This window comes from Solidesulfovibrio aerotolerans (assembly GCF_009856865.1).
Lineage (GTDB): Bacteria > Desulfobacterota > Desulfovibrionia > Desulfovibrionales > Desulfovibrionaceae > Solidesulfovibrio > Solidesulfovibrio aerotolerans.
The window spans coordinates 1-43473 of sequence record NZ_WVUD01000033.1 but is presented as its reverse complement, the minus strand read 5'-3'; the positions used below and the strand labels follow the sequence as shown (position 1 = coordinate 43473).

39 protein-coding genes, 1 tRNA gene and 3 pseudogenes are annotated in these 43473 nt (G+C 59.9%); 20 read left to right on the top strand and 23 right to left on the bottom strand.

The genetic code is table 11. The features are described from left to right. Window positions 1-507 precede the first annotated feature (507 nt). The 3 genes from GTA51_RS15340 to GTA51_RS15330 all read left to right on the top strand — a co-directional run bounded on the left by GTA51_RS15340 (window position 508) and on the right by GTA51_RS15330 (window position 3099). On the top strand, window positions 508-843 hold the full coding sequence (locus GTA51_RS15340) for a hypothetical protein (RefSeq protein ID WP_160962581.1): 336 nt from the start codon (window positions 508-510) through the stop codon (window positions 841-843). A gap of 133 nt (window positions 844-976) precedes the next feature. Then, complete coding sequence (locus tag GTA51_RS15335) at window positions 977-1363, top strand: response regulator transcription factor (RefSeq protein ID WP_160962579.1); 387 nt, start codon at window positions 977-979, stop codon at window positions 1361-1363. 116 nt (window positions 1364-1479) lie between these two features. Continuing rightward, window positions 1480-3099 carry an HD domain-containing phosphohydrolase gene (locus tag GTA51_RS15330; RefSeq protein ID WP_343039523.1) on the top strand — a complete coding sequence of 540 codons (1620 nt, stop codon included), beginning with the start codon at window positions 1480-1482 and terminating at the stop codon, window positions 3097-3099. A gap of 239 nt (window positions 3100-3338) precedes the next feature. Here GTA51_RS15330 and fabZ read toward each other — a convergent pair whose 3' ends face one another. The 6 genes from fabZ to lysS all read right to left on the bottom strand — a co-directional run bounded on the left by fabZ (window position 3339) and on the right by lysS (window position 10629). Then, the gene (gene fabZ, locus GTA51_RS15325; protein WP_160962575.1) at window positions 3339-3806 is read right to left on the bottom strand and encodes a 3-hydroxyacyl-ACP dehydratase FabZ; all 468 of its coding nucleotides are present in this window, start codon (window positions 3804-3806) and stop codon (window positions 3339-3341) included. A 71-nt stretch (window positions 3807-3877) separates the two neighbouring features. After that, window positions 3878-4384 carry an OmpH/Skp family outer membrane protein gene (locus GTA51_RS15320; protein WP_160962573.1) on the bottom strand — a complete coding sequence of 169 codons (507 nt, stop codon included), beginning with the start codon at window positions 4382-4384 and terminating at the stop codon, window positions 3878-3880. A gap of 118 nt (window positions 4385-4502) precedes the next feature. Then, window positions 4503-7151, bottom strand: a complete 2649-nt coding sequence (bamA, locus tag GTA51_RS15315; protein ID WP_160962571.1) for an outer membrane protein assembly factor BamA — start codon at window positions 7149-7151, stop codon at window positions 4503-4505. Next, window positions 7123-7821: an ABC transporter ATP-binding protein gene (locus GTA51_RS15310; RefSeq protein ID WP_160962569.1), complete on the bottom strand. Its 699-nt coding sequence runs from the start codon at window positions 7819-7821 to the stop codon at window positions 7123-7125. Before GTA51_RS15310 ends, bamA begins: the two co-directional genes overlap by 29 nt. Beyond that, complete coding sequence (locus GTA51_RS15305; RefSeq protein WP_160962567.1) at window positions 7814-9043, bottom strand: lipoprotein-releasing ABC transporter permease subunit; 1230 nt, start codon at window positions 9041-9043, stop codon at window positions 7814-7816. Before GTA51_RS15305 ends, GTA51_RS15310 begins: the two co-directional genes overlap by 8 nt. Beyond that, window positions 9040-10629 carry a lysine--tRNA ligase gene (lysS, locus tag GTA51_RS15300; protein WP_160962565.1) on the bottom strand — a complete coding sequence of 530 codons (1590 nt, stop codon included), beginning with the start codon at window positions 10627-10629 and terminating at the stop codon, window positions 9040-9042. Before lysS ends, GTA51_RS15305 begins: the two co-directional genes overlap by 4 nt. Window positions 10630-10857: 228 nt before the next feature. On the opposite strand from lysS, the gene GTA51_RS15295 reads away from it, so the two are divergent. The 3 genes from GTA51_RS15295 to GTA51_RS21290 all read left to right on the top strand — a co-directional run bounded on the left by GTA51_RS15295 (window position 10858) and on the right by GTA51_RS21290 (window position 11833). Beyond that, window positions 10858-10933, top strand: a tRNA-Asn gene (locus GTA51_RS15295). Between the two features lie 258 nt (window positions 10934-11191). Beyond that, the gene (locus GTA51_RS15290) at window positions 11192-11455 is read left to right on the top strand and encodes a hypothetical protein (RefSeq protein ID WP_160962563.1); all 264 of its coding nucleotides are present in this window, start codon (window positions 11192-11194) and stop codon (window positions 11453-11455) included. Between the two features lie 255 nt (window positions 11456-11710). After that, entirely contained in the window at window positions 11711-11833 is a 123-nt protein-coding gene (locus GTA51_RS21290; protein ID WP_281353981.1) for a hypothetical protein, read from the top strand. On the opposite strand, the gene GTA51_RS15285 is transcribed toward GTA51_RS21290, so the two are convergent. From GTA51_RS15285 to GTA51_RS15265, 5 genes are all read right to left on the bottom strand, one after another. Further along, window positions 11830-12636 (bottom strand): DUF134 domain-containing protein, encoded by an 807-nt coding sequence (locus tag GTA51_RS15285; protein ID WP_160962561.1) that lies wholly within the window; start codon window positions 12634-12636, stop codon window positions 11830-11832. The genes GTA51_RS21290 and GTA51_RS15285 overlap by 4 nt on opposite strands. Window positions 12637-12950: 314 nt before the next feature. After that, the gene (locus tag GTA51_RS15280) at window positions 12951-14159 is read right to left on the bottom strand and encodes a PhoH family protein (protein WP_160962559.1); all 1209 of its coding nucleotides are present in this window, start codon (window positions 14157-14159) and stop codon (window positions 12951-12953) included. Window positions 14160-14547: 388 nt separating this feature from the next. Then, complete coding sequence (gene pstA, locus GTA51_RS15275) at window positions 14548-15429, bottom strand: phosphate ABC transporter permease PstA (RefSeq protein ID WP_160962557.1); 882 nt, start codon at window positions 15427-15429, stop codon at window positions 14548-14550. A gap of 21 nt (window positions 15430-15450) precedes the next feature. Beyond that, window positions 15451-16344 carry a phosphate ABC transporter permease subunit PstC gene (pstC, locus tag GTA51_RS15270; RefSeq protein ID WP_160962555.1) on the bottom strand — a complete coding sequence of 298 codons (894 nt, stop codon included), beginning with the start codon at window positions 16342-16344 and terminating at the stop codon, window positions 15451-15453. Window positions 16345-16423: 79 nt separating this feature from the next. After that, window positions 16424-17227, bottom strand: a complete 804-nt coding sequence (locus GTA51_RS15265; protein ID WP_160962553.1) for a PstS family phosphate ABC transporter substrate-binding protein — start codon at window positions 17225-17227, stop codon at window positions 16424-16426. A 303-nt stretch (window positions 17228-17530) separates the two neighbouring features. Here GTA51_RS15265 and rpe point away from each other — a divergent pair, with 303 nt between their 5' ends. The 5 genes from rpe (at window position 17531) to GTA51_RS15240 (ending at window position 22648) form a co-directional block, all read left to right on the top strand. Further along, the gene (gene rpe / locus GTA51_RS15260; RefSeq protein ID WP_160962551.1) at window positions 17531-18202 is read left to right on the top strand and encodes a ribulose-phosphate 3-epimerase; all 672 of its coding nucleotides are present in this window, start codon (window positions 17531-17533) and stop codon (window positions 18200-18202) included. Further along, a complete protein-coding gene (locus GTA51_RS15255; protein ID WP_246198169.1) occupies window positions 18177-20204 on the top strand; it encodes a PAS domain-containing hybrid sensor histidine kinase/response regulator in 2028 nt (675 codons plus the stop codon). The genes rpe and GTA51_RS15255 overlap by 26 nt, the downstream gene beginning before the upstream one ends. Beyond that, window positions 20201-20533 carry an Hpt domain-containing protein gene (locus GTA51_RS15250; RefSeq protein WP_160962547.1) on the top strand — a complete coding sequence of 111 codons (333 nt, stop codon included), beginning with the start codon at window positions 20201-20203 and terminating at the stop codon, window positions 20531-20533. Before GTA51_RS15255 ends, GTA51_RS15250 begins: the two co-directional genes overlap by 4 nt. Before the next feature lie 138 nt (window positions 20534-20671). Further along, the gene (locus GTA51_RS15245) at window positions 20672-21631 is read left to right on the top strand and encodes a GDP-L-fucose synthase family protein (protein ID WP_160962545.1); all 960 of its coding nucleotides are present in this window, start codon (window positions 20672-20674) and stop codon (window positions 21629-21631) included. A gap of 75 nt (window positions 21632-21706) precedes the next feature. Next, the gene (locus tag GTA51_RS15240; RefSeq protein WP_160962543.1) at window positions 21707-22648 is read left to right on the top strand and encodes a lytic murein transglycosylase; all 942 of its coding nucleotides are present in this window, start codon (window positions 21707-21709) and stop codon (window positions 22646-22648) included. 121 nt (window positions 22649-22769) lie between these two features. On the opposite strand, the gene GTA51_RS15235 is transcribed toward GTA51_RS15240, so the two are convergent. The 4 genes from GTA51_RS15235 to GTA51_RS15220 all read right to left on the bottom strand — a co-directional run bounded on the left by GTA51_RS15235 (window position 22770) and on the right by GTA51_RS15220 (window position 26186). Further along, window positions 22770-23099: a hypothetical protein gene (locus GTA51_RS15235; protein WP_160962541.1), complete on the bottom strand. Its 330-nt coding sequence runs from the start codon at window positions 23097-23099 to the stop codon at window positions 22770-22772. 121 nt (window positions 23100-23220) lie between these two features. Next, a complete protein-coding gene (locus GTA51_RS15230) occupies window positions 23221-24636 on the bottom strand; it encodes a sigma 54-interacting transcriptional regulator (RefSeq protein ID WP_160962539.1) in 1416 nt (471 codons plus the stop codon). 152 nt (window positions 24637-24788) lie between these two features. Beyond that, window positions 24789-25376, bottom strand: coding sequence for an EF-hand domain-containing protein (locus GTA51_RS15225; protein WP_160962538.1), 588 nt, complete (start codon window positions 25374-25376; stop codon window positions 24789-24791). Window positions 25377-25520: 144 nt separating this feature from the next. After that, window positions 25521-26186 carry a GDSL-type esterase/lipase family protein gene (locus GTA51_RS15220; protein WP_246198168.1) on the bottom strand — a complete coding sequence of 222 codons (666 nt, stop codon included), beginning with the start codon at window positions 26184-26186 and terminating at the stop codon, window positions 25521-25523. A gap of 246 nt (window positions 26187-26432) precedes the next feature. On the opposite strand from GTA51_RS15220, the gene GTA51_RS15215 reads away from it, so the two are divergent. Then, a complete protein-coding gene (locus GTA51_RS15215) occupies window positions 26433-27278 on the top strand; it encodes a PilZ domain-containing protein (RefSeq protein ID WP_246198167.1) in 846 nt (281 codons plus the stop codon). 158 nt (window positions 27279-27436) lie between these two features. Next, window positions 27437-28267: a PilZ domain-containing protein gene (locus tag GTA51_RS15210; protein WP_160962536.1), complete on the top strand. Its 831-nt coding sequence runs from the start codon at window positions 27437-27439 to the stop codon at window positions 28265-28267. 104 nt (window positions 28268-28371) lie between these two features. Here the strand turns inward: GTA51_RS15210 and GTA51_RS15205 are convergent, their stop codons facing one another. Beyond that, window positions 28372-28575 carry a hypothetical protein gene (locus tag GTA51_RS15205; RefSeq protein ID WP_246198166.1) on the bottom strand — a complete coding sequence of 68 codons (204 nt, stop codon included), beginning with the start codon at window positions 28573-28575 and terminating at the stop codon, window positions 28372-28374. Window positions 28576-28712: 137 nt separating this feature from the next. Then, complete coding sequence (locus GTA51_RS15200; protein ID WP_160962534.1) at window positions 28713-28997, bottom strand: c-type cytochrome; 285 nt, start codon at window positions 28995-28997, stop codon at window positions 28713-28715. 175 nt (window positions 28998-29172) lie between these two features. Between GTA51_RS15200 and GTA51_RS15195 the strand changes: the two genes are divergently transcribed. Together GTA51_RS15195 and GTA51_RS15190 are read left to right on the top strand one after the other, a co-directional pair. Then, complete coding sequence (locus GTA51_RS15195; protein ID WP_246198165.1) at window positions 29173-29988, top strand: DsbA family protein; 816 nt, start codon at window positions 29173-29175, stop codon at window positions 29986-29988. A 34-nt stretch (window positions 29989-30022) separates the two neighbouring features. Next, complete coding sequence (locus GTA51_RS15190; RefSeq protein WP_160962532.1) at window positions 30023-30586, top strand: hypothetical protein; 564 nt, start codon at window positions 30023-30025, stop codon at window positions 30584-30586. Window positions 30587-30628: 42 nt separating this feature from the next. Here the strand turns inward: GTA51_RS15190 and GTA51_RS15185 are convergent, their stop codons facing one another. Beyond that, entirely contained in the window at window positions 30629-31408 is a 780-nt protein-coding gene (locus GTA51_RS15185; protein WP_160962530.1) for an SGNH/GDSL hydrolase family protein, read from the bottom strand. Between the two features lie 209 nt (window positions 31409-31617). After that, window positions 31618-33567, bottom strand: a complete 1950-nt coding sequence (locus tag GTA51_RS15180) for an ATP-binding protein (RefSeq protein WP_160962528.1) — start codon at window positions 33565-33567, stop codon at window positions 31618-31620. Between the two features lie 152 nt (window positions 33568-33719). Here GTA51_RS15180 and GTA51_RS15175 point away from each other — a divergent pair. Continuing rightward, a pseudogene (locus GTA51_RS15175) lies at window positions 33720-34793 on the top strand (YifB family Mg chelatase-like AAA ATPase); the annotation flags it as partial. Here GTA51_RS15175 and GTA51_RS15170 read toward each other — a convergent pair. Next, window positions 34750-36387: a recombinase family protein gene (locus GTA51_RS15170; protein ID WP_160962524.1), complete on the bottom strand. Its 1638-nt coding sequence runs from the start codon at window positions 36385-36387 to the stop codon at window positions 34750-34752. The pseudogene GTA51_RS15175 and the gene GTA51_RS15170 overlap by 44 nt on opposite strands. A 563-nt stretch (window positions 36388-36950) precedes the next feature. Then, on the bottom strand, window positions 36951-38522 hold the full coding sequence (locus GTA51_RS15165; protein WP_160962522.1) for an MFS transporter: 1572 nt from the start codon (window positions 38520-38522) through the stop codon (window positions 36951-36953). A 465-nt stretch (window positions 38523-38987) separates the two neighbouring features. Between GTA51_RS15165 and GTA51_RS15160 the strand changes: the two are divergent. Beyond that, window positions 38988-39755: pseudogene (locus GTA51_RS15160) on the top strand (IS5 family transposase); the annotation flags it as partial. A 325-nt stretch (window positions 39756-40080) separates the two neighbouring features. On the opposite strand, the gene GTA51_RS15155 reads toward GTA51_RS15160, so the two are convergent. Both GTA51_RS15155 and GTA51_RS15150 read right to left on the bottom strand, forming a co-directional pair. Further along, complete coding sequence (locus GTA51_RS15155; RefSeq protein ID WP_160962518.1) at window positions 40081-40287, bottom strand: hypothetical protein; 207 nt, start codon at window positions 40285-40287, stop codon at window positions 40081-40083. A 195-nt stretch (window positions 40288-40482) separates the two neighbouring features. Next, window positions 40483-41142: a thermonuclease family protein gene (locus GTA51_RS15150; protein ID WP_160962516.1), complete on the bottom strand. Its 660-nt coding sequence runs from the start codon at window positions 41140-41142 to the stop codon at window positions 40483-40485. A gap of 461 nt (window positions 41143-41603) precedes the next feature. On the opposite strand from GTA51_RS15150, the gene GTA51_RS15145 reads away from it, so the two are divergent. The 3 genes and pseudogenes from GTA51_RS15145 to GTA51_RS15135 all read left to right on the top strand — a co-directional run bounded on the left by GTA51_RS15145 (window position 41604) and on the right by GTA51_RS15135 (window position 43364). Continuing rightward, window positions 41604-42635 carry a Tim44 domain-containing protein gene (locus GTA51_RS15145; RefSeq protein ID WP_160962514.1) on the top strand — a complete coding sequence of 344 codons (1032 nt, stop codon included), beginning with the start codon at window positions 41604-41606 and terminating at the stop codon, window positions 42633-42635. A gap of 74 nt (window positions 42636-42709) precedes the next feature. Next, a pseudogene (locus GTA51_RS15140) lies at window positions 42710-42910 on the top strand (protease HtpX); the annotation flags it as partial. Between the two features lie 283 nt (window positions 42911-43193). Further along, entirely contained in the window at window positions 43194-43364 is a 171-nt protein-coding gene (locus tag GTA51_RS15135; protein ID WP_160962512.1) for a hypothetical protein, read from the top strand. Window positions 43365-43473: the final 109 nt, after the last annotated feature.

The following is a 43473-nucleotide window of genomic DNA, read 5'->3' as shown; positions in this document are numbered from 1 at the left end:
CCCGGCTGGTGCAACGAAATCTGTTTCAGCAATGTGAAATTCTCGACCTCATTGACCCGCGACGGCAACGCTTAAAACCAAACAATTCTAGCAGGCTATCTCTTCTAAATTAGCCGGACAGAAATGGTTCGAGAGGATGATTCCAGAGCGATTTAAGACGCACAAGCACACGAGCAAGACTATATTTTTTTAAACGCGTCAGTAGAGAGCTCGGAATCACAAAGAATTTTATTTGCGATATCGAGCACCGCCTTGACATGGTGACCATTGAGGCCGGCAAGGTCAAAATATATTTCCCAGAATGCAACGCCAGCGCATTGTTTAAGTCTCTCTCTTCAAATCCTGATCCATGGCAACTGCATGCGCAGCCAATCCTGGTGCGCGCATAGCAAAGTGCACGCGGCTGGTGCGTACCTGTTTAAGTATGCGCGTCAGGGTGTGCGCGTCGCCTGCGCGCGTCCGGGTGTGCGCGTTGACACTGCCAGCCTGGAATCGTATGGTATTTTTATGGATATGCACGCAGAGAATTGCGTCAGGCTGACAGACGCCGCACGCCTCGCTTTGGACAATCTGCTTGGCGCGCAGCCCCGACCGGAGCTGCGGGTGTTCCTGTCCTTTCTGCACACATCCGGCCCGCGGCTGGATATTGCCCCGGACGCCGCGTCTGCCGAGGACGCGGTCTTTGATCTTGGCGGCTGGCGGCTCGTCATCAGTGCCCTGTTGCTGTCCCAGGCCGCCCCGATCACGGTCGACTGCGGACCGGACGGCTTTGTCATCCATTCGAGCCTTGATTTTTCCGAGGCTGGCGGCAACTGCGGCGGAGCCTGCAACGGCCACCATTAACCCGTCGGGCTGATGTGCGGCAATTTCCCTCTCAGAGAGGGGGATTTCTCCAGCCAACGGGTGTGCGTCCTTGCCTTTACCCGGCCCATTTATTATTCTTTACATTGGTTGGTGCCATCGAAAGGAGACGTTCATGCCCGGCAAAATTCTCATCGTTGACGATGAGGTGCATATTCGCATGCTCTTGGAGCAAACACTCGAAGAACTTGAAGAAGATTTCGGCATCGACATCCTCTCGGCCCAAAACGGCGAGGAAGGTTTGGCGCTGATCAAGTCGCAGCAGCCGGACGTCGTTTTCCTGGATATCATGATGCCCAAACTCAACGGCTACGAAGTCTGCCAGCGCGTCAAGGACGACCCTGCCATTACAGACATCGGCATCGTGCTGCTGACCGCCAAAGGCCAGGAAGTCGACCGCCGCCAAGGCCTTGAACTTGGGGCCAGCCGCTATATGACCAAACCCTTCGACCCGGACGAAGTGCTCAAGGTGGCCAAGGAACTTTTAAAGCTCGACCCCTGATCGGGGCCTCGGGACTCCTTGCCATGGTTCCTTTGCAGCGACTGCTCAAAAAAAGGGCATTAGCCCCACTGCTTGCTCAGGCCCAATCCTTGCTCGGACCAGGTTGGCGCGTCGCGGTGCTTGATGCTGTCGCAGCGGCACCAGAACCGCAGTGCCGCCTGGAACCGCTTCGCCTTGACGGCTGTCTCCTTGGCTACCTGGCTGTCTCCCCACCGCCCGACCACATCCCCCAGGACAGTGCCGATGATCGCCTGCCAGAACTTATCCGGTTTGTAGCCGGCTGCCTGGAAGCGCTCATTGACGGTGAGGCCTTGCGCCGCGCCCTGGCTGGGGAAACCCTGGCCAAATACCGTGAAATTTCTCTGCTTCACCGGGCCACACTCGGCTTAAACGGTTCTTTGCGACCGCGCGATGTGGCCCAGGCGCTGCTGGATGAATGCCGGCGCGGGGAACTGCCGGCCGAAGTGGGCATGGTCTTTTTGCGCGCCCCGGGTGAAACGGATTTCATCCCAGCCTGCGCCTTTGGCGACAACGCCCGGAGTTGCCTCGACCCGGTTGCCAACTCCGCCCTGTTCCGCGCCATCGACTGCAGCCAGAAAGGTGAGATCGTCAATGACCTTGACGCCGACAGCCGCTGGAACCAGGAAGCGCCCCTGTCCTCCATGCTGCTCTCGCCCCTGGTTGCCGCCAACCGGTGTGTGGGCATGCTGGTCCTTGGCGGTGCTGCCCCCATGCTCTTTGAGGCCAACCATCTCCAATATATAGGCACCCTGGCCACGGTGGCCGGCATTGCCACAGGCAACGCCCTGCATTTTGAATCCATCCAGACGCTGATCAATTCCCTCATGCAGGCCCTGGCCACAGCCATCGATGCCCGCGATCCGTTCACCGCCGGCCATTCCCAACGGGTGGCCCGTCTGGGTGTGGCCCTGGCCCGCACCGTGCACCTGGACCGCACGTTTTTCCCGGATGTGACGTTTTCGCCCCATGACCTGGAAGAACTGCTCTACGCAGGCCTGTTGCACGACGTCGGCAAGATCGGCATCCGCGAGGAAGTCCTGACCAAGGCCACACGGCTTTCGGCCGGCGTCATGAAAGTCATCGGCCAGCGGATCAGTCTGCTTGAAATGACGGCCGGCCAGAATTACGCCATGGATTTTTCCGAACTGTGCCGGATCAATGCAGCAGACACTGTTTCTGAAGAAGATGCCGCGCTGGTCACCCGCCTCGGGGCCAGGGAGATCCGTATCGGCGACGCCAGCCTGCCGGTGCTTACCGCTGCGGAAATCGCCTGCCTGCTCATCGCCCGGGGCAATCTCACCCCGGATGAACGTCTGGAGATCGAGCGCCACCCCGAGGAAAGCCACCGAATCCTCAAGCACATTCCCTTTCCCGAAAACATGCGGCGCCTGCTGCCCATCATCTCCCAGCACCACGAACGCTTGGACGGTTCCGGGTATCCGGGCAAACTCCTGGCCCCGGACATCCTGCTGCAAAGCCGCATCATTGCCATCGTCGATATCTACGATGCCATCACCATGGCCCGCCACTACAAACCAGCCCTGCCCCGTGAAAAGGCCCTTGGCGTGTTGTGGCAGGAGGCCCGGGCCGGTCGCATCGACCAGCGATTGGTGCGCCTTCTTGACGACAATATCGACGTGGTGGAAGCCGACAGCGCCCGCCTGGAACGACGCCTGGACCTCAGCGATTTCCTCGCTGGCCCGGCCCCCGCCTAAACCACACGGTCCCCACTGCCACCGCTGTCCGGTTCCTCGTCGCCAGGAAGCCGGCACCCGGCGCAGGCCGATATCTGTGGAACCATATCCCCGCGCCACGGGGCCGTCGTCACTGGAAAACCGCCCCAGGGCGCTGGCGTGGCTTTGTCGGACCATCTCCCCGGGCCACAGGAGCCCGCATTGCCGGGAAAACAGCACGCGGCCCTTGGCTGCCTCCCCCGTCGAATGACCGACAGGCTCTACAGCGCCCCGGCCTCAACTACGGCGGCGCTCAGTTCGGCCTCGGCCACCACCTGATCGGCAACCAACGCCTGCGCCCGCATTTTGCACAGGGTCAGCCGGCGCTTGATGTCAAAACAGCGCAAAACAAGCTGGTCGCCGGGAACCACCGGACGGCGGAATTTGGCCTTTTCCACCCCGGTAAACATAAAGATCCGGCTGCCCAAGGGTCCTTCCAGGGATTTGGATACCAGGATGCCGCCGGCCTGGGCCAGAGCTTCCAGGATAAGCATGCCGGGCATGATGGGGGCGTCTGGGAAATGCCCCTGGAAAAAAGGCTCGTTGATGGTCACATTCTTAATGGCCGTAATGGATTCCCCAGGGACAAAAGCAAGCACCCGATCCACAAGCAAAAAGGGATAGCGGTGGGGCAACAGCTTTTTGATCTCGGCAATGGTGATGACGCCGGCGGTTTGTTCTGCGGTCATAGTCTGTTCCTCCATGTAAAAAAAGGCCGGGACGTTGTGCGTCCCGGCCCTGAAAGTTGCCTGGCTTGGCCTTATTTGCTCTTGTCGAACTCGGCCTGGATGGCCGCCGTCACATCGAGCTTGGGATCAAAATACGGGACACTGCGGGCTTCCAGGATCACGGTGTAGCCGTTTCTAACGGCATAATCGCTGACGACCTTCTGCAAACGGGTCAGCAGGGGCTGGAGCACGCCCTGCTGGGCCTGCTGCTCTTCCTGCTGGAGCTTGTTGCGGTCTTCCAGGTACTTGCGCGCCTTGCCTTCGAAGTCAGCGGCCTTGGTCTTCATGGCATCCTGGGACAGCGCCACGCTTTTCTTTTGCAGCTCTTCCTGCATTCTTTTCAGTTCGTCGCCCGTGGCAGCCAAGGCTTTTTCACGAGATTCAAACTTGGACTTGAGGCTGCCGAGAGCCGACTTGCCGGCACTGGAGTTGGACATGGCTTCATCAAGATTGATGATGCCGATTTTGCCCTGGGCCTGAGCCGCCAGGGGCACAGCCAAAACGGCCAACACGATCAGAACCCGAAACATAACGCGCATTATAAAGCTCCTTCCAGATTTCCTGTTTGCAGGGGGCGCCTGCCCCCCGGTGCTTTGCTCTCGCAAACGGACCGCCGCGACTCTGGGGGGCCGCCGGCCGACCCCGCAAATCGACAGTCTAGAACGTGGACCCCATGGAGAAACCGACCTGCGACGGATTCATGTTGTGGTCTGCAGCGTCGAGACCGTAGCCGTATTCCACCCGGATGAGTCCCAGCGGGGAATACCAGCGTACGCCGGCACCGACGCCTCTGTACATGTCGAAGTCGACATCGGTGACAGACATCCAGGAATTACCGGCGTCAAAGAAGGCCACGCCGTACAGGCCGTTGGACTTGCTCAGAGGGAAGATGGTTTCAAAGTTGGTGAAGAATTCGGCCTTGCCGCCGATACGCTCATGGGTCCAGGGATCGCGGGGCGAAATCTTGTCGAGTTCGTAGCCGCGCACGTTGTTGATGCCGCCAAGGTAGAAGCGCTCGTAGACCGGAATGTCGCCGCCCATGTTGGGGAGCAGGGTTCCGACCTGACCGCGCCAGTGGAAAACACTGTCAAAGGGCAGCGGGTAGAAGACGTTGGAAGTAAACATCGGCTTGACGTAGGCGTCGTCGCCGCCAACGATGCCACCGGCATATTCAAAGGACAACGTGTTCTTGGTGCCCTTGGTGGGCTTGGTGGCGCTGTCCACCGTGTCCCGATCAATCTGGGCGTAGACGGCGCTGGTCCAGTGCCAACCGGCGGATTCGGTGATCACGCTGGAGGCCATGTAGTTGGTGTGGTAGATGTGGTAGTGATCCAGGCGGTAATCCCAGGACAGGATCGTATATTCGCCAAGCGGATAGGCGAACCGCAGCTTGGCACCGGTGGTTGATTTCTTGAAGTCGTCGTAGGCCTTATAGACCTGATAGATGTCGGTTCCCATGGCCAGCTTGGAATCGTAGACATGGGGGTTGGTAAACGAGAGGATGCCACGGCTGGACGTGCCGCTAAACATTCCCTGGAACTTGGCGTTATAGCCCTTGCCGAAGAGGTTCTTCTCTTCGACGGAACCGCCGAAGAACACGCTGTCCGAGGTGGAGTAACCTGCACCGAGGCTGATGGCACCGGTGTTCTTGTCTTTGACCTTGACCTTGATGTCCACTTCGGCCGGATTGTCGGTAGGCACAGTCTCGATATCGAGCTTTTCAAAGTATTCGAGCTTGTCCAGGCGCTCGTTGGAGCGGCGCAGCTTGGAGCCCGAGAACAGATCGCCGTCGGCCAGTTTGACTTCGCGGCGGATGACGTTGTCGCGGGTCTTGTCGTTGCCTTCGATGGTGACGCGCCGCACGTAGACCTTGCGGCCCTTAACGATTTGATAGGCGATGTCGATGGACTTGGTGTCGGTGTGCTTTTGCATGTCCACATCGGCTTCGGCAAAAGCGTAACCGTCATCGGCATACAACTCGGCCAGGGCGTTTAAGTCGTCGCGAACCACTGACCGATTGAAGTATTCGCCGGACGAGGCCAACTCGTCGAGCTTGATGCGCTCCATGAGCTTGGGCTGATCGTAGAGGAGGTCGCCGCTAAAGGTGACCGTACCGACCTTGTAGCGATCGCCCTCTTCCACCCGGAAGATCACGGTGATGCCGTCGTCGCCGTAGATGACCTCGGGCTGGCCGACTTTGGCGTCCACAAAGCCCCGGTTGGCGTAGTAGGCTTCCAGGGCGGCGGCGTCGCGCTCCAGCATTTCTTCCTTGAGCACGCCCGAACCAGTGACCCAGGACCAGAAATGGCGGGTGGAGGTGGCCAGTTCGGAGGTCAGGTCGCCGGCGCTGATCTGCTTGGCCCCTTCGACCTTGACTTCCTTGATATAGAGCTTTTTGGGCTCCTTGATGACGATGTTGAGGCGGGCGATGCGGGGATCGGTCTGCTCCAACTCGTAGGTGACTTCGGTCTTGTAGTAGCCTTTTTTGCTGTAAAGCTCGCGGATCTTGCCCAGGTCGTCGGCCAGCACTTTCAAGTTGAGCACGCCGCCGGACTTGGTGGACATGGCTTCCAGAACATCGTCTTTTTTCACGTCGCCGTTGCCGGTGACGCCGATGGCCTGGATGCGGGGTTTTTCCTTGACCACAAAGGTCAGGCGTTTGCCGCCGGGAGCGGCTTCAAGGCGAACCTGAACATCGTCGAAGTAGCCCATATCGAAGAGTTTTTTGACGTCGTCATTGACGGTCTTGGGGTCGTAGGGCTGGTTGACCTGGCTTTGGATCTTAAGGATGACCACTTCCTTGTCGAGGATCGAGTTCCCCTCGACATCCACCGCAACGATGCGGTCGGACCCGCCCACGGCCGAAACCAGGGGCCGGATCTTGTCCGCCAGTTCGGCAGCAGCGGCGTCCAGGGCCATGACGTTTTTGGCCGAGGCAAACACGGGTTGGGCCTCGCCGCCGGCGACTTTGGCCACCCGGGCGTCGAGACTTAATCCCTCACCGACTTTGGAGATGCTGCCAAATACGACGTATTCGGCCCGCACCCCGGCGGCCAGTTTGCGGGCTGCGGCCAGATCCGCTGCGGTCTTGCCGCTTTCAGCCTGGGCGGCGACGCCGCCGGCTTTGAGCTTGTCGGCCAGCATTTGAGGCAGGCTTCCCTGGACGGAACGCAACGCATCGGCTGCATTAATCTCAAAGGGCACAACCAGTACTTTGCCGGACTGGGCCAAGGCCTGTCCGGCGGCCAATACCAGGCACGCGACCAGCAACAGCCCTTTAAGACCGAAGTGTTTCATTCCGCGCATAGAGTTCTCCACCCTGCAGCTCCAGTCTCCGGCCCATCAGAGCGGCCAGGTTATGGTTGTGGGTTACCACAACCAACGTCATGCCAAGCTCGGCGTTGAGGCGGGCGAGCATTTCGCCGACCCTGCCGCCAGTGGCTTCGTCGAGGTTACCGGTGGGTTCGTCGGCCAACAGAACAGACGGCCGCAAAAGCACAGCACGGGCGATGGCCGCCCTCTGTCTCTCTCCCCCGGAAAGGGTTGTTACCCTGTGTTCGGCCCTTTCATCAAGTCCTACGAGCGACAAAGATTCCCTGGCCTGGGCAAAAGCTTGTTTTCTTTCGACCCCGGCGATCAGGGCCGGCATGGCCACATTCTCCAGCGTGCTGAATTCGGGCAGCAGATGGTGAAACTGAAAAACGAATCCAATCTCACGGTTACGTATCGTTGCCGCCTCTTTCACGGTCAATTTTGCCAGATCGCGACCGGCAAAATGGATCGTTCCCGAGGTCGGCTGATCCAATGCGCCCAAAAGATGCAGCAGGGAAGATTTTCCCGAACCCGAGGCTCCAAGGATTGCCAGGGAGTCGCCCGGGGCGATGGTGAAGTCCAGCCCGCTTAAAACCGTCACTTCCTCGGCCGGGCCCTGATAGACCTTGCGGACCTGCCGCAGTTCATACAGCGCCTCACTCATGGCGCAGGGCCTCCACGGGCTTGAGCCCCGCTGCCTGGCGGGCCGGGTACAGCGTGGCCAGAAAGCACAGGGTCAGGGAGGTCAGGCCGATGATGACCAGATCGGGCCAGTCGAGCTTCACCGGCAGATGGTCCATGGGATACACGTCGCCGGGAATCTTAATGAACTGATACTTTTCCAGGGCCAAGGCCAGCCCCAGCCCCAACACGAAGCCCAGGGCCGTGCCCACCAGACCAATAATGGCCCCCTGGAGCATGAAAATGGTGCGAATCGCCGCCGGGGTTGCCCCCATGGACATGAGGATGGCGATGTCGCGGGTCTTTTCCATGACCAGCATGACGAGGGTGGTGATGATGGAAAACGAGCCCACCACCACGATCATGACCAGGATGATGAACATGGCCGTCTTTTCCAGGTGCAGGGCCTTAAACAGATTGCCGTTCATGTCGATCCAGGTGCGCACGAAAAAGGGCGGGCCGCCAAGGGCCGTACGCACGGCCGGGGCCAGCTTGTCCACGGCGTCAACGTCATCGGCCTTGAGTTCAATGCCGGTGACAATATCGCGCTTAAAGCCCAAAAGTTCCTGGGCAGCCGGAATGGACACGTAGGCCAGGGTGGAATCGTACTCGTACATGCCCGAGCGAAACATGCCGCACACCACAAAGGTCTTCACTTTGGGTGAAAATCCGGCAGCACTTTCCTTGCCGGCCGGCGACATGAGATTGACCGTGTCGCCAACGGACAGCCCCAGGCGGTCGGCCAGTTCCCGGCCGACGATGATGCCGGCAAACAGCCCCGGAGCGGTCAGATCATCCAGGCTGCCACTGATCATTTCCCGGGGAAGCGCCAGCACCCTCCCGGCCGAAGCGGGGTCCACGCCGCGCAGGATCACGCCCTTGACGCCGCGCGGACTCGACAACATGACTTCCGTATAGACAAAGGGCGTGGCTCCGGCCACCCCGGGCACGGCTTCGGCCTTGGCCATAAGCTCCCGGTAATCGTGCACGGCCCCGCCGGCCACGGCCGCCACCATGTGGGCGTTGATGCCAAGGATCTTGTCGCGCAGTTCGGTGGAAAACCCGTGCATGACGCCGACCACGACGATCAGCGAGGCCACCCCAAGCCCCACCCCGAGGATGGAGATAAGCGAGATAACCGAGATAAACGCCTGCTTCTGGCGAGCCGTTAAGTAGCGCCGGGCAATAAAAAGTTCGAAACTCATGAACCCGGCTGGCCTTCGGGCCGCAGCAACGGAAACAGAATCACTTCGCGGATCGAGGCCTGGTCGGTGAGCAGCATGACCAGCCGGTCAATGCCGATGCCTTCGCCGGCCGCCGGGGGCATGCCGTACTCCAGCGCCCGGACGTAGTCGTCGTCCATGCGGTGGGCCTCGTCATCGCCGGCTTCCTTCTCGCGCACCTGGTCCTCGAACCGCTGCCGCTGGTCCACGGGGTCGTTTAATTCGGAAAAGGCGTTGGCCATTTCCCGACCGGCGATAAACAGCTCGAAGCGGTCGGTGATCTCGGGGTTGTCGGCGTTACGCCGCGAGAGCGGCGAGATTTCCGTGGGATAGTGATAGATGAAATGGGGCTGGATGAGTTTTGGCTCGACGAAGATGTCAAAGAGCTTGGCCTGCACCTTGCCAAGCTTTTCGCCCTTGAGCACCTTTTCGCCGTTTTTTTCCACCAGCGCCTTGGCGGCGTCGAAATCGTTGATGATGGCCGGGTCGATGCCGCCGATCTTTTCGATGGACTCGTGAAAGGTCAGCCGCGCCCAACCCGGGGCGAGGTTTATGGCGTTGCCCTGGTATTCCACCGTGTCCGAGCCGGAAACGGCCTTGGCCAGCCGCGAAAAAAGGCGCTCGGTCAGGTCCATGAGGTCGGTATAGCGGGCATAGGCCCAGTAAAACTCACACATGGTGAATTCGGGATTGTGCCGGGTGGACACGCCTTCGTTGCGAAATTGGCGTCCGACCTCGTAGACCTTCTCAAAGCCACCCACGAGCAGCCGCTTGAGATAGAGCTCCGGGGCGATGCGCATGAAAAGGGGCATGTCCAGGGCATTGTGGTGCGTGACGAACGGCCGGGCCGTGGCCCCGCCGGGGATGGCCTGCATCATGGGGGTTTCCACCTCCATGAAGCCGGACTCGTCGAGGAAGGCGCGCAATTCCCGGATAATGGTGGTGCGGATCTTAAAGATCTCCACCGCCCGCGGCGTGACGATCAGATCGACATAGCGCTGGCGGTAGCGGGTCTCGACGTCTTTTAAGCCGTGGTATTTTTCCGGCAGCGGCCGCATGGACTTGGTGACCAGCCGCACGGAGTCGGCGTGCAGCGTCAGCTCGCCGGTCTTGGTGCGAAAGAGCTTGCCGCCCACGCCCACGATGTCGCCGATGTCGAATTTCTTGAAAACGGCATAGACATCCTGCCCGAGCGTCTCGCGCTCGGCAAAGACCTGGATGCGTCCGGAAGCGTCCTGGATGGTGAAAAAGGCCACCTTGCCAAAGGAGCGCAGGGAAACGATGCGCCCGGCCAGCCGAAAGGTCCGGCCCAGGGCCGCCAGGGCTTCGTCGTCCAGGGCTTCGTAGCCGGCGGACACAGGCCCGATGTCATCGCCTTTTTCAAAGTCGTTGGGGTAAAGGGGAACGCCGTCGTCAAGGAGTTGGACTGCCTTGGCAATGCGGTTCTTAAAGACTTCGTTGAGCTCGTCGCGGGCGTCCAGGCTTTCGAGCAGAGGACGGAAATCCTCCACCCGCTTGGACTTGACCGGGAGCTTGTATTCTTTCTTACGTGGCGCGTCGCTGCCCACGGCGGTTCTCCGTTGCTGCAAATCGGTTGTGCCGCCCCATTCAGGCGAGCAAGCGCATTTGCCTACGAGAAATACCGCCCGGCGTCAACAATGTCGAGACGGCGCTTTCCCTGCCGACCGCAGGCAGCCTCCCCGGCAAATCGCCTGGGCCGCTTTTTTTTTGGCGAGCGGCAAAAACTCCTTGACGCAACAGCCGCGTGGGGATAATCAGCTTCCTCGCTTCGCTGATCCCCGGTAGCTCAATTGGCAGAGCGGGTGACTGTTAATCACTAGGTTGGCGGTTCGAGTCCGTCCCGGGGAGCCAGAATATTCAGGGCGTCAGGTCATAGACCTGACGCCCTTTTTTGGTGTCCGCTTTTCCTTTCCCCCTGCGTCGCGCACTTCGCATCCCGCCATTTTAGCGATATACCGACAAATACACCGCCCAGGCCCTTCCCTGTACAATCAGCCTCGTTAAATTAGACTATTATTCTTGCCTGTTAAGTGTCGTGGCCACTTTGGCACAACGCATGCTCATCACATCGCAGCACTCGCAACGTCCAACCCTTGAAGGAGAACGACCATGAACGCGCTGCGCACCCTGACCGCCGCTGTGACCATCGTCCTTTCCTTGACGGCTCCGTCGCATGCTTTCGATCTGTTCGGGATTGTTGAGGACGGGGATCAGCCGAGTCAAACACGGGCGGCAATCTCCAGCAGCAAGACCAATCCGTTGGCCATCAGCAATGAGCCGGTCTACCAGGGCACTGCCGGCAGTTTGCTGCGCATCAGCAACGAGCCGGTCTACTTGGGATTTTCCAGCAAGCTCCCGACGACCAACAAGTAGCAACTTTTTTAAGGACCGGATGTTGTTCAAAGCGGAGCGGGCAATCTGTTTGCGCCCCCGGGCAGCGCTGCGGTGGCGCAGGACGCCCTTGCCGGCGGGCTGCCAGCGCACGACGCAGAGCAACGCCCCGCGGCAGAAAGGAAGAAGGCCCGGGAATCGCCCACGGCCGGCCTATTCGAACGACGCGACAGGGTCGCAGACAGCAGACCCAGGCTAGGGCGGCCAGTTGCAACTGGCCGCCCCTTGGAGTTTCCGATGAAGCGCTCCACCAAGGCGGGCGGGGCGCTGGCCGTGCTGCAACCGGCCGCCCTTGGCGTTATACGTCAGACTCGGGCCGGCCGGGCTTGGCCCCTGCCCGGGCCGGCAACCGGGTGTTAGCCCTGCTGCGGCGACACCCCCAGGCCGCACTGCGGGCACACCGGGCCAGCCCCGCCGGCAACCGCAACCACCGTCTTGCCGCAACGCGGACAGGTGACGGTATCGCTGAGGGCCGCCGGCATGGCCGACGCCTGCTGCGGTCCGCCGACGTGTTCCAGGTCGGCGCGGCCGCCCTGGCCCGGGCCAGTGGCCTGATCTGGAGCAGTGGTCTGTCCCAGTCCGTTGCCCAGGCCTCGTCCACGGCCCCCGCCGCGTCCCTGGCCCCGCCCGGTGCCCTGCCCCAGACACTGGCCTTGGCCCATTCCCGTTCCGTTTTGCTGGCCCTGGCCCATTCCCTGGCCCCTTCCTGTCCCGTTTTGCTGGCCCTGGCCCGTTCCCTGGCCCTGGCCGCTACGGCCGCAAGTGCCTCGTCCTGGCATGGTATGCTCCTTGAGCGCCTGGTTTGCCGCAACTGTCTGCGTCGGCGCGTTACTGGTTTCATTTTCCGATTGTGCTGCCGCTGGTTCATCGCCGGCCAATTGGTATGCGCCGCCGGCTATGCGCAGGGCCAGGCCGCCTACCAGCGCCCGGGCCACCGTGGCCCGGGCCTCGGCCAACACCCGGCCGAAGGTATGGCGCGACACGCCCATGCCAACAGCGGCCGCATCGCTGGTCAGCCCTTCCAGATCGGCCAGCCGCAGGGCTTCCAACCCCTCCACGGCCAGGACCACTTCCCCAAGGTCGCACCGGACTATGCCTTGCGGCTTGAAGTACACAGCGGCCGGGGCGGCCGTCACGCGGCGGCACAGACGTCGTCTGGGCATATCGGCTCCTTTTTAGTGCTCATATGAGCAAAATAGGCAGCCCTGGGCCGGTGTCAAGGCGACACGACTATATTATGCGCATTTGAGCGAAATAGTACCTGTTGCGACGCAATGCCAAAGGCCGGCTGCGAGGCGCGCTAACGACGGGACTACGGCTCCCCTGGCCGGGCGGGGAGTGGCTTTGCGCCGGCAAGGGCGTGTCACGAACTGGGCGCGCCATCGAAAAAAGGGCGGCCCGCCCTGCGAACCGCCCCTGCCGTCTCCTGCTCTACCGGCTGCTCACCTGCCTGCCGGCCGCGCCGCAGGCACCACGGCTACAGCTTGGAGCGCAGCACCATGTCGGTGATGGGGCCGCGCGAGCGCTCGCCCTTAAGCACAATGTGGGCGTAGTTGCTAAAGCCCTTAAACTTGCGCACGATCCAGTTGAGGCCATTGTTGGCTTCGTTGAGATACGGGTTGTCCACCTGCGACGTGTCGCCAAGGACCACGCATTTAACGCCCTCGCCCATGCGCGTGAGCAAGGCGCGCACTTCCGAGCGGGCCAGATTCTGGGCCTCGTCAATGACCACAAAGGCGTTTTCGATGTTCATGCCGCGAACAAAAGCCAGGGGCAGAATCTCGAACTTTTTGGGATTGACCCGCAGCATCTCGTCGTTGGGATTTAAAAACACCTTGTTGGCCGCCCGGCAGCGGTGCAGTTTGACCAACAACTCAAACACATATTTGACGTAGGGTTCCATCTTTTCCGAAACGTCGCCCGGCAGATAGCCCATCTTGGCCCCGATCTCGATGGTGGGTTTGAGCACAAAAATCTTTTCAAACTGCTTTTTCTCCTGCACCGCAAACAAGGCTGCGGCCAGGGCCAGGAAGGTCTTGCCGTAGCCGGCCTCGCTCTGGATGGAAACCAGATCGATATGCGGGGCCATGATCAGCTCCAGGGCCAGATTCTGATAGACCGTGCGCGGCCGCACGTTCCACACGTCGCAGGTATGGGCGATAACCCGCTCGCCGTCGGGCGCGTGCAGCACCGGCTTGCCCTCGCGCCAGGTGAAACAGTTGGGGACGATGTCCTCCCCCTCCTCCACAAAGCCGGTGTAGCGCTGGGACTCGGATTCAAAGGGTTTGGAATCGCGCAGTTCCTCGCTTTTGAGGCCCCGCAGCTCGGCTTGCAGCTTTAGGATGCGGTCGTTGGTGACCAGGATCGGGTCTTCGATGGACGATGCCTGGATTTCGTCCAGGATGTGGTTGTCAACGATGTCGGTGAAAGCCGAATGGCTCTTGTCGTTTTGGATAAAGTGGATGGCGTCGCGGTGTTCGCTTAAAACACCAATGACGTTGGCCACGATATGGCGCAGCTTGGGTGTTTTTTTAAGCCCCTCAAGCTCCATGAGCACATGGTAGGGGATGTGGATGGCGTTTTCCACGCCGTTTCGCAGTTTGAGCACGCACTGCGGATTCTCGATCAGGACGTTGGTGTCCAGGACGTAGTTTTTGCGTCCCGAAACGTTGCCGTCGTCGGTCATGCCGCTCCTCCCTGGTTTGCCGCCAGGCCCGCTGCCGCTGCCCCGCCCCCCGGCGAGACATCGGGCCGGTCCCGGTCAGCCGTGTGCTGCTGCGTCCGGCCGGGTGGCCGGATGCATCATGCAGAAAGCGGCGAGGCGCTCATCACGCCACGCCGCTCCTTTCGCCTGCCTGACCGCCAAAGTGTTCTTTGGCGTCGTGAACAGCCGGCCTGTCCAAACGGGACAGGCCATGCAAAAAGCGGCGGGACGCTCATCGCGCCACGCCGCTTTTTCCGCTCTTCCAACCGCCGAAGCCATCCCCGGACGGTTGCGCAAACTCTTGTGTAAAATGGCTTCGCCCCCTGCATCCTGCGTTGCGATTGCCTAATTCGCCGGAGGTTGTCCCGACCTAACGACGCTGCTTTTGCAGCTTGGCCCGGTAGATGATCGCGCCCAGGTTCATGCCGAGGACCAGGACAATCAGCACCAGGGCCGTGCCGTATTGGAGCGGCCGGGTCTTGTCGATGTCGGTGCCGGCCGTGGCCAGGACGTAGATGTGATACGGCAGGGCCATGACCGAATCGGTCAGGGAGGTCGGCAGGTTCGGGGTGAAAAAGACCGAGGCCGTAAACATGATGGCCGCCGTTTCGCCGGCCACCCGCGACAGGCCGAGGATGGCCCCGGTGAGCATGCCGGGCAGCGCCGCCGGCAGCACCACCAGCCGGATGGTCTGCCATTTGGTGGCTCCCAGGCCCAGCGAGGCTTCGCGGTAGGTCTGGGGCACGGATTTAAGCGCCTCCTCGGCCGTGCCGATGATGACGGGCAGGACCAGGATGGACAGCGTCAGGATACCGGAAAGCAGGCTGACGCCCAGGCCGAAAAAGGTGACGAAAAAGGCCAGGCCAAACAGGCCGAAGACCACCGACGGAACGCCGGCCAGGTTGTTGATGCCCAGGCGAATCAGCCGCAAGGTGCGGCCCGGCCGGGCGTACTCGTTTAAATACACGGCCGAGGCCACGCCCAGGGGAAAGGCCACGCACATGGTGCCAAGGCTTAAGCACAGGGTGCCGACGATACACGGCAGGATGCCGCCGGCGGTCATGGAATCGCGCGGCATTTCCGTTAAAAACGACCAGGAGATGGCCGGCAGGCCCTTTATGAGCAAAAAGCCGCAGATAAGGACCAGCGCGGCCATATTGATGCCCGAGGCCAGACCGAACACACCCCACATGAGCTTTTGGGTGCGATGACGCCGGGTCAACCCGACTTCGAAGAGGGCGCTGTGATTCATGACAAGGCTCCTTGCCGGAGGCTACAGCGTGGCCGCGCCGACCTGCTTGTGCTTTTCGGCAACATGGCTGGCGACGAGGTTAAAGACCAGGGTAAAGAGAAAAAGTACGATGCCGATGGCAAAAAGCGCCCGGTAGTGGTCGCCCCGAAAGGAGGCCTCGGCCATTTCCGCTGCGATGCTCGACGGCATGGGCCGCACCGGCGAAAAAATGGAGTTGGGAATCATGGCCGCGCCGCCGGCCACCATAAGCACGACCATGGTCTCGCCGATGGCCCGGGACATGCCGAGCATGACGGCGGTGGAGATGCCCGAGAGCGAGGCCGGCAGCACCACTTTGGCGATAGTCTCGAAATGGGTGGCCCCCAGGGCCAGGGAAGCTTCCTTGAGCTCGCGGGGCACGGAATAGATGGCGTCTTCCGACACCGAACAGATGGTGGGCACGGACATAAACGCCAACATGATGGCGGCGTTGAACAGATTGAGCCCGGTGGCCAGATCAAATGTTTCCTGAAGAAACGGGGCCATCACCACCATGCCGAAAAAGCCGATGACCACCGAAGGCAGCGCAGCCAGGAGCTCCACCACGGGCTTGAAAATGTCGCGGGTTCTCCGGCTGGCGATCTCGGCCAGATAGATGGCGGTCATAACGCCCAGCGGAATGGCAATGGCCGAGGACAGGGCGGTCACGGCCAGGGAGGCCACAATCAGCGGCAGTATCCCGAATTCCGGCGGCTCAGAGGTGGGATACCAGAAGGAGCCGAAGAGGAAATCGGAAACCGAGACGAGGCCGAATATCGGCAGGCCCTCGATAAAAAGGTAGACCATGATCAGCGCCAGAATCACGATGGAACTGAGCGCCGTGAGGAAAAAGAAGTTGCGGACCAAGGTGTCCTGGGACTTGCGCGAAAGGGCCATGGCGTCTCCCCGGGGATTCGCCCCGGTCCGTTTGTCGCGAACCGGGGCGCAAGCGATGCTTGGATGTGCGGCGGGTTGCCTAGTTCAGCGGCACGAAGCCGGCTTCCTTGACCAGTTTCTGGCCTTCGGCACCGAGCAGGAAATCGACCAGGCCCTTGACCGCGCCGGCCGGAGCGCCGTTGGTGTAGAGGTAGAGGTCGCGGGAGATGGGGAACTTCTTGGACTTGGCGTTTTCAGCCGTGGCTTCGATGCCGTCAACCTTGAGCGCCTTGGTGGAGGCGTCGAGGTAGCCGATGCCCACGTAACCCATGGCGTTCTTGTTCTTGCTGACCGCCTGGACCACGGCGCCGCTGGAAGCCTGCATAAGCGCGCCCGGGAAGACGCGTTCCTTTTTCATGACCAGACCTTCCCAGGTCTCGTAGGTGCCCGACGAGGTGTCGCGGGAGATGACCACCACCGGACCGTCGCCGCCGAGATCCTTCCAGGTGGTGATCTTGCCCATGTAGAGGTCTTTGAGCTGGGCCAGGGTGATTTCGCTCAGCTTGTTGGCCGGGTTGACCACAGGCACGATGGCGTCGATGGCGCACACGATCTGGTTGGCGGCCACGTTCTTGGTCTTGGCCAGATCAATTTCTTTCTGCTCCATGGCGCGCGAGGCCATGGCGATGTCGGTGGCACCATCGATCAGCGCCTTGATGCCGTTGCCCGAACCACCGCCGGACACGGAAATCTTCACATCCGGGTGGGCCTTCATGTAGGCCTCGACGACCTTTTGCATGATGGGCAGCACGGTGGTGGAACCATCAACTTTGATGGTGGTGTCGGCCAGGGCGGTCGAAGCCATAAGTAAAAACGCAGCAACGATACCAATAAGCTTTTTCATCCGAATCCTCCGTAAATAAGGTGGTCGCGCCGCGTATGGCGCGAAATGCCCGACGTCACGGCCAGGAAGGTAGAAAGGCTCGGTTACGGTTTGGTGACGCGGCCAGGGAAAACGCGTGACGCCGCCGCGCGCCCGACGCACGGGCCATTTTCCCTATATCCCGGCCGGAGGTTTGTTACAATGCGTCATACGACAATCCCGACCACCGCCCGCTGCCTTGACCCCGTCCGCCGGCCGGTCTATCCAGGAAGCTGAGGCGGCGGTTTACGACCGTGCGCGTCAAAATTCGTCGTCGGAGCCGCCATGACCCCACCGTTTATCCTGTCGCCATCGCTTCTTTCCGCCGACTTCGGCCGGCTGGCCGACGAAGTGGCCGCCCTTGAGGCCGCAGGCCTGCAGTGGGTCCATCTCGATGTCATGGACGGCCTGTTCGTGCCCAACATCACCTTCGGGCCGCCGATTATCGCGGCCCTGCGCCGGCGCAGCAAACTCTATTTCGATACCCATCTCATGATCGAACGGCCCGAGCGCTATGTCGCCGCCTTTTGCGAGGCCGGAGCCAACCTCGTCTGCGTCCACGCCGAAGCCACCGTCCACCTGGAGCGCACCGTGGCCGAAATCGCCCGCCTGGGCGCGGCCCCGGCCGTGGCGCTCAATCCGGCCACGCCCCTTTGCGCCGTCAAATACCTCCTGCCCCAACTGGATATGGTGCTTGTCATGACCGTCAACCCGGGGTTTGGCGGCCAGTCGTTTATTCCCTTTTGCCTGGACAAGGTCCGGGATCTGGCCGCACTGCGCCGCAGCCAGGGACTGTCCTTTCGCATCCAGGTCGATGGCGGCGTCACCCCGGACAACACGGCCGCCCTGTTGGAAGCCGGGGCCGATGTGCTGGTTTCCGGCTCCGCCTTTTTCGGACATCCTCCCTATAAAGATCGCCTGGATGTTTTTCATGCGGCCGCAAACCGCCCGACCTAAGCGCCCCGGCCGGTTGGCGCCGCGCCGCCGGCAACCGCTGCCGGTTGCCGGACTGGCTGCGTGCGTCGCGGCCTCGGCCGACTGCGAATGCCGGCTGACCCGCCTGACCTCCATTATCGCCGCCCTGGACCAGGCCATCGCCTTTGTCACGCCGTCCGGGGTCATTGCGGAAATAAACGACCGCTACCTGGCCTGGCTTGGCCGGTCGCGCCAGGACGTGCTTGGCGAAAACCTGGCCGTCCTTGACCTGGAGACCGAAGACTATCAGGCCCAGGCCTTCCTGGACCTCTTTCGCCGGGGCGTCGCCCATGCCCCGGTCTCCTTTGCCAGCCACATTGCCGGCCGCGAGGTCACGGTCAAACTCCAGCCCGTCATCGAAGCCGCCGTCTTCACCGGACTGATCGTCTCCTTGATCGACGTCACCACCCTGGTCGAAGCGCGCCTTGGCGTCGAGCGGGAAAAAAGCTTTCTCGAACAGGTCATCACCATCGCCGGTGCCGCCATCTGCATCGTCAACCGCGACGACGTGGTGGTCACCATCAACGACGAATTCACTGCCATCACCGGCTATAGCCGCGATCAGGCCCTGGGCCGGCAACGCGCCGAACTCCTGCGCGAATCGCCGCCTTCCCCCTGCCCGGCCCAGACCACCGACGCCACCGTGCAAAAGCGCCAGTCGAGCATCCTCACCCGCACCGGCCACCGGCTCACCATTTTAAAAAACGCCGCCCCCCTGCGCGATGCCAACGGCCGCGCCAGCGGCGGCATCGAATCCTTCGTGGACGTCTCCGATCTCATCCGGGCCCAGCACGAGGCCGAAGAATCCAGCCGCATGAAATCGGTCTTTCTGGCCAACATGAGCCACGAAATCCGCACCCCCTTAAATGCCATCATGGGCCTGTCCCAACTGCTCCTGACCGCAGGGCTGCCCCCGGAACACCGCGAATACGTCGAAACCATGCGCTCGGCCGGCGAGGGGCTGCTCGTCATCTTAAACGACATCCTCGATTTTTCCCGCATCGAGATCGGCCGTCTGGAAATCCGGCCCGCGCCGCTGGACATCGACCGCCTCCTTGAGGAAGTGCGCCGGGTCATGGCCCAGTCGGCCAGCGACCGGGGCCTCACCCTGACCATCGAACGCGATCCGACCCTGCCGCGCGTGCTGGTCTGCGACCCGGTGCGCCTCAAACAAATCCTGCTCAACCTGCTGTCCAACGCCATCAAATTCACCCTTTCCGGCCGGGTGGCGCTGTCCGTGACCCGCGCGGCCCCGCTCCCCGGGCTGCACGGCGGCGAAGACCCCCCGATATGGACCCGGTTCCAGGTCAAAGACACCGGTCCCGGCATCCCCGAATCCATGCACGAACGCATCTTCGAGCCCTTTGTCCAGACCGAAGACGCCCTGGTCCAAAACCCCGGCGGCACCGGCCTTGGCCTGTCCATCTCCAACCGGCTGACCCGGCTGCTTGGCGGCACAGGCCTGGACGTGTCCAGCCAGCCGGGCCAGGGCAGCACCTTCTTTTTCACCCTGCCCCTGACCGAGCCTGCTGCGGTTTCCACCCGCGTAGCCGCCCTGCCCCTGCCGCCGTTGGCCGATTTCGGGTGGCTTAAAATTCTGGTGGCCGAGGACAACGCGCTCAACCGTTTCCTGCTGCAAAAAATTCTCGAAAAGCTGGGTGTCGGCCGCATGGATTTTGTCGGCGATGGCAACGAGGCCGTCAGAAATGTCCTGGCCGCCGTGGCCGACGGCGCTCCCTACCACATCATTTTCATGGATCTGCGCATGCCCGGCCTCGATGGCCTCAGCGCCGCCCGCACCCTGCGCCAGGCCGGCATCGACACCCCCATCGTGGCCCTGACCGCCCAGGCCGCCGAGGATGACGCCCTGCGCTGCCGCCAGGCCGGCATGTCTGCCTATTTCTCCAAACCCTACCGTATAAACGACCTGGAGGCCGTGCTGACCGAGTTCGCCTCCGGCAAAACGCCCCGGAAAACATCATGACGCACGACGCCAGACAGCGTGCCCTGTTTTTTCTCTTGGGCGACCACCGGCTCACCCCGGCCGAAGCCGCAGAAGCCCTGACCGTGGCGAGCACCGTTCTTGACAAAGGCCTCGCCCGACTCTTGGAGGCCGCCGACACGGCCAATGCCCCCCTGTGCGCCGAAACCGCCCACAGCCTCAAAGGCAACCTGCTCAACCTGGGCCTGCCTGAACTGGCCCAAACCGCCCAATACGCCACCGACACGGCCCGTCAAGGCCGCCTCGACGACGTTCGGGCCGCCGGCCAGACCCTGGCCCTGGCCCTCAGTCCCCTGCTGCCCCGGCACTAGGCAGCGCCCGGCGACCATGCTAGTGTCGCGTTCGGCAATTGCTGCTCTGGCTTTCCCATTATCAACACACTGAATTTATTATATATAGTCACAAAAAACATACTTGTTTTTTGTGAACGCCACACGAGGACCACCCTCATGAACACCCCCGTAGCCGCCGCCATCGCCGGTCCCATTTACGTTGCCGGGCACCGGGGCCTTGTCGGTGCCGCCATTGTCGCGGCCCTGGCCAGCCAGGGCCGCGACGTGGTCACCCGCACCCATGCCCAGCTCGACCTCACCAATCAGGCGGCCGTGCGCGATTTCTTCCAGACAACCCGCCCAGCGGCCGTGATCCTGGCCGCCGCCAAAGTCGGCGGCATCCACGCCAACAGCACCTATCCGGCGGATTTTATCCGGGACAATCTGCTGATTCAGACCAACGTCATCGACGCCGCCCACAAGGCCGGCGTGGCCAAACTCGTCTTCCTGGGCTCCTCCTGCATCTATCCCAAATTCGCCCCCCAACCCATGCAGGAAAAAGACCTCCTCACCGGTCCCCTGGAAGAAACCAACCAGTGGTATGCCATCGCCAAAATCGCCGGCATCAAAATGTGCCAGGCCTACCGCCGCCAATACGGTTTTTCGGCCATAAGCCTTATGCCCACCAATCTCTACGGCCCCGGCGACAACTTCACCCCGTTAAACTCCCACGTCATCCCCGGGCTCATGCGCCGCTTCCACGAGGCGCGCCTTAACGGCGACGCGGCCGTCACGGTCTGGGGCACCGGCCAAGCCCTTCGCGAATTCCTCCACGTGGCGGACATGGCCCGGGCGAGCCTGACCTGCCTTGACCGCTACGACGACGAGGAAATCATCAATATCGGCTCCGGCGAGGAAATCACCATCGCCGATCTGGCCGCTTTAATGGCCAAAATCACCGGTTTTACCGGGGAAATCATCTTCGACCCGACCAAGCCCGACGGCACGCCCCGAAAGGCCCTCGACGTCAGCCGCCTCAAAGCCCTGGGCTGGAGCCCCGCGTTCTCCCTGGAAGACGGCCTGGACCAGACCTACCGGTGGTTTTTGGAGCATAGCGACTCCGCCCGTCTGGCCTAGCGTCTGGCCTGGCGTCTGGCCCGGCGTCTGGCCCGGCGGTTGCCTAACAACCCGAATCGGGGCTAGGTTTGCACCATGAACAGCATCACCAAACGTCTCCTCTGGACAGCGGTCATTGTTGCGGCGTCCTGTGTTTGCCCCGTCCCGACCCTGGCGGCCGGGCCGGGGACGGCCCAGGCAACGGATGCCGGCTGGCAGCCGCTGATTACCCGGCTGGCCGGGGAAGGACTGGACCGGGGTTGGCTGGAGCGGATTTTTTCCGGTCCGGGTCTGGCCTATGACCCGGCGATTATGGCGCGCAAGGTGGACGCCATGGTGCGCAAACAGTTCGAGCCCAAGCCGCCACCGACCAAAAAAACGCTGGAAAGCAGCAATTACAAGCAGTTCCTCACACCCGCGTCGATTGAAAGCGGCGTGCGCTACATCCGGGAGAACCGGGCGGCCTTTGATCGGGCCCAGCGGGAGTTCGGCCCGCCGCCGGAGCTTGTGGCCGCGTTTGTGATGGTGGAGACGAAGCTGGGGACGTATCTGGGCGACCGGGATGCGCTTGGCGTCCTGGCCAGTCTGGCCCGGTCCTCGGGACTGGGGCTTATTGAGCCGTACATGAAGACGCTGCGCGGTGACGCCGACCGGGCCGCCTATGCCGACGGGGCCGCCCGCGACCGTTCCGAGTGGGCCTATCGGGAACTGGCGGCGCTGTTGCGCTATGCCGCCACCAACAAGCAATCCCCCAGCAGCCTGCCCTGCTCCATATACGGTGCCATCGGCATCTGCCAGTTCATGCCCTCAAACGCCCTGCGCTTCGGGGTGGACGGCGACAACGACGGCGTGCTGGATCTTTTCACGCCCGCCGACGCCATCGTCAGCGTGGCCAGCTATCTGCGCGGCCATGGCTGGAAGCCGGGCATGACCCCGGCCGAGCGGGACAAGGTGATCTACGCCTACAACCACAGCGATCTCTACGTGCTGGCCGTGGCCACGGTGGCGGACCGCATCCGGGCGCGGCTGGGCGGTTAGCGCGGCGGCGTTCCAGGGCATGCCGGCCTGGAGACAGGCGCAAAGGCCTTTTGGCCAAGCGCCTGTTGCCTCACTGCTGCGGCCCTGTTGACGACTCGCCCCGGGTTGACCGGAACGGGGCTTACGGATTGGGGATTTTGAAAAACAGCGGATTGGGTCCGGTCCTGGCCGACAGGAAGCTGCCCTCGAAGTAGCCCTCGTTAAAGCCGTCGCGAAAGCCGGCGGAGTAGGCCCCGGTGGAAGCCAGGCGGGAGCGGGAAGAGCCGGAACCCAGGCGGCCCTTGGCCCGGGTGAGCATATCCCGTCGCTGGGCTTCGAGGGAGGCAATGCGTTCCCAGACGACGTCGCGACGGTTGGTCGGGCCTGCGTCAGCCTCCTTGGGCTTGGGGCTGCCCAGGAAGATATAGGTCACGATGCCTATAATGATGATGAGCACCAGGATGTATTTCACGCCGCGCCGCCGTTGGGGTCAAGGCGGCGGGCAGGAGCGCCGGCCAGACCTTTTTCCCCTTTTACGACTCATCGGCGACGGACAGGGCGGTCTTTAGCCCGGCCGGGGCAGGCGGGTGCAATCAGGAACGGGTGGCGGCGATGCCGTGTTTTTTTAACAGGGCGTAGAGCCGTGAGCGCGACAGGCCCGAAACGCCGAGCATACGTCCGATATCGCCGCCGTGGCGGGCGACGATGGCCCGCAGGTACTGGGCTTCGCGGGTGTCGTTATATTCCCGAAAGCCCGGCAGCGTCGCCGCAGACAGCAGCCCGTTGCCAGCAACGGGCTCGGCCTCCCCGGGCTCGCCCAAACGGCCCACGACCCGATTGCGGGCGGCCATGACCCGGATATGCAGGGGCAGATGCACCGGGAGCAGGGCTTCGTCGATGGCGGCCAGGGCCAAAGCCCCTTCCATGGTGTTTTTGAGTTCCCGCACATTGCCGGGCCAGGGATAGGCCAGAAGCGCCCGGGACAACTCTTCGGAAAGGGGGCGCGGCGGCACCCCCTGGCGTCTGGCGGCTGCGTCGGCAAAATAGGCGGCAAAATCGAGGATGTCGTCGGGATGCCCGGCCAGGGGGGGCAGTTCGATGCCCACGCCCTGGAGGCGAAAGAGCAGATCTTCCCGAAACAGGCCGTCGCGAGCCATGGCTTCCAGATCCTGGTTGGTGGCGGCCACCAGCCGGAAATGGCACGGCGTCTCTTCCAGCCCGCCCACAGGACGCACCCGGCGCTCCTGGAGCACCCGCAAAAAGGCCTTTTGCACCGACAGCGGCATCTCGGCCACTTCATCCAAAAAAAGCGTTCCGTCGTGGGCGCGCAGGAGCAAACCTTCGCGTTTGCGGTCCGCGCCGGTATAGACGCCTTTTTCCGAGCCAAACAGCACGCTTTCCACAATGGAGGCCGGCAGGGCGGCGCAGTCCACCACCACAAAGGCCCCCTCCCGGCGGGGGCTGCTGTCGTGGATGGCCCGGGCGAACAGCTCCTTGCCCGTGCCGGTGGCCCCGGTGAGCAGCACGTTGACATCGCTGGCGGCGGCCTTGGCCGCTTGTTCGACGCATTGGGCGCGGCGGGGATTGCCGCCGAGGATGCCGGGGAAGCGAAAGGCGGCCGCAGCCTGTTCGTTGGCCCGCCCCCGGCGACGGTGCTCCATGGCGCTTTGCAACGGCGCGGTCATGGTTTTGACCGTGGGCGGTTTCTCGATGTAGTCCCAGGCCCCTTGCCGCATGGCCCGTTCGGCACCGTCCGGGTCGCCCCAGCCGGTGATGACGATGACTTCCGGGCCGCACGGGGAGCGGCGGATGTCGCTTATGGCGTCCAGGCCGTTGCCGTCGGGCATGCGCACGTCAAGAAAGACCACGTCCACGTCGGCGCTGGCAGCCTGCCCCAGACCCTCGGCCAGGGTTGCCGCCTGGGTCGGGGCATGTCCCAGGCGCACAACCACCCGGGCCAGGGCGTCGCGGATTTGCGGATCGTCGTCGATGATGAGCACAGTGCCCACGTGAATTCCTCCGGAGCGCGCGGTTGGCGCTTGCAGCGCCTCACTGGGATGACCACCGCGCCCCGGCCTGTCAAGGGCCGGCCGGGCGGCAGGGACGAAGACGCCGGCCGTCTTCGCCCCTGCGTTGCCGCTGCCGGACAGGCTGCGGTCGGCTATTTGACGAGGACGCCGGGCTTACGCGGCCAGCCTTGCAAGCCGAACTTATTGTCCGGGATCACATTGTTGACATCCAGGGCCCGGGCTTTTTCCAGATTGGCTCTGGCGCAGGCGTCGTCGCCCAGGCGCATGCAGGCCACGCCCAGATTGTAATAGGCAAAGCTCAGGTAGTCCACGCACAACGGCGTGGCAATGGCCTGGCGCAGGATGGCGGCTCCTTCGGCGTTTTTGCCGGCCAGCAGCAGATCGGTGCCCTTGGTGAAAAGCATAACGCCTTCCTTGCTCGAGCAGCGCCACCAGACCTTGCCGCCCTTGCCTGTCTTGCCGGCCTTGGCCATGTGGGCGCGACGGCCGCCCATGGCAGTGTATTCGGCCTTGTCGATCTTGCTGTCCTTATTAACGTCCACCTCGCCGAAGAGCTCCAGGGTCAGACCAGAGTTAAACACCACAATTTCATCGAAAACGATGACGCCGTCTCGGTTCTTGTCCACGCTGTCAAAAGGGGGTTTCTTCCAGGCCTGGGCCGGTGCGGCCAGGACCAACGCCGTGAGCACCACGATCAGAGTCAACAGGGCGCGCTTCATGGGGTTCCTCCTTGGGCGACGGGTTTGGGTGACGTTGTATTTCCGTAACACAGGGTCGAACCGTTTGGCAGGGGTCGACGGCGGCTCGCGCAAAAAAAAAGCGGGCCGAAGCCCGCTTTCAAAATGTCGCAGCCCGCGCGCCGGTCAGTTGGCGCTGCTGGCCTGCTGCGGGGCCAGACCGGCCACGGTTTCAGGTCGGGTCAGCTTGTCGCCCGGCTGGACCACGTAGTTTTCAATGAGCGCCTGCCACAGCTTGTAGCCGTCGGGACGCAGATGGACGCCGTCGGTGGTCAGGCTTTCGTTGAGCGCTCCGTTGACGGCAAAATGGCTGAACAGGTCAATATAGATGCAGTTGCTCAGCTCGGCGCACAAGGCTTTGAGGCCGGCGTTGAGTTCCATGATCTTGTCGTTGGACAGATCCGGCCTGTTGACCACAGGCAGCACGCTCTGCACGAAAATCAGGGTCTTGGGCGTTCCCTTGTTGATACGCAATAAAATCTCGCGGTAACGGGCCAAAATGGCCTGATTGGGGCTGTACAGCTCGTTTATGCCTTCCAGGATAAAGACCTTCTCGGGCTTAAGGCTCACCACCGGGCCGAGTCCCTTGAGAATCTTGGCCGTGGTGTTGCTCACCGCCGCCTTATTGAGCACGTCCTTAAACATCCCCATCTGCTTCCAGCCGGCCGTCTGGCTGCCGCCCAGAAAAACCGTTTTGGCCAGCGCATCGGGTGCGCTGCCCAAAACCAACGCCGCCAATACGACACCCATCCGAAACCAAGCCGCCATCATCTCGTTCCTCCCCTTACGCATCGAGCCATCCCTTGTTCCCTTGCCCAACGGGGCAGCTGGTAGCATGTCCGGGCTTGGTTGAAAAGTGCCCCAAAGCCCCAATCCCGCGCTTTCATGAGGCAATTGTTTCGCGCCGGGCCAGATTGGAATTGACAATGGATTTCGTCCTGAAACACAGTACCCGAGCAATCCATTTTGTAACATGGTCAACCCAAGCTGTCCCGCCCTCCTCCCTGGAAAGGCCGGCCACCGGGAACAGGCAAAAAATTGCACGCTCTCATGACCTCGCCCGCCACGCCGCGCAGCCTCCTGGAAGAAGCCCTGGCCCAGCGATCCCGCTGCCATTTGACGTTGCCCAAAATTATCGGGGGGCTTAAGGAACTCGACTGCGACATTGTAGAGGCTTCGGATCGCGGGCTGTTGCTGGAATGTCTCGACAAGGCGGCACCGGGACCGCACTGGACCGGGTTGCCGGTCACGGGGTTTTTCCGGGTCATGCAGCGCCGTGAAGCCCTGCTGGAAGAGCAATTTTACACTTTCGAGACCCGTATCCAGACGGGGACGGCCGGTTCAGGCGGCCTGCTGCGGGTGCGTCTGAACGAACCGGCGACCCTGGTTTTCGGACAGCGCCGCAAAAGCCTGCGCCTGGAGCCTGAACTCGACCGGCTGCGCTCGGTCTTTTTATGGCGCTACGACCGCGAGACAGGGTTTAACCGGGACACACCGGCCCTGCGCTCTTCGGATTTCCAAAACGGCCTCGTCCGGCTGGTCAACCTGTCGGCCGGCGGGCTGTGCCTGTCCCTGCGCGCCGCCCTGGCCCGGGAGCGCGCCCTGCCGACCACCCGGGGCGACCGGCTCGTTTTGCACCTCGAACTGCGCGAACCACGGGCCAGCACGGCCACGGACTTCCTGCTTGTCGCCAAGGTCAGCCACTTCGCCCTGGACCGGGTGAGCCAAAACCTGTCGCTGGGCCTGGAATTTCTGGCCGAGGGCGTCATTGACCCCAAGACCGGCAAAATGCGCTGGCTGCCCGTGGCCAACAACGCCATCGCGCGACTGGTCGACATCCTCTACCTCTGGCACCTCGACCGCCACCGCGAGCGGCTGGCCTGAGGCCAAGCCGGGCCGGCCGGCTTCCGACGCAGACCGGACAGGGCGCTCGCCGCGCCCGCCCGCTGACGCGCCGCGACGAAACCGCGCGACCCAAACGACGCACATCCGCCACCCCGCCGCGATCATTCCTCCCCACTCCAAGCGCATAGCTAGAGCCGATGTCATCATCTGCCACCCCACGCCGCCTGCTGGAAGAGGCCCTCGCCCAGCGTTCCCGCTGCCATCTGAAACTGCCCCAGCCAATCGTGGGCCTTAAGGAAATTGACTGCGCCATCCTGGAGGCTTCCACCCGCGGGCTGTTGCTGGAAAGCATCGGCAAGGCGGCGGCCGGTCCGCACTGGGTGGGCCAGCCGGTGAAGGGTTATTTTCAGGTGGTGCTGCGCCGCAAAAGCCTGGAAGAAATTTTTTACACCTTCGACAGCCATATTCTGGCGGCGGCGAGCAGTCCGGCCGGTCTGGCCCGCTTGCGCCTGGCGGAACCCGAGGCCCTGGTTTTCGGCCAGCGGCGCAAGAGCCTGCGGCTGGAGCCTGACCTGGGCCGGTTGGCCGCAGCGTTTTTCTGGCGCTACGACCGCAAGGCCGGGTTTTGCCTCGACACACCGGCTCTGCGTTCCGGGGATTTTCACAACGGCGCGGCCCGGCTGGCCAACGTGTCGGCCGGCGGACTCTGCCTGACACTCGGTGGGCCCCTGGCTCAGGAACGCGGCCTGGCTGCGGTGCGGGGCGACCGATTGGTGGTGCGCCTGGAACTGCGCGAGCCGCGCGCCGCCGGCGGCGGGGAATTCTGGATGGTGGCCAAGGTCAGCCACGCGGCCATGGATCGGGTCAACCACGACCTGACCCTGGGCCTGGAATTTCTGGCTCTGGGCACCCTGGACCCCAAGGCCGGCAAGATCCGCTGGAAGCCGGTGGAAAGCCACGTTATCCCGGAACTCGCGGATATCCTCTACCTGTGGCACCTCGACCGCCACCGCGAACGCCAGACCTGACCCCCGTTGCCCGGGCAGCGGCCAACCGGGCTTGCCCGGCAAAACCCTTGGCCTCACGAATTGCGCTTTCACCCCAAACTGACAGGCTGGACGTACGCGTGCCCCTACAGGCCGGGCCGGTCGGCCTGTAGGCGAGGATCGTCCAGGGACAGGCCGCTGGCGGTCAGCACCCACAGACCGGCCAGGGTCACGGGGATGGAGTGCAGCAGGTGCAGGGCCAGCTCCACGGCAAAGGCCCGCTCCCGGTCCACGCCAAACCAGCCCAGGGCCAACACCTGCCACAGCCTGGATACATCGACACCCCACAAAGCGTAGCCCAGACACGCGGCGGCCAGCCCGAAACGGGCGGCCAGGGACAGGACGTGGTGCCTCGGGGAGATTCCTCAAAAAAAAAGGCCCTGGAATGGGGTTCCATGGCCTTTTCCGGTGTGGCAATCAATCCGGGTTATTTCTTGGGCAGGGAAGCGTAGTAGGCGGCCAGATCGGCCATATCCTGGTCGGATTGCTTTTTCATGATGGAGATCATGGCCTTATTCTCGCCCTTGCCTTCTTTATAAGCCTGCATTTTGGCGGTCAAAGCTGCGGCGTCCACGCCGTCGAGATCGCCCTTGCTTTTGTGGCAGGCGCAGCCTTTGGCCAGTTCGCCGCCTTTGGCCGGATCACCGGCGGCCAGTGCCAGGGCGGCCAGTCCGAAGACCAAAAGAAAAAGAAATATACCGATGCGTTTCATGGATTCCCCCTTTCAAACAATGGGATCAATCGCGGCCCACAGCGGGCAAAGCCAGGGAAAACCATACACCGGCATAGAAATAATGCAATGCTTTCACCGCGTTTCCCTTGCTTTTCAGAAATTTTTGTTGCATTTCCCCCTACCCAGGGTAGGCTTGCACGTCGTGGATAATTCCATGCAAAGGACGTTTCCCATGCTCTTGCGCACCATTTTGGCCCTGTTGCCCCTCGTTGCCCTTGTTGCCTGCGCCCCGGCCTCTTCCGGGAACGGCGTCAAAGACGCCCTCAAAGAGCACCCTGACATCGTCCTCGACGCCCTGGGCGAGCGCAAGGCTGAGTTGTTCGCCCTGGTCATGCAGGGCCAGCAAAGCTACCAGGACAGCCAGCGCCAGGCCAAACAGGAGGCGGAATTCAAAACACCGCTCGCCCCGGTCATCGACCCGGCCCGGGCCTTGCGCGGACCGGCCGACGCCACCGTCACCGTGGTGGTCTATTCCGACTTCCTGTGCCCGTACTGCGCCAAAGGCGCGCTGACCCTCAAAGACTTCGCCGCGCGCCACCCGGATTCGGTGCGGGTGCTCTTTAAACACTACGCCACAGACGAACTGGCCAAGCAGGCCGCCCTGGTCTATGAAGCCCTGGCCGTCCAAGACCCCAAGCTGGCTTTTGCCTTCCACGACGCCATTTTTGCCGCCCAGGCCGAGATCGAGCAGGGCGGGGAACCGATGGTCTACGCCCTGGCTGTCAAGCTCGGTGCCAATGTGGGGCAGCTTAAGCGCGATCTGAAAAAACCGGAACTGGCCAAGCGCATCGACGACGACACGGCCGAGGCCCGGTCTTTCGGGTTCGACGCCACCCCGACCTTTGTCATTAACGGCGTATCCGTGCGCGGGGCCGCCCCCCTGGACGAATTTGAAGACGTGCTGCGCCGGGTCTCCCGTTCCGGTGGCCAGGAAGCGCCTTGTGCTGCCTGCGACAAGAAAAAACAGTGATCCCGGCACGCGTCCCGAAATGAGGCTTTCCGCCATGACCGCCCGTCTTTTCCGCCGCTGCGTCGGCCTCGGCCCGGCCGTTCTTGTGGCCTTGATGCTGTGTCTTGGGGCCGGGTCTGCCCTGGCCGAAACGCCGCCGCAGCCGGCACCGCCGTTAGTCTTTGACGAAGCCACGCTGGTGACCATGCTCGACGACGTGGTCAAATATTACAGCGAACCCCGGGCGAGCGAGAGTCAGATTCTGACCCTGCTGCCGGTCTATGAGAAAAACAAGGACAGCCAGGAATATCGCAAGCTGCGGTTCCTGTTCGATACGCATCAAAAGGTGACGACGAGCTTGAATAACCTCGTCGATGTCCTCTATATCTATCTCAATCTGGTGGGTTCCACAGAGACGGACATCAACGAATACGTCTTTAACCGCACCAAAAACATCGTCGCCTTTCTCAACAACATGGTCTACTTCCTGACCACCCGCAATCAGGAGATAGAGCTGAGTTCGTCTACCGACGTGCAAAAGCTCTATGAAAGCTATCTCGTTCGCCTGACCACCCTGCTCTACGAACTCAACAAATCCATGGCCACCTTCCACAAGTAGCCGGCTGCCTGTACGGATCGCCGCACCGGGCGGCGGCAGTCGCTACTTCACGGGTTGGGCCAGGGCCTGGCGGGCGACAGCGTAGACGGTATCGCGCCACACGACAGCAGCGGCGGCAGTAAGATGCACGCCGTCCACGGTCTGGGAGACGTAATTTTTGAGGCGCCGCTGCGTCAGCACGGCATTGATGTCGGCCACGAGCAGCGCATGGCGGGCCCCGGTTTCCCGGATGACGGCGTTGTAGGCATCCAGATTGGTCCCGCTTAACAGCTGGGATTCCGACTTGTCGCTCTCCAAGGGCGGCAGGGTGACCAACACTGTCTTGCGGCCGCTGGCCAAAATTGCGCGCACCAACGCCTCATACACGGCGGCAAACTGTTCCGGAGCGGAGGCAGGTGGGCCGAAAGCGTCGTTGATCCCCAGGGCCAGGATCACCAACGGGCCGTGCGAAGCGGCCAGAACATCCCCCACAAACTCCAGTGACTCCAGAGCCTTGGCTCCTGAAACACCGGCATTGAACGCATTGATGCCGTCCAAAGCCGGAAAATACAACTGTTCCAAGATGCTATCGCCGAACAGGACGATCAGGGGATCGTTCTGGGAGCGCAACTCGCTGAGGCAAACACCTCTCCGCGTGCGCTTATAAAACCCGCTGAGGTCATTCAAAGCCGTTGTGACGTTGGTGGCGGTGGTGGCGGTGGCGTCGGCGTCTCGCATACGTTTGTCCATACGGACACTGTCCAGCTTACAATAGATGGCAATGCCGGACGTGCAGACGAGACAGCCAAGCAGCAGCAACAAAAGGACTTTATCTCTTCTCAAGGAAACACGAATCCTGGACGTGGTGAGGCGTTAATTCGCCGGATATATTATATTTATCTACTTCCAGCCCCCCCGTCAACCCAAGGGCCTGTCTGCCCTTGGCCGGGGAGCTGGCACATCCGCGACACGCAATGCTGTGATTCTCGGGGCTCTGCCCCGGTGGGGTCCGGGACAGCTTCCCGGCGGGGTTGGGACGGCGTCCCGGGTCTCTAGGCATCCGGGCCGGAAGCTGCAACGGCCGGCGGTTGGGCCAGGGGGAGTTCCAGGATGAAGGTGCTGCCGCGTCCCAGTTCGGATTCGACCCAGATGCGCCCCTGGTAGTGCTCAACGATCTGACGGCAGATGGCCAGGCCAAGGCCGGTGCCTTTGCGGCGGCGGTTTTCCTCGACGGTATCGCTGGCTTGGGCCTGATGGAACTTATCGAAGATTTTCTCCAGGGATTCTCTTTGAATGCCCTCCCCGGTGTCGGTGAGTTCGATACGCAGCAGATCGTCGCGGACAAAAGCGTGCAGTTTGACAAACCCTTCGTCAGTGAATTTGGCGGCATTGCCGAGCAGGTTGACGAGCACCTGGGTCAACCGGTCGGGATCGATGGTCAGGGGCGGCAGATTCTCCGCGATGGTCATGGTGAAACGGACACCGGGTTTGGCGTCGAAATCGGCGCTGACGGCATCGGCAGCCCGGGTCAGGGCCGCCGCCACATCGACCTGGGTATCGCGCCATTGGGCGCGCCCGGCTTCGATTTTGGACAGATCGAGGAAGTCGTTGATCAGCCGGGTGAGGCGTTCACCTTCGTTTTCAATGATGGCGAGATTGGAGGCAATGCGCTCGGCCTGGCGGGCAAGGCGGTCGTGCCCTGTGGCAAACGGCGCAAAATATTTCAGAAAATCGCGAGAGATGAGTTTGGCAAAGCCCATGATGGAAGTCAGCGGGGTGCGCAGATCGTGGGAAACGGTGGCCAGGAAGCCGGATTTGAGGCGGTCGAGTTCCTGCAGGCGCAGATTGGCGGCTTCGAGTTCGGCGGCTTTGACGGCAAGCCGGCCGCTGCGTTCCTTGACGGCTTCGCGCAGATGGCGAATGAGAATTTCCAGGCGTCGTTCGGCCCGCACCCGGGCGGTGATGTCGGAGATGGTGCCTTCGGTATACAGCGGCAGCCCGGCGTTGTCGCGCACGAGCCGGATATTGACGAGCACCCAGATGGTCTGTTTATCGCGGCGCACGTAGCGGGCCTGGAAACCCGTGACGAACTCCTCTTGCATGAGACGCGCCAGGAGCTGTTGCCGGTCAGAGGCGGCGTAGTACAGTTGGCTGTCGATGTCGGTGATGCTGTCGAGGATGGCGGCCGGAGATTCGTAGCCGAGCATTTTGGCCAAAGCGGCATTGGCCGAAAGCAGGCGGCCGTCCAAGGTGCTTTGGAAGATGCCTTCGGTGGCGTGTTCAAAGATATCGCGGTATTTGCGTTGGGCTAAAGAAATGCGGTGCACCATTTCTTCCATGGCCCGGGACAGGCTGTCGAGTTCGCCATAAAGGCCTGTTGGCCGGTCGTCGGCGCTGCCGCCCTGGGCCACCTGAGCGGCGTAGCGTTCCAGGCGGGTCAAAGGCCCGATGATCTGGCGGCGCAGCACCATGACCAGGACGACGGCCAGGGCGGCGTTGAGACCAAAGATGCGCAGGACAATAAGGATCAGGGAGTTTTGCAGGGCGCTGTCCATAAAGCGCCGGCTCATCTGGACTTCCACCTTCCCGACCAGGGCCTCGCCGAAATAGATATCGTTTTTTTTGCTGATCGCGTTTTCCAGGGCCGGTTGAAAGGCCACGGGCGAGGGACTCCAGCTGCGATCACGACTGCGGCCGATGACGATGTTGCCGTCCGCCGGTTCGGTGACCACCACAGCAGCCACGCGTTCATTTTGCATGGCCCCGTCCACCAGATGCTGGACATGGGCGTTTTCCATAAACCACAACGGTTCGCCCAGATTGGCGGCGAGCTGCTCGGTGATGACGGACAGGTCGTAGCGCAGCTCCTCTTGCAGGCGTCGATCCTCCCCGAAATAGTCGATGAGGCCAAAAACGGCCAACAGCAATGTATTGACGCATATAAGCGTCACGAGGACCGCGCCGCCGACGGAACGCGTCAGGGAAAAGCGTGGTGGCTTCATTGCTGTTAAGACTTCCGATGGGTCGAAGGATGAACGGTGAGCCAAGCGGTGAAACATGCTCTTGATAGCATCGGCGTTGTAAAATGAAAAGCCCGGCTGCGCTAAAATCCTTGCGCCGTTAGCGGAGCCACGATATCGGTTGTACAACCATCATGACTCTTTCCACGATTCGCACAGCAGCGCTCCTTGGCATCGAAGCCTATCCCGTTTCCCTGGAAGTGGATCTGGCGCGCCAGGGTATGCCGTCGTTTTCCATGGTCGGGCTGGCCGAGGGGGCGGTGCGCGAGAGCAAGGAACGGGTGTTCGCGGCTCTGCGCAATGCGGGCCTGAAGCTGCCGCCGGCGCGCATCACCGTCAATCTGGCCCCGGCCGATATGCGCAAGGAAGGGTCGGCCTACGATCTGCCCCTGGCCCTGGCCCTTTTGGCGGCCGTGGACGCCTTTCCGGCCGAGGCCACGAACGGATTTTTCCTGGCCGGCGAGTTGTCGCTGACCGGCGAACTGCGGCCCGTGCCCGGCATTTTGCCTTTGGCGGCCCGGGCGCGGCGCGAGGGAGCGCGGGGGCTTGTTGTGCCGCGCGGCAATGCGGCCGAGGCGTCGGTGGTGGAGGGCCTTTCGGTCTATGCCGTGGGGACACTCCTGGAAGCCCTGCGTTTTTTTACCGGCGAGGAACCGCTCTCGCCGGTTGTGCCCCAGCCCTTTGTGCCGGATGTGGTGGACGCGGCCTTTGCCGAGGATTTTTCCGAGGTCAAGGGCCAGGAGCATGCCAAGCGGGCGGTGGAGATTGCAGCGGCGGGAGGGCACAATCTGCTGTTTATCGGCCCGCCGGGTTCGGGCAAGACCATGCTGGCCAAGCGCATGCCCACGGTGCTGCCGCCCCTTGGCTTCGAGGAGGCCCTGGAGGTCACCACCATTTATTCCGTGGCCGGCCGGCTCGACGGCGAGGGACTCTTGACGGTGCGGCCGTTTCGCAGCCCGCACCACACCATTTCCGACGCCGGGCTGATCGGCGGCGGGTCGTATCCCCGGCCGGGCGAGGTGTCCATGGCCCATCGGGGGGTGCTGTTTCTCGACGAGCTGCCGGAATTTAAGAAATCGGTGCTGGAAGTGCTGCGCCAGCCCCTTGAAGACGGCAAGGTGACCATTGCCCGGGCGGCAATGTCGCTGTCCTATCCGGCCGACGTCATGCTGGTTTGCGCCATGAATCCCTGCCCGTGTGGAACACTTCTCCAACATCAATAAATACATCAATATCAACGAATTGGCTTGTAACCCGAACTTCTCTAACAATAGATTTGAGCCGCAAAGCCTTCCCCACATCGTCTAAAAATTCCCAATTTGTGGCAAACGAACAGAGGTTTTCGAAAGAGGTTAGAAGAAACGTTTTAGTTGTGTCCTTCTCATTGATTAACCCGACAAGGTGATCCCTTGCCGCCTTGGCCTCGTCTATTTCTTTCTTAAGAACAGCGTATCTTCGATCAAAATCGTCACCATCTATTCTATTGCATTCTAAAGCACCCAACAAGTTGTCAAGACGATTTTGTAACAATTGAATGTTTGATTCTATTTGCGACAAGTCACAAGCATTTATTTTGCTATTAGAATTTTGTGTAAAAAATAGATCTAAAATTTTTTGCTTGTCAGTCAAAAATTCTTTGTTTTCCGAAAGTGCTAACAAACTGTCAGCAACATACTTCTCTATTTCTACGGAAGGTATATTTAACCCAGAACAGGCTTCAAGACCTTTTTGCATGCGATTTACGCATTTATAGTACCCATAAGTTTTGTCAGAATTTTTCTTGGAAGTAGTATTGCCAGCCATCGCTCCGCCGCACAAACCACATTTCAATATGCCTGAAAGCAAATAGTTGCGTTTACTGTTCGTCGGCTTCGTCGATATCGACTTTAGCATCACTTGGACAGACTCATAAGTATCAACATCAATTATCGAAGGATGTTGTCCGTCACAAATAATCCAATCCTGCTTGTCTTGAGCAATTAACTTACCAGTTACAGGGTCACTCCTCCTTTTACCATACCACGTTTTACCTATATATGTAGGATTTGTAAGAATTCTATGGACTGAAACAGTTCCCCAGTGCCCACCATTCCGTGTTCTAAAACCCTGATTGTTAAGAGCGTGGGCAGTCTTTCTTATGCTATTGTGAGAAATAAAGACCTGAAATATATTATTAACGACTTTAGCCTCGCTTTGGTATACATATAATTTTTTCTGCTCAGGATATAAACTGGCACTTTGCAAGGAAGCGTCTGGGCTTTCAGTGCCTAAATCAATGAGGTGCTTAGAGTACAGTTCCTGAGTAGTGTAACCAAATGGGACAACACCTCCATTCCATTTGCCTAATCGAGCACGATGCGACATGTCTACAGACACACGTTCAGCTACCAATTCTCTCTCAAACTGTGAAAGAACTCCTATAATCTGACGTAATAACCTACCATGTGCGGAGGTCGTATCGATATTTTCTGATATACTTGCGAAGCGAATGCTAATCCCTTCAAAAAATTCTGTTAAGTACATCAAATCTTTCGTTGACCTTGTTATTCGGTCAAGTTTTGTCACAAAAACAGATGTTATCAATCCTGATTCTGCATCCCTAAGCAAGTCTTTAAGTGCGGGTCGGTTAGTGTCTTTGGCGCTAAAGCCCGCGTCCTTATACAACTTAAAAACCGGTATTTGGTTTGCTACACAATATGCACGGAGTCTTTCCTCTTGCGTATGCAGCGAATCTTTGTCGATTTGGTTGGCAGTAGATACTCGAACATATATACCTGCGCTAGCGGGAGGGGTGCTATTCATTGTGCTCACCGAGTCCATATTTTAAGCTACATTAGATCAAGAAATCTATAATATCAACTAGGGAAACCTGCCAACGCAAAAAATATACAATTCCTTGTCGTCTGTTTATTTTGTAATTGTATGTAGATTTTTTTACGACCATTACGACCTTTCACAAATTTGTAACAACCTAAAATAGCGACACATCATGGCTATACATCGGTTTCTTCCAAAAAACAGCTTACCTTTTATCGTAGTCGCGACGCTTTACAGTGGGATAAGAACCTGAACGTTATTGCTAAGGTGTGAAAAAGCTTTCATTTAGCGAACTTCACCCATATTTACAGCCACTTAGGCCAGAGCAAACCCGGTCAAATCCTATGGGTTCCGACTAGGTTTACCTACTCCACCCTCCTGACACTTGGCGTGTCCGGGTCTGTTTCTTAGGCCAAAATCTTTCGGTACTCTACCACATAACGTTGGCGCTTGTTGGCTCATAGTTGGTCGGAAGCGACTAAATTCAAACGCGGAGCAGCAACCCCAGTCCGTCCGGACAAGGGCAATCAGCGCCTCTTGGCGGCAACTCACTCATCATCCTGGACTGAGCCAGCAAGTGGATTTTCCTTTGGGCATCTGCGGCGGCCGATGATCAGCAGAGCCATGATCGCCCCAGCCAGTGCAATGCTTCCAAGGACCGTCATGCTCATAGCGATTGTTGAGGCTTGCGCTGAAACCATGGCGTTTTCCACCATTGCTGCTGAATCGGAGGGCAGTGACTCGAGGATGGCTGCGGCTACTGCATCGTTCCCGTCTTTGACGGCTTGCGCATATTCCAGGCCCTGCTGGAGAAACGGCTTTCCGGCCAAAGCTGTCCACACCTTGTCAAGAGAATGAGCCCCCATGATCGATGTGACCAGGGCGACACCTAGCGCGGCCGGTACGTTGAATGTCATCTGAAGAAGACCGGAGCCCATGCCTGCCTGTTCGGGCTTGAGTGTACGCATCCCGGCCGCATTGCAGGCTGGCAAGGCGATTCCGACGCCTGCTCCCATCAGCGCCAAGGGGATGATGAGTTCGCCCAGGGTTGTCTCCGGACAGAAGGTGCCCATCCAGAACAACGCGACGGCCTGCATGGCCAGTGCAGCCACAATGGGAATTCCCGGTCCGATGTGGTCGATAAGGCGACCTGCGGGCGGTTCAAGCACCATGCAAGTTCCGGTCGTGATGACGATGACCCAACTGGCCATCACTGGCGAGTAACCAAGAACTTCGATGAAAAACAGTGATCCCACGACGGTCAGCATAGGGATATAGACGAAACCGACGGCGCTTTCGGCAAAAAAAGCGCCGGAAAAAAGACGCTCACGCCACAGGGAAAAATCGACGAGGGGATAATCTGTGCGGGTCTCGACAATGCCGAACAAGGCGAGCAGCACAACGCCGACCGCCAGAGCCCCCCAGGTGCTAGGGGTACCCCAGCCGTTGCTGGCGTTTTGCAATCCATAGGTAACCAAGGTGATCCCAAGGCCGCCGAGGACGAGACCGATGATGTCATAGCGGCCGGAAGACAGTACGCTGCAATAGTTCCTTGTAGCCGCCAGAGTGACGAGAATGACTGCGGCAGTCAGCGGCACGGCGAGCCAGAAGACCCAGCGCCAACTCAGCAGATCGAGCATGTAGCCCGCGAATATCGGACCGACCAGCAATCCGAACCCGTGGGCAAATCCCCACACGCCGACAGCGAATCCACATCGGGAAGCGGAAAATGCGTTTACGACGATGGACAGGGTGGCCGGTGCTGAAATACCGATGCCGATGCCTTGCATTGTGCGCCCGGACACCATGAGCAAGCCGCTCGTGGCCATGGCGGACAGGATGAGGCCGCCGCCGAAAACCATATAGCCGATCACAATCATGCGGACCTCGCCGACGAGGTCGCCGAGGCGACCGCCAGCGATCAGCGCCGTGCCGAAGGCAAGGCTGTATGAAGTGATCGTCCAGGTCTGCATCGACAGGGACAGGTCGAGATCATCTTTGACTGTAGGCAAGGCGGGACCGATCACCGTGCTGAACATCTGGGCAATGAGCGCGCCAAAGCTCATGGCTGCCAGAATCCCCCAGGCGCTGGCGTTGGCCCTGCTATTCGTTTCACTCATTGGCAGTTCCCTTCATTATTAAAAGAACTATTGTATTGAATTCCTCTCTCATCGTGACAGTGCATCGATTATTACAACGCATAACAATACAAATGACAAAATTAAATATCATACCTTAGGCCACTGCCCCGCACACAAGCTATGAGTTCATGACCAAATGAGGGGCAAATGTTCCAAGCGACTATCCTCGAATAATGAGATCTAGGTCAACGTACTCGGCAACAAGCAACAGCAAGGCCCGCCAGTTTCTCACATCAATACCCCGTCGGAGCATTTCCCTCGCTTCGGCGAGTTGTCCTGATCGGCGAAGCGCGGCAACGGCGGCAAGGAGAAAGCGCCGATTGCCTTGATCACCACGAAGATAGATCGCCAGCACGGGTCTGGTCATACTTGACCATAGCAGGGCCGCGCTTTCATTGTTACTAGGGCCTGTCTCTAAATAATGCCTTGATATTTCAGACTATTGTGCTATGTTTCCCGCATGAGCAGGTACGACATCCCCGACGAACTCTGGCAACGCCTTGAACCAATTGTCTGTCCTCCTCGGCAGGAGCGCCGTGGCAGGCCAGCCAAGGATTCACGCCTTATCCTCAACGGTATCCTCTGGATTCTTCATACAGGCGCTCCCTGGCGCGATCTCCCTGATGAGGTCGGCTCCTGGAAGACCGTCTACAAACGTTTCAATGCTTGGTCCAAATCACTGCTTTGGCAGGATGTTTTGAGCAAACTCTCCAGTGAGGCCGACCTTGAGGCCGTCTTCTTGGACGGTTCGTATGTCCGAGCGCATCAGCATGCGGCCGGAGGCAAGGGGGGCGCGATTCTCAGGCTATCGGGCGCAGTCGCGGTGGATTAACGACTAAAATCCATGCCGTCGTTGATGCCCTGGGCAACCCCATTCGTCTGAAACTCACCGGGGGCCAAGTTCACGACATTGTGCCTGCCACCGAGCTGATTGAGGGGCTTGCGGCTGACCATGTCGCCGCCGACAAGGCCTACGACGCTCAACATTTCATCGACCTTATCCTCAAGCAGGGCGCTGTGCCGGTAATCCCTCCGAAGAAAAACCGCCGCGTGCAGCGCGAATACGACAGGCATCTCTACAAAGAGCGACACTTGGTGGAGTGCTTCTTCTGTAAAATTAAAGATTTCCGGCGTATCGCTACGCGTTATGAAAAATTGGCCAGAACATTTCTGACCATGCTCACCATTGCATCATGCCTTATCTGGCTACGATGATTTGGAGACAGGCCCTAATTGTCCCATCAGCAGGCAGGGATTGTCCGGCATGAAAATGTCTGGAAAAAATCCGGCGGACCAGGATGGCAAGTGGCGCAGTTAACGCTCAGATTCGTCATGGTCCCGATCTTTGGGCTTTTTCTTGCCGAACCACTTGGCCAAAATTAAGGAGCCGTAACCCGCGACTCCAGAAGCACCTACGGCCATTCAAGGGGTGCATGTGCCCGTCCCCACCCCAAATACGGACAGGTAGACCAAGACAGCGCCGCCGACGAGCCACGCGAATAAGGTGGTGATTTTGTTGTTCATAAATTACAACCTTTCAATCTACTTCAAACCCTTCATCCTCGTCATCCTCTTTAGACGCTGCTTCAACGTCTTCAAGGATGGCTTCTATCGCAGCAGCAGCTTCATCAAGCCGGGAGCCGAATTCGTCGAAATCATTGTTCTCTGAGGTCTCAAGGTCATCATACACTTCGCGCAAGAAGTTTGCGGCTTTTTCAAGCTTCTTCAAATTGGCCTTATTCATCTGGGCATCTCCGTCGTCAATCTTGGTCCATGGACCACAGCAGTGTTAGCATTGCTATCTACATCCGTTTTCCGCTAGGCATGCATAGCATAAATATTCAGGCCGTACGTAGTTATTGAGAAATTAATTTTATATTTTAGCTATACAACAATTTAACAAGATGTTCATAATGTGACATATTGGGTCTTTTGAAGACTACGGTCTGCAAATATGGCACGATTTATACCCAGCGCTTATAGCTTCTTCACGAGAGTTAAAGTCTTCAGCGCAATTTTTACAAGCATAATGCTTACACTCAGGAGAATGAAACACCCTGCTCTGCGTATTTCCATGAAATGTCGCAGCTTTGGGACTGGCGTTGGTGGTCGCATCCGTCGCCTTTCCAGCTCCCCCATGCCTCCATTCCCAAGGTGGGGTTGGGTTTGGATCAGCCCAGAGTCCGATCTTTGCGACCTGGGCTTGACGTTCGACTTCAGCCCACTGTGAGCAATAACTCTGTTTGCAGTATTGCCGGTAGACCCAGGCAAATCCTGCACGGAGAATCTCCTCGTTAAGAATCGCGCCGCTCGGAAGCTTCACGATACCGACAGTGCGCCCATAACGGTCTCGGTCGATCTCACGGACATCAACGTCTTGAAGCGCAGCCCTTTCCTTGGTGAAATCTGCTGCCTTCGAGCCAAAGGCTTGGCCCTTCTCGGGTGTATCGATACCGTAGAGGCGCACCTTTACTTGGGATTTCTCTGGAGTCAGGATGGTTATCGTATCTCCATCGGCTACATTGATTACCTTCCCCGTAAACGCCCAGCACCAGCACGGGAAAAACATGAGAACGGCAAGCATGACGAATCGATACATAGAAAGTTATCCGTTTTTGGCGGTTATGATCTTCACCAACCAGTTAGCAGCACAACAAGTCCATGTCAAAAGTTCAACATCCACAGACATATATGCCATCACCTATTGCTCGCTAAAACGAACTAGCACCCCTGATGGCAAGCACAGCAAGCACGTCAGCCTCCCCATATTACACCCTAAGATCGCGCGACTCCATGCTATAATCTACTACTGGCTTTCTAACTTCACCGAAATACCCAGACATTCACCTTTGCCCCTGTTGACATCTCCGAAGAGATGTATAAGTTTCAAACCAACTGAAGGGGAGTAGCTCTTTCGGGCAAGGTCAACAGTACTGGCGCTTATACCCGGCGCTTGGCCTTGCCGTCGGTCCCCACCGATGAGCGAGACCTTCAGCATGAGTAATCATGCTGGATGTCTCGTTTTCTTATTCGGGACCTCCAGCCTAACCTGGAGGCCCTATGAAAAAAAGTCTGCCCCTTTTCACGTATCTGCCGATGGCTGGCGGTTCCCACGCCAAAGCACTCACCATCAATGCCCCTGATCCGGTAACTGTGCTGCGCTGGCTCAGCCTGCCTCTCCTTGCTCTGGCCTTAATCCTCCTGTCTATTGATCTCGCTGAAGCCAAGCGGCTCGGCGGCAACAAGTCCTTTGGCAGCAAGGATTCCTATTCCAAGAGCTACGATAAGCCCACTCCCCCGAATACGAGCGCATCGAACATGCAGCAGTCAACGCCACCCCAGGCGAAGGCTCCTGGCGGGTTTCTCTCAAAATTTGGTGGCATGGGCGGACTGGTCGGTGGTCTGCTCATGGGTGGCCTGTTGGGGTCACTCTTTTTTGGAGGTGGCTTCGGCGGCTTTGGAATCCTTGAAATGGTGCTCCTCGGCGTCGGCGGTTTCCTGCTCTTCCGATTCATCCGTGCCCGGCGTGGAGCGCAGGCGGGGGGAACCACCCGTGTGAAGCAGACCGCTCCCGGCGTACATGATCGCTTGGCCTATGCCGATGGCCCTGCTGGGGATGTCGCCCCGAATCTGGAGACACGTTCCTGGGGCACTCTGCGAACGATCGCAGCCTCCCCTGGTGGCGCTAACGACACAATACCCCCCGTTGTCATGCCTGCTGGCCTGGACGAGGCCGAGTTCCTCGCCGGAGCCAAGGCTCTCTACAACCGCTTACAGACCTCCTGGGATCGTCGTGACCTCACCGACATCCGTGGGTTCACCAGCCCCGAAGTCTATGCCGAAATCGCCCACCAAGCGAGTGAAGACCCTACACCCGGCAAAACAGACATACTCATGATTGAAGCTCGTGTGATCGAGGCCGGTACAGAAGGAACACAGACCGTGATCTCGGTACTTTATGATGTCCTACTGCGCGAAAACCAAGCCAACGATCAGCCGTCGCAAATTCGTGAAGTATGGCACATCAGTCGTGACCAGTCTGCCACAAAGCCAGAATGGATTCTTGAAGGCATCCAACAGTTGAAGAGATAGTCTTAGCTAACCGCCCGGGACTACGGCCGCGGGCTTGGCACGATGAAACCGCCATGAGAATCAAAGGTGGAAAGATGACAAGCCAATTCAAGACTCTTCTTCTGCTCGGCCTGCTCACCGGCCTGACGCTCCTCATGGGGCAGATGGTGGGTGGCAAGGAGGGCCTCGTCATTGCGATAGTGCTTGCTTCGGCAATGAATGTGGGCAGCTACTGGTTTTCGGATAGAATCGTCCTGTCCATGTACAATGCACAGGAAGTGGCCCCGCATGACGCCCTGGCCCACCTATTCATCGTCAACCCTTTCAGCGCCTCCAAGTTCGCCTCGCTCTTCAGCACACATCCGCCGCTGGAGGAACGCATCGGACGTTTGGAAGTCGTGGCCAGACTTTCATGACCACCAGGCAGGACCGGAAATCGCGGTCCGGCCTACCTTGGCTATGCGGTTTTACAGTGTCGTTGACCACAAGTCTTCGCCAATAGGCCTCCAATGGGGTACTGAAGGCTTTACCATGTAATTGTAATTTTGTGGCTTGTATGTAGTCACATGGAGAGGCTTGATGAACGCTCTTCGTTATGTTGGTCTGTTTGTGATGCTGGCAATGCTTGGGGATTTGTTTTTCGCAAGGGCTGCGCAAAGCAAGCAATGCGCCAAATTTGTTGTTGTTTTCAACGAAAAATTGACGAGTGCGCCAGCTGGTGTTTATATTGGCACATTACTGTCCGGCTAAGAAAAGGCTTGACGCCTGAAAGCGACAACTGGTGCAAGCTCATGATGCCTTTCCACTTAGGCGATCAATTTTGAAAAAATGGCATAAATTGCCATGACATCAAGTTCAA

What these genes read in the sequence shown, in the direction of transcription:
- GTA51_RS15310 (WP_160962569.1), bottom strand. Translation starts at nt 7,821, where the DNA reads ATGAGTGAGGCGCTGTATGAACTGCGGCAGGTCCGCAAGGTCTATCAG.
- bamA (WP_160962571.1), bottom strand. Translation starts at nt 7,151, where the DNA reads ATGCGCGGAATGAAACACTTCGGTCTTAAAGGGCTGTTGCTGGTCGCG.
- GTA51_RS15340 (WP_160962581.1), top strand. Translation starts at nt 508, where the DNA reads ATGGATATGCACGCAGAGAATTGCGTCAGGCTGACAGACGCCGCACGC.
- GTA51_RS15195 (WP_246198165.1), top strand. Translation starts at nt 29,173, where the DNA reads ATGCAAAGGACGTTTCCCATGCTCTTGCGCACCATTTTGGCCCTGTTG.
- GTA51_RS15135 (WP_160962512.1), top strand. Translation starts at nt 43,194, where the DNA reads ATGAACGCTCTTCGTTATGTTGGTCTGTTTGTGATGCTGGCAATGCTT.
- pstC (WP_160962555.1), bottom strand. Translation starts at nt 16,344, where the DNA reads ATGGCCCTTTCGCGCAAGTCCCAGGACACCTTGGTCCGCAACTTCTTT.
- GTA51_RS21290 (WP_281353981.1), top strand. Translation starts at nt 11,711, where the DNA reads ATGAAGCGCTCCACCAAGGCGGGCGGGGCGCTGGCCGTGCTGCAACCG.
- GTA51_RS15200 (WP_160962534.1), bottom strand. Translation starts at nt 28,997, where the DNA reads ATGAAACGCATCGGTATATTTCTTTTTCTTTTGGTCTTCGGACTGGCC.
- GTA51_RS15255 (WP_246198169.1), top strand. Translation starts at nt 18,177, where the DNA reads ATGCGGCCGCAAACCGCCCGACCTAAGCGCCCCGGCCGGTTGGCGCCG.
- GTA51_RS15170 (WP_160962524.1), bottom strand. Translation starts at nt 36,387, where the DNA reads ATGAATAGCACCCCTCCCGCTAGCGCAGGTATATATGTTCGAGTATCT.
- GTA51_RS15225 (WP_160962538.1), bottom strand. Translation starts at nt 25,376, where the DNA reads ATGAAGCGCGCCCTGTTGACTCTGATCGTGGTGCTCACGGCGTTGGTC.
- GTA51_RS15285 (WP_160962561.1), bottom strand. Translation starts at nt 12,636, where the DNA reads ATGCCCAGACGACGTCTGTGCCGCCGCGTGACGGCCGCCCCGGCCGCT.
- GTA51_RS15220 (WP_246198168.1), bottom strand. Translation starts at nt 26,186, where the DNA reads ATGCGTAAGGGGAGGAACGAGATGATGGCGGCTTGGTTTCGGATGGGT.
- fabZ (WP_160962575.1), bottom strand. Translation starts at nt 3,806, where the DNA reads ATGACCGCAGAACAAACCGCCGGCGTCATCACCATTGCCGAGATCAAA.
- GTA51_RS15290 (WP_160962563.1), top strand. Translation starts at nt 11,192, where the DNA reads ATGAACGCGCTGCGCACCCTGACCGCCGCTGTGACCATCGTCCTTTCC.
- GTA51_RS15155 (WP_160962518.1), bottom strand. Translation starts at nt 40,287, where the DNA reads ATGAATAAGGCCAATTTGAAGAAGCTTGAAAAAGCCGCAAACTTCTTG.
- GTA51_RS15240 (WP_160962543.1), top strand. Translation starts at nt 21,707, where the DNA reads ATGAACAGCATCACCAAACGTCTCCTCTGGACAGCGGTCATTGTTGCG.
- GTA51_RS15335 (WP_160962579.1), top strand. Translation starts at nt 977, where the DNA reads ATGCCCGGCAAAATTCTCATCGTTGACGATGAGGTGCATATTCGCATG.
- GTA51_RS15150 (WP_160962516.1), bottom strand. Translation starts at nt 41,142, where the DNA reads ATGTATCGATTCGTCATGCTTGCCGTTCTCATGTTTTTCCCGTGCTGG.
- GTA51_RS15210 (WP_160962536.1), top strand. Translation starts at nt 27,437, where the DNA reads ATGTCATCATCTGCCACCCCACGCCGCCTGCTGGAAGAGGCCCTCGCC.
- GTA51_RS15280 (WP_160962559.1), bottom strand. Translation starts at nt 14,159, where the DNA reads ATGACCGACGACGGCAACGTTTCGGGACGCAAAAACTACGTCCTGGAC.
- GTA51_RS15165 (WP_160962522.1), bottom strand. Translation starts at nt 38,522, where the DNA reads ATGAGTGAAACGAATAGCAGGGCCAACGCCAGCGCCTGGGGGATTCTG.
- rpe (WP_160962551.1), top strand. Translation starts at nt 17,531, where the DNA reads ATGACCCCACCGTTTATCCTGTCGCCATCGCTTCTTTCCGCCGACTTC.
- GTA51_RS15145 (WP_160962514.1), top strand. Translation starts at nt 41,604, where the DNA reads ATGAAAAAAAGTCTGCCCCTTTTCACGTATCTGCCGATGGCTGGCGGT.
- GTA51_RS15180 (WP_160962528.1), bottom strand. Translation starts at nt 33,567, where the DNA reads ATGAAGCCACCACGCTTTTCCCTGACGCGTTCCGTCGGCGGCGCGGTC.
- GTA51_RS15320 (WP_160962573.1), bottom strand. Translation starts at nt 4,384, where the DNA reads ATGCGCGTTATGTTTCGGGTTCTGATCGTGTTGGCCGTTTTGGCTGTG.
- GTA51_RS15305 (WP_160962567.1), bottom strand. Translation starts at nt 9,043, where the DNA reads ATGAGTTTCGAACTTTTTATTGCCCGGCGCTACTTAACGGCTCGCCAG.
- GTA51_RS15265 (WP_160962553.1), bottom strand. Translation starts at nt 17,227, where the DNA reads ATGAAAAAGCTTATTGGTATCGTTGCTGCGTTTTTACTTATGGCTTCG.
- GTA51_RS15245 (WP_160962545.1), top strand. Translation starts at nt 20,672, where the DNA reads ATGAACACCCCCGTAGCCGCCGCCATCGCCGGTCCCATTTACGTTGCC.
- GTA51_RS15190 (WP_160962532.1), top strand. Translation starts at nt 30,023, where the DNA reads ATGACCGCCCGTCTTTTCCGCCGCTGCGTCGGCCTCGGCCCGGCCGTT.
- GTA51_RS15250 (WP_160962547.1), top strand. Translation starts at nt 20,201, where the DNA reads ATGACGCACGACGCCAGACAGCGTGCCCTGTTTTTTCTCTTGGGCGAC.
- pstA (WP_160962557.1), bottom strand. Translation starts at nt 15,429, where the DNA reads ATGAATCACAGCGCCCTCTTCGAAGTCGGGTTGACCCGGCGTCATCGC.